This window comes from Streptomyces sp. NPDC085932, from assembly GCF_044540525.1.
GTDB lineage: Bacteria > Actinomycetota > Actinomycetes > Streptomycetales > Streptomycetaceae > Streptomyces > Streptomyces levis.
This window is the reverse complement of sequence record NZ_JBITSJ010000002.1, coordinates 171,925-226,762: the sequence shown is the minus strand read 5'-3', so window position 1 is coordinate 226,762 and position 54,838 is coordinate 171,925. Positions and strand designations below refer to the sequence as shown.

General features: G+C 72.4%; 53 protein-coding genes and 3 tRNA genes (1 of these 56 cut by a window edge). 27 read left to right on the top strand and 29 right to left on the bottom strand.

Annotation, left to right across the window (positions count from 1 at the left end; all coding sequences use genetic code 11):
- The 5 genes from ACIGAQ_RS10280 to ACIGAQ_RS10260 form a co-directional block, all read right to left on the bottom strand.
- On the bottom strand, positions 1-463 hold the 5' portion of the coding sequence (locus ACIGAQ_RS10280; protein ID WP_311688122.1) for a carbohydrate ABC transporter permease. It extends 425 nt beyond the left edge of the window; the window shows 463 of its 888 coding nt (coding positions 1-463); its start codon is at positions 461-463; its stop codon lies off the left edge, out of view.
- The gene (locus ACIGAQ_RS10275) at positions 460-1,443 is read right to left on the bottom strand and encodes a carbohydrate ABC transporter permease (RefSeq protein ID WP_399781113.1); all 984 of its coding nucleotides are present in this window, start codon (positions 1,441-1,443) and stop codon (positions 460-462) included. The genes ACIGAQ_RS10280 and ACIGAQ_RS10275 overlap by 4 nt, the downstream gene beginning before the upstream one ends.
- Before the next feature lie 31 nt (positions 1,444-1,474).
- On the bottom strand, positions 1,475-2,788 hold the full coding sequence (locus ACIGAQ_RS10270; protein WP_399781110.1) for an ABC transporter substrate-binding protein: 1,314 nt from the start codon (positions 2,786-2,788) through the stop codon (positions 1,475-1,477).
- 218 nt (positions 2,789-3,006) lie between these two features.
- The gene (locus ACIGAQ_RS10265; protein ID WP_399781107.1) at positions 3,007-4,395 is read right to left on the bottom strand and encodes an ATP-binding protein; all 1,389 of its coding nucleotides are present in this window, start codon (positions 4,393-4,395) and stop codon (positions 3,007-3,009) included.
- On the bottom strand, positions 4,392-5,096 hold the full coding sequence (locus ACIGAQ_RS10260; protein WP_362275143.1) for a response regulator transcription factor: 705 nt from the start codon (positions 5,094-5,096) through the stop codon (positions 4,392-4,394). Before ACIGAQ_RS10260 ends, ACIGAQ_RS10265 begins: the two co-directional genes overlap by 4 nt.
- Before the next feature lie 132 nt (positions 5,097-5,228).
- Between ACIGAQ_RS10260 and ACIGAQ_RS10255 the strand changes: the two genes are divergently transcribed.
- Positions 5,229-5,744, top strand: a complete 516-nt coding sequence (locus ACIGAQ_RS10255; RefSeq protein ID WP_399781104.1) for a hypothetical protein — start codon at positions 5,229-5,231, stop codon at positions 5,742-5,744.
- A 13-nt stretch (positions 5,745-5,757) separates the two neighbouring features.
- Here ACIGAQ_RS10255 and ACIGAQ_RS10250 read toward each other — a convergent pair whose 3' ends face one another.
- The gene (locus ACIGAQ_RS10250; RefSeq protein WP_399781101.1) at positions 5,758-6,627 is read right to left on the bottom strand and encodes a spermidine synthase; all 870 of its coding nucleotides are present in this window, start codon (positions 6,625-6,627) and stop codon (positions 5,758-5,760) included.
- 93 nt (positions 6,628-6,720) lie between these two features.
- Positions 6,721-7,116 (bottom strand): hypothetical protein, encoded by a 396-nt coding sequence (locus ACIGAQ_RS10245; protein ID WP_311688115.1) that lies wholly within the window; start codon positions 7,114-7,116, stop codon positions 6,721-6,723.
- A 300-nt stretch (positions 7,117-7,416) separates the two neighbouring features.
- Here ACIGAQ_RS10245 and ACIGAQ_RS10240 point away from each other — a divergent pair, with 300 nt between their 5' ends.
- Positions 7,417-8,868, top strand: coding sequence for a hypothetical protein (locus ACIGAQ_RS10240; RefSeq protein WP_399781098.1), 1,452 nt, complete (start codon positions 7,417-7,419; stop codon positions 8,866-8,868).
- Here ACIGAQ_RS10240 and ACIGAQ_RS10235 read toward each other — a convergent pair.
- Positions 8,865-9,506, bottom strand: a complete 642-nt coding sequence (locus tag ACIGAQ_RS10235) for a histidine phosphatase family protein (RefSeq protein ID WP_362275153.1) — start codon at positions 9,504-9,506, stop codon at positions 8,865-8,867. The genes ACIGAQ_RS10240 and ACIGAQ_RS10235 overlap by 4 nt on opposite strands.
- A 189-nt stretch (positions 9,507-9,695) precedes the next feature.
- Here ACIGAQ_RS10235 and ACIGAQ_RS10230 point away from each other — a divergent pair, with 189 nt between their 5' ends.
- The 7 genes from ACIGAQ_RS10230 (at position 9,696) to ACIGAQ_RS10200 (ending at position 15,898) form a co-directional block, all read left to right on the top strand.
- On the top strand, positions 9,696-10,649 hold the full coding sequence (locus ACIGAQ_RS10230) for a phosphatase PAP2 family protein (protein ID WP_311688112.1): 954 nt from the start codon (positions 9,696-9,698) through the stop codon (positions 10,647-10,649).
- Entirely contained in the window at positions 10,600-11,721 is a 1,122-nt protein-coding gene (locus tag ACIGAQ_RS10225) for a hypothetical protein (RefSeq protein WP_399781095.1), read from the top strand. Before ACIGAQ_RS10230 ends, ACIGAQ_RS10225 begins: the two co-directional genes overlap by 50 nt.
- Positions 11,712-13,304: a hypothetical protein gene (locus ACIGAQ_RS10220; RefSeq protein ID WP_399781092.1), complete on the top strand. Its 1,593-nt coding sequence runs from the start codon at positions 11,712-11,714 to the stop codon at positions 13,302-13,304. Before ACIGAQ_RS10225 ends, ACIGAQ_RS10220 begins: the two co-directional genes overlap by 10 nt.
- Positions 13,301-14,632: an AAA domain-containing protein gene (locus ACIGAQ_RS10215; protein ID WP_399781090.1), complete on the top strand. Its 1,332-nt coding sequence runs from the start codon at positions 13,301-13,303 to the stop codon at positions 14,630-14,632. The genes ACIGAQ_RS10220 and ACIGAQ_RS10215 overlap by 4 nt, the downstream gene beginning before the upstream one ends.
- Before the next feature lie 122 nt (positions 14,633-14,754).
- Complete coding sequence (locus ACIGAQ_RS10210; RefSeq protein ID WP_344538056.1) at positions 14,755-15,123, top strand: hypothetical protein; 369 nt, start codon at positions 14,755-14,757, stop codon at positions 15,121-15,123.
- A 123-nt stretch (positions 15,124-15,246) separates the two neighbouring features.
- Positions 15,247-15,834, top strand: a complete 588-nt coding sequence (locus tag ACIGAQ_RS10205; protein ID WP_399781086.1) for a bifunctional DNA primase/polymerase — start codon at positions 15,247-15,249, stop codon at positions 15,832-15,834.
- Positions 15,825-15,898, top strand: a tRNA-Lys gene (locus ACIGAQ_RS10200). Before ACIGAQ_RS10205 ends, ACIGAQ_RS10200 begins: the two co-directional genes overlap by 10 nt.
- Before the next feature lie 70 nt (positions 15,899-15,968).
- Here the strand turns inward: ACIGAQ_RS10200 and ACIGAQ_RS10195 are convergent.
- Entirely contained in the window at positions 15,969-17,264 is a 1,296-nt protein-coding gene (locus ACIGAQ_RS10195; protein ID WP_399781082.1) for a M6 family metalloprotease domain-containing protein, read from the bottom strand.
- Between the two features lie 277 nt (positions 17,265-17,541).
- Here ACIGAQ_RS10195 and ACIGAQ_RS10190 point away from each other — a divergent pair, with 277 nt between their 5' ends.
- Entirely contained in the window at positions 17,542-19,407 is a 1,866-nt protein-coding gene (locus tag ACIGAQ_RS10190) for an EAL domain-containing protein (RefSeq protein WP_311688105.1), read from the top strand.
- Here ACIGAQ_RS10190 and ACIGAQ_RS10185 read toward each other — a convergent pair.
- Entirely contained in the window at positions 19,377-20,474 is a 1,098-nt protein-coding gene (locus ACIGAQ_RS10185; RefSeq protein WP_399781078.1) for an LLM class flavin-dependent oxidoreductase, read from the bottom strand. The genes ACIGAQ_RS10190 and ACIGAQ_RS10185 overlap by 31 nt on opposite strands.
- A 98-nt stretch (positions 20,475-20,572) precedes the next feature.
- Positions 20,573-20,842 (bottom strand): hypothetical protein, encoded by a 270-nt coding sequence (locus ACIGAQ_RS10180; RefSeq protein ID WP_399781075.1) that lies wholly within the window; start codon positions 20,840-20,842, stop codon positions 20,573-20,575.
- Between the two features lie 311 nt (positions 20,843-21,153).
- On the opposite strand from ACIGAQ_RS10180, the gene ACIGAQ_RS10175 reads away from it, so the two are divergent.
- A complete protein-coding gene (locus ACIGAQ_RS10175) occupies positions 21,154-21,300 on the top strand; it encodes a hypothetical protein (RefSeq protein WP_311688102.1) in 147 nt (48 codons plus the stop codon).
- A 45-nt stretch (positions 21,301-21,345) separates the two neighbouring features.
- Here ACIGAQ_RS10175 and ACIGAQ_RS10170 read toward each other — a convergent pair whose 3' ends face one another.
- Complete coding sequence (locus ACIGAQ_RS10170) at positions 21,346-22,077, bottom strand: decarboxylase (RefSeq protein ID WP_399781072.1); 732 nt, start codon at positions 22,075-22,077, stop codon at positions 21,346-21,348.
- Positions 22,074-22,889, bottom strand: coding sequence for an aspartate/glutamate racemase family protein (locus ACIGAQ_RS10165; RefSeq protein WP_311688099.1), 816 nt, complete (start codon positions 22,887-22,889; stop codon positions 22,074-22,076). Before ACIGAQ_RS10165 ends, ACIGAQ_RS10170 begins: the two co-directional genes overlap by 4 nt.
- Positions 22,890-23,083: 194 nt before the next feature.
- Between ACIGAQ_RS10165 and ACIGAQ_RS10160 the strand changes: the two genes are divergently transcribed.
- The gene (locus ACIGAQ_RS10160) at positions 23,084-24,031 is read left to right on the top strand and encodes a D-2-hydroxyacid dehydrogenase (protein ID WP_399781068.1); all 948 of its coding nucleotides are present in this window, start codon (positions 23,084-23,086) and stop codon (positions 24,029-24,031) included.
- 17 nt (positions 24,032-24,048) lie between these two features.
- Positions 24,049-25,452, top strand: coding sequence for an amidase (locus ACIGAQ_RS10155; protein WP_399781065.1), 1,404 nt, complete (start codon positions 24,049-24,051; stop codon positions 25,450-25,452).
- Here the strand turns inward: ACIGAQ_RS10155 and ACIGAQ_RS10150 are convergent.
- On the bottom strand, positions 25,439-25,933 hold the full coding sequence (locus tag ACIGAQ_RS10150) for a DUF3830 family protein (protein ID WP_399781062.1): 495 nt from the start codon (positions 25,931-25,933) through the stop codon (positions 25,439-25,441). The two genes, ACIGAQ_RS10155 and ACIGAQ_RS10150, sit on opposite strands and share 14 nt — an antisense overlap.
- A 108-nt stretch (positions 25,934-26,041) precedes the next feature.
- Between ACIGAQ_RS10150 and ehuB the strand changes: the two genes are divergently transcribed.
- The 6 genes from ehuB (at position 26,042) to ACIGAQ_RS10120 (ending at position 30,215) form a co-directional block, all read left to right on the top strand.
- Complete coding sequence (gene ehuB / locus ACIGAQ_RS10145) at positions 26,042-26,971, top strand: ectoine/hydroxyectoine ABC transporter substrate-binding protein EhuB (protein WP_399781059.1); 930 nt, start codon at positions 26,042-26,044, stop codon at positions 26,969-26,971.
- A complete protein-coding gene (gene ehuC, locus ACIGAQ_RS10140; protein ID WP_399781056.1) occupies positions 26,968-27,669 on the top strand; it encodes an ectoine/hydroxyectoine ABC transporter permease subunit EhuC in 702 nt (233 codons plus the stop codon). Before ehuB ends, ehuC begins: the two co-directional genes overlap by 4 nt.
- Positions 27,666-28,316, top strand: a complete 651-nt coding sequence (gene ehuD / locus ACIGAQ_RS10135) for an ectoine/hydroxyectoine ABC transporter permease subunit EhuD (RefSeq protein ID WP_362275199.1) — start codon at positions 27,666-27,668, stop codon at positions 28,314-28,316. The genes ehuC and ehuD overlap by 4 nt, the downstream gene beginning before the upstream one ends.
- Positions 28,306-29,091: an ectoine/hydroxyectoine ABC transporter ATP-binding protein EhuA gene (gene ehuA / locus ACIGAQ_RS10130; protein ID WP_311688092.1), complete on the top strand. Its 786-nt coding sequence runs from the start codon at positions 28,306-28,308 to the stop codon at positions 29,089-29,091. The genes ehuD and ehuA overlap by 11 nt, the downstream gene beginning before the upstream one ends.
- Positions 29,092-29,288: 197 nt before the next feature.
- The gene (locus ACIGAQ_RS10125) at positions 29,289-30,047 is read left to right on the top strand and encodes an IclR family transcriptional regulator (RefSeq protein ID WP_399781052.1); all 759 of its coding nucleotides are present in this window, start codon (positions 29,289-29,291) and stop codon (positions 30,045-30,047) included.
- A gap of 94 nt (positions 30,048-30,141) precedes the next feature.
- Positions 30,142-30,215 (top strand) — tRNA-Lys (locus ACIGAQ_RS10120).
- Between the two features lie 51 nt (positions 30,216-30,266).
- On the opposite strand, the gene ACIGAQ_RS10115 is transcribed toward ACIGAQ_RS10120, so the two are convergent.
- The 4 genes from ACIGAQ_RS10115 to ACIGAQ_RS10100 all read right to left on the bottom strand — a co-directional run bounded on the left by ACIGAQ_RS10115 (position 30,267) and on the right by ACIGAQ_RS10100 (position 34,042).
- Complete coding sequence (locus ACIGAQ_RS10115; RefSeq protein ID WP_399781049.1) at positions 30,267-30,734, bottom strand: hypothetical protein; 468 nt, start codon at positions 30,732-30,734, stop codon at positions 30,267-30,269.
- A 98-nt stretch (positions 30,735-30,832) separates the two neighbouring features.
- Positions 30,833-31,438 carry a lytic polysaccharide monooxygenase gene (locus ACIGAQ_RS10110; protein WP_311688089.1) on the bottom strand — a complete coding sequence of 202 codons (606 nt, stop codon included), beginning with the start codon at positions 31,436-31,438 and terminating at the stop codon, positions 30,833-30,835.
- A gap of 101 nt (positions 31,439-31,539) precedes the next feature.
- Entirely contained in the window at positions 31,540-32,661 is a 1,122-nt protein-coding gene (locus ACIGAQ_RS10105; protein ID WP_399781046.1) for an SPFH domain-containing protein, read from the bottom strand.
- 73 nt (positions 32,662-32,734) lie between these two features.
- The gene (locus ACIGAQ_RS10100; protein WP_399781043.1) at positions 32,735-34,042 is read right to left on the bottom strand and encodes a peptidoglycan-binding protein; all 1,308 of its coding nucleotides are present in this window, start codon (positions 34,040-34,042) and stop codon (positions 32,735-32,737) included.
- A gap of 200 nt (positions 34,043-34,242) precedes the next feature.
- Between ACIGAQ_RS10100 and ACIGAQ_RS10095 the strand changes: the two genes are divergently transcribed.
- The 4 genes from ACIGAQ_RS10095 to ACIGAQ_RS10080 all read left to right on the top strand — a co-directional run bounded on the left by ACIGAQ_RS10095 (position 34,243) and on the right by ACIGAQ_RS10080 (position 39,428).
- Positions 34,243-34,316: transfer RNA gene (locus ACIGAQ_RS10095), tRNA-Lys, on the top strand.
- A 136-nt stretch (positions 34,317-34,452) separates the two neighbouring features.
- Positions 34,453-35,166, top strand: a complete 714-nt coding sequence (locus ACIGAQ_RS10090; RefSeq protein WP_399781040.1) for a FadR/GntR family transcriptional regulator — start codon at positions 34,453-34,455, stop codon at positions 35,164-35,166.
- 324 nt (positions 35,167-35,490) lie between these two features.
- Entirely contained in the window at positions 35,491-37,491 is a 2,001-nt protein-coding gene (locus ACIGAQ_RS10085; RefSeq protein WP_399781037.1) for a glycosyltransferase family 2 protein, read from the top strand.
- Positions 37,488-39,428, top strand: a complete 1,941-nt coding sequence (locus ACIGAQ_RS10080) for a kelch motif-containing protein (RefSeq protein ID WP_311688084.1) — start codon at positions 37,488-37,490, stop codon at positions 39,426-39,428. Before ACIGAQ_RS10085 ends, ACIGAQ_RS10080 begins: the two co-directional genes overlap by 4 nt.
- A 67-nt stretch (positions 39,429-39,495) precedes the next feature.
- Here the strand turns inward: ACIGAQ_RS10080 and ACIGAQ_RS10075 are convergent, their stop codons facing one another.
- The 6 genes from ACIGAQ_RS10075 to ACIGAQ_RS10050 all read right to left on the bottom strand — a co-directional run bounded on the left by ACIGAQ_RS10075 (position 39,496) and on the right by ACIGAQ_RS10050 (position 45,512).
- Entirely contained in the window at positions 39,496-40,536 is a 1,041-nt protein-coding gene (locus tag ACIGAQ_RS10075; RefSeq protein WP_311688083.1) for a glycoside hydrolase family 6 protein, read from the bottom strand.
- Between the two features lie 346 nt (positions 40,537-40,882).
- Positions 40,883-41,554 carry a class F sortase gene (locus ACIGAQ_RS10070; RefSeq protein WP_311688082.1) on the bottom strand — a complete coding sequence of 224 codons (672 nt, stop codon included), beginning with the start codon at positions 41,552-41,554 and terminating at the stop codon, positions 40,883-40,885.
- 2 nt (positions 41,555-41,556) lie between these two features.
- The gene (locus tag ACIGAQ_RS10065; protein ID WP_399781032.1) at positions 41,557-42,351 is read right to left on the bottom strand and encodes a hypothetical protein; all 795 of its coding nucleotides are present in this window, start codon (positions 42,349-42,351) and stop codon (positions 41,557-41,559) included.
- 123 nt (positions 42,352-42,474) lie between these two features.
- Positions 42,475-43,254 (bottom strand): HAD-IIA family hydrolase, encoded by a 780-nt coding sequence (locus ACIGAQ_RS10060; protein WP_311688080.1) that lies wholly within the window; start codon positions 43,252-43,254, stop codon positions 42,475-42,477.
- Between the two features lie 132 nt (positions 43,255-43,386).
- Positions 43,387-44,139: an LPXTG cell wall anchor domain-containing protein gene (locus ACIGAQ_RS10055; RefSeq protein ID WP_399781028.1), complete on the bottom strand. Its 753-nt coding sequence runs from the start codon at positions 44,137-44,139 to the stop codon at positions 43,387-43,389.
- Positions 44,140-44,279: 140 nt separating this feature from the next.
- On the bottom strand, positions 44,280-45,512 hold the full coding sequence (locus ACIGAQ_RS10050) for an ROK family protein (RefSeq protein ID WP_399783100.1): 1,233 nt from the start codon (positions 45,510-45,512) through the stop codon (positions 44,280-44,282).
- Between the two features lie 96 nt (positions 45,513-45,608).
- Here ACIGAQ_RS10050 and ACIGAQ_RS10045 point away from each other — a divergent pair, with 96 nt between their 5' ends.
- The 3 genes from ACIGAQ_RS10045 (at position 45,609) to ACIGAQ_RS10035 (ending at position 48,182) form a co-directional block, all read left to right on the top strand.
- Positions 45,609-46,700 (top strand): Gfo/Idh/MocA family oxidoreductase, encoded by a 1,092-nt coding sequence (locus tag ACIGAQ_RS10045; RefSeq protein WP_399781025.1) that lies wholly within the window; start codon positions 45,609-45,611, stop codon positions 46,698-46,700.
- Complete coding sequence (locus ACIGAQ_RS10040; protein ID WP_399781022.1) at positions 46,697-47,224, top strand: heme-degrading domain-containing protein; 528 nt, start codon at positions 46,697-46,699, stop codon at positions 47,222-47,224. Before ACIGAQ_RS10045 ends, ACIGAQ_RS10040 begins: the two co-directional genes overlap by 4 nt.
- 88 nt (positions 47,225-47,312) lie before the next feature.
- Positions 47,313-48,182 (top strand): LLM class F420-dependent oxidoreductase, encoded by an 870-nt coding sequence (locus tag ACIGAQ_RS10035; RefSeq protein ID WP_399781019.1) that lies wholly within the window; start codon positions 47,313-47,315, stop codon positions 48,180-48,182.
- 22 nt (positions 48,183-48,204) lie between these two features.
- Here ACIGAQ_RS10035 and ACIGAQ_RS10030 read toward each other — a convergent pair whose 3' ends face one another.
- The 5 genes from ACIGAQ_RS10030 to ACIGAQ_RS10010 form a co-directional block, all read right to left on the bottom strand.
- A complete protein-coding gene (locus ACIGAQ_RS10030; RefSeq protein WP_399781016.1) occupies positions 48,205-48,744 on the bottom strand; it encodes a hypothetical protein in 540 nt (179 codons plus the stop codon).
- Between the two features lie 39 nt (positions 48,745-48,783).
- Positions 48,784-50,652, bottom strand: a complete 1,869-nt coding sequence (locus ACIGAQ_RS10025) for a protein kinase (protein ID WP_399781013.1) — start codon at positions 50,650-50,652, stop codon at positions 48,784-48,786.
- Between the two features lie 347 nt (positions 50,653-50,999).
- Positions 51,000-51,857 carry a fumarylacetoacetate hydrolase family protein gene (locus ACIGAQ_RS10020; protein WP_399781010.1) on the bottom strand — a complete coding sequence of 286 codons (858 nt, stop codon included), beginning with the start codon at positions 51,855-51,857 and terminating at the stop codon, positions 51,000-51,002.
- A 228-nt stretch (positions 51,858-52,085) separates the two neighbouring features.
- Entirely contained in the window at positions 52,086-52,796 is a 711-nt protein-coding gene (locus ACIGAQ_RS10015) for a YidC/Oxa1 family membrane protein insertase (protein WP_399781007.1), read from the bottom strand.
- A 113-nt stretch (positions 52,797-52,909) separates the two neighbouring features.
- Positions 52,910-53,221 carry a DUF6412 domain-containing protein gene (locus ACIGAQ_RS10010; protein ID WP_399781004.1) on the bottom strand — a complete coding sequence of 104 codons (312 nt, stop codon included), beginning with the start codon at positions 53,219-53,221 and terminating at the stop codon, positions 52,910-52,912.
- A 245-nt stretch (positions 53,222-53,466) separates the two neighbouring features.
- On the opposite strand from ACIGAQ_RS10010, the gene ACIGAQ_RS10005 reads away from it, so the two are divergent.
- A partial coding sequence (locus tag ACIGAQ_RS10005; protein ID WP_399781001.1) for a beta-1,6-galactanase occupies positions 53,467-54,838 on the top strand: 1,372 nt, incomplete at its 3' end.

The window sequence follows — 54,838 nt, the reverse complement described above, 5'->3', positions numbered from 1 at the left end:
CGTAGAGCTTGCCGCTCATCGTGATGCCGGGCAGGTCGATCAGCAGGTACAGCCGGTACAGCGGGGTGATGATGACCTGCTGGGGCAGCAGGTTGCCGGCCGTGAAGACCAGCAGCAGGGCCAGGTTGAGCCGGAAGTCGAAGCGGCTGACGTAGAAGGCGACCATCGACGACAGCAGCAGCGTCAGCAGCACGGCCGGGACCGAGATCAGCAGCGTGGTGCCGAGGTAGTGCAGCATGTCCGACTGCTGGAAGGCCTGGGTGAAGTTGTCGAGGGTCAGCCGGTCGGGCCAGGAGACATAGCCCTTCTCACTGGTCTCCGCGTACGGCCGCATCGCCGCCAGCAGCGCCCACAGCAGGGGCGCGAGCCAGGCCAGCGAGGTGACGACGAGGAAGGTGTGCAGCAGGATCCGGGCCGGCCGGATCGGGGTGCGCCGCCCGGCCGGCGCGCTCGCGGTGCTCATGCGCGCCGCTCCTTCCGGAAGGTGGCGATCAGATACGGGATGATCACCGCGAGGGAGATCACCAGCAGCACGACGGCGATGGCGGAGCCGTATCCGATGCGGCTGGACTCGCCGATGATGTTGTTGGTGACCAGGATCGACAGCAGTTCGGTGCCCTGGGCGCCCTTGTTGAAGACGAAGACCAGGTCGAAGGCGCGCAGCGCCTCGATGATCGTGACGACCAGGACGACGGTGTTGGTGGGCCGCAGCGTCGGGAAGACGACGTTCCTGAACGTCTGCCACTCGTTGGCGCCGTCGAGGGCGGAGGCCTCGCGCAGGGCCGGGTCGACGCTCTTCAGGCCGGCCAGGTAGAGGATCATCATGTAGCCGGTGTGCCGCCAGGAGGCGGCGACGAGCACGGCCCACAGGTTGAGGTCCGGGTCGCCGATCCAGTCGATGTAGTGGCCCGGCTCGTTGGCGCCGATCACGCTGTTGATCAGGCCCGTGTCGGGGTTGTAGACCAGCTGCCAGACGAAGCCGATGACCGCGAGCGACATCACGACCGGCAGGAAGTACGCGGTCTGGTAGACGCGGCTGTAGCGGATCCTCTTGTCCAGTTGCACGGCGAGGAACAGGCCGAACGGTGTGGGCAGCAGGATGAGTACGACGAACCAGATGACGTTGTGCTCGACGGCGGGCCAGAACTGCGGGTTGCTGGTGAACAGTTGCTCGAAGTTCTGCAGGCCGACCCAGCGGATGGAGTCGAAGCCGATGCCGTCCCAGGTGGTGAAGGCCAGCGCGACGGAGGCGAGGGCTGTCAACCAGACGAGGGTGACGTGCAGGAGCGTGGGGAGGCCGGCCATCAGGCCGAGCGTGATGCGGTCGCGGCGGGTGAGCAGCCGCCGGTGCTGCCCGGAGGCGTGGAGGGGCGGGGGCGCGGGGGCGGGGCCCGGAGCCGGCACGTCGGCGGACTCCGGGACCTTGGCGGGGGTGGCGGTCATGGGGATCCGGGTCGTCGATTCTCCGTCCGGGTCAGGACGACGCGAAGATCGTCTTCTTCTGGCGTTCGATCGACGACAGGATGCCGTCGACGCCCTTGGGGTTGCGCACGAAGTTCTGCAGCGCGGGCTGCATCACCGTGGAGGTGAAGTCCGGGCGGGAGTCGCGGTCCATGAACTGGGTGAGGCTCTTCGCGCCGGAGATCATCTCGTAGGCCTTCTTCTGCAGGGCGCTGTACGCGGAGGTGTCGGCCTTGGTGGAGGCGGCCACGACGTTGGGGTCGGACTTGAGGTAGATCTCCTCGGCCTCCGCTGTGCCCAGGTACTCCAGGAGCTTGACGGCGCCCGCCTTGTTCTTCGGGTCCTTCGAGAGCATGAAGCCGTCGGTCGGCGCCTCGACGGTGTCCTGCCCGAACTGCGGGTCGATCTCGGGGAAGGCGAAGAAGTCGAGGTCGTCCAGGTCGGCCTTGTCGGTGAACTGCTGGCCGACGAACGTGCCCAGCACGTACATGCCGGCCTTCTTCGCCACCAGCGTCTGCGCCGCGTCCTGCCAGGTGCGGCCCACCGCGCCCTCCTGGTGGTAGGGCAGGATCTCCGTCCAGTGGTCGAAGACCTTGCGCACCTTTGCGTCCGTCCAGGAGGCCTTGCCCGCCATCAGTTCGACGTGGAAGTCGTAGCCGTTGGTGCGGAAGTTGATCTGGTCGAAGGTGCCCATCGCGGGCCAGGCGTCCTTGTCGCCGAAGGCGATCGGGACGAGTCCGTCCTTCTGCATCCGCTTGCACAGGGCGACGAAGTCGTCCCAGGTGGCGGGGATTTCGTAGCCGTGCCGGGCGAAGACGCTCTTCCGGTAGAACACCGCCCACGGGTACGTGTACAGCGGGACGAAGTAGTACGTGCCGTCCTCGCCCTTGCTGAGCTTCTTCATCGCCTCGGGGAAGTTCCCGCCGATCTTCTGCCACACGTCGTCGATCGGGGTGGCGAGCTTCTTCGCGGCGAAGAACTGCATCCGGTAGCCGGCGAACCAGGTGAACACGTCGTCCGGCGTGCCCTGGAGGTAGGAGTTGATCTGCTCCTGGAACGTGTTGTGGTCCTTGGTGTTCACGTCGACCTCGATGCCGGACTTCTTCGTGAAGGCGGCGTAGATCTCCGCGAAGGCTTTCTTCGGCACCGCGTCCGAGGAGTTCGAGCCCAGGCTGACCGTCTTCGGGTCGGCTGCCGTGCCGCTGCCGCCGCAGGCGCCGAGCAGGGGTATGCCCGCGCCGAGCAGGGCCGCGCCGCCCATGCCGCGCAGTACCGTGCGGCGGCCGGGAGCGGGTCGGGTGGATGCGGGGAGGGAGAGATCGCGCATGAACGGCTCCTGAGGGCAGGGTTCGGTCACGTGGGTGCGGCGCGAAAGCCGGTCGCAATCGACCAGAAATCAACTTGACCGAACACGGTGGCGCAATAACAGTCGTAGTGCGGCCATGCGTCAAGAGCCGCATCATCCATTTGTCGAAACGTGACCGACCCGTGGGCCATCGCCTCACGGGTGCTTGTGCGACCGCCCCCTGGCCGGCGCCCGGTGCCTCAGGAGTGCTTGAAGGCCGCGGCCGGCCGGCCGCGCCGCCGGCGCCGCAGGCGGCGGTGCCCTTCGCCGGACGGGGCGCGTCCGTCCAGCTGGATCCAGATGCGCACCTCGGTCCCGCCGAGCACCGAGGAGCCGATGCGGACGTCCCCGCCCGTGGACTCCGCGAGCCGGCGCACGATGTCCAGGCCGAGCCCGGTCGAGCCGTCGCTGCCGGAGCCGCGGCCGCGCGCCATGGCGGCCTCGGGGTCGGGTATGCCGGGTCCCGCGTCGGACACGAGGACGATCACCGCGTCCTCGGCGTTGTGCACGTCGACCGCGAAGGCCGTGCCCTCCGGGGTGTGCCGGAAGACGTTGCCGAGCAGCGCGTCCAGCGCGGCGGCCAGGTCGGCGCGGGCCACGGGGATGCGCACCGGCCGGTCGGCCCCGGCCACCCGCCACTTGCGGCCCTCGTCCTCCGCGAGCGCGGACCAGAACGCCATCCGCTCCCGCACCACCTCGGCGGCGTCGCACCCGGCGCCGGGCCCCGCGGCGGCCGTCTGCGGTTTGGCCTCCCGGGCCGTACGGATGATCGTGTCGACCTCGCGCTCCAGTTGCTCCACCGCGGTCCGGGTCTGCTCCGCGGCCGGTCCCTCGCCCAGCGAGGCGGTGTTCAGCCGCAGCACGGTCAGGGGCGTGCGCAGCCGGTGGGACAGGTCGGCCGCCAGCTCCCGCTCGTTGGCCAGCAGTTGCACCACCTGGTCGGCCATGGAGTTGAACGCGACCGCCGCGAGCCGCAGTTCACTCGGGCCCTCCTCCGGGACACGGGCGCCGAGCTTGCCCTCGCCCAGTTCGTGCGCCCCCTCGACCAGGCGCCGGGCGGGCAGGACCATGCGCACGCCGAGCCGGTCGGCGACCGCGACGGAACCGACGATCAGCGCGATCCCCACCCCGGCGAGCACCGCCCAGGCCGTGCCCACGCCGTTGGTGACCTCGGACTCCGGCACGTACACCTCGACGACCGCGATCTCGCCGGTGCTGAGCGCGACCGGCTGGAGCAGCGTGGAGCCGCCGGGGACGTTGGTGGTGGAGGCGCGGCCCAGTCTTCGCACGGCCGCGATGTCCTGGCCGGCGGCGCGCTGCCGCCCCAGTCGGAGGGCGCGCTGGCCGTCCCCGGCGGGTATGTGCACGGCCATCCCGGCGTCGGAGCCCGCCGAGGCGACGACCCGCTCCAGCTGGTCACGGTCGGTGGTGATGGACAGGGCGGGGGCGACGGCCGCGGCCTCCCGCTCGGCGTTGGAGAAGGCACGGTCCCGGGCCATCTCGCGGATGACGAGCCCGAGCGGCACGGCGAAGGCGAGCACGACCATCGTGGTCACGGCCAGCGACACCTTGACCAGGGCCCACCTCATCGCGGCGCCTCCGCCCCGGGCGGTTCGAGCTTCACGCCGACGCCCCGCAGGGTGTGCAGATAACGGGGGTTGGCGGCCGTCTCGCCCAGTTTCCGCCGGAGCCAGGACAGATGGACGTCGATGGTCTGGTCGTCACCGTAGGACTGCTGCCAGACCTCGGCGAGCAGTTCCTTGCGCGGGACGACGACTCCGGGCCGGCGGGCCAGGAAGGCGAGCAGGTCGAACTCGCGGCGGGTGAGGTCCAGTCGGGCGCCGTCCAACTCCGCCTGGCGGCGCAGCGGGTCGACGGTCAGGCCGCCGACGCGGAGCACGGGCGAGGGCTCCGTCTCCCCGGTGGCGGAGCGGGCGCGGCGCAGCACGGCGGCCATGCGGGCCGAGAGGTGCTCGACCGAGAAGGGCTTGGTGAGGTAGTCGTCCGCCCCGGCGTTCAGCAGCCGGACGATCTCCGTCTCGTCGTCCCGGGCGGTGGCGATGATCACCGGTACGTCCGTGATGCCGCGCAGCATCTTCAGGGCCTCGGACCCGTCGAGATCGGGCAGTCCGAGGTCCAGGATGACCACGTCGAAACGGAAATGGGCGACCTCGCGCAGCGCTTCCAGCGCCGTCCCGACGCTGCGCACGGTGTGCGAGGCGTCGGTGAGGTGCCGGATGAGCGCCGAGCGTACGAACGGGTCGTCCTCGACCACGAGCACACTTGCCATGCGCCGCACCGTACGCCATCTCCCACAGCCGGGTGCGGGCCTGTGGACAACTTCCGTGGTGGGGACAACGAGTGCACCCGCGGGGTCCGTGTGTGGACAACGCCCGGGACCCGTGAGGCAGGATGGCCCGCGATGCGCAGAGGACTCGTTCACGCACTGGCCTGGCTGCTCGCCACGGGCGCGGCGGTCACGCTGTCGTGGTGGGGTGTCCACACGGTGATGGCGGGCACGGCCTACGACCCGCCGCGGGCCCTGCCCATCAAGGCCGCCGAGGCGAAGGCGCCGGAGCCGACGCCGCCGGCCACACCGCGCGAGCGCGCACCCGAGCCGAAGCGGACCCCTTCGGCCGCACCACCCTCGACGACGGCGAAGCCGGCGCCCTCCCCCACCCGGACACCCGGCCCTTCCCCCTCACCCGCCGCCACGGGCCGGGTCAAGAGCTACGCCACCGACGGCGGCCGGGCGGTGTTCGACCTCGGGCCGGCGTCCGCCTCGCTCGTCTCGGCGACTCCCGGCGCGGGCTGGTCGATGCAGGTGTGGAAGACGGAGTCGTGGATCCGCGTGGAGTTCTCCCGGGGCGCGGAGCGGGTGTCGGTGTTCTGCACCTGGCACGACGGGCCGCCGCGGGTGGAGATCGGGACCTACTGACCGGCGTCGGGGCTCAGCGGAACACCGAGGTCGGCGGGGCCGGCGACGCCACCGCGGCGACGTCCGTCACGGGCACGGCTCCGCCGGTGAAGTCGAGGAGCGTCCTGCCGTGCTCGACCCGTGCGGGATGCGGGTCGGAGGCGGCGCGGCGGGTCAGCTCGGCGATCGGCAGCGGCGCGTCGGAGGCGACCAGGACGGCGTTGCCGAAGCGTTTGCCGCGCAGCACCGCCGGGTCCGCGATCAGTGCGAGTTGCTCGAATCGGGCCGCGGCGGTGGCGATCTGGCCGCGCAGGTGGGTCAGCGGCGGCCCGTCGGCGAGGTTGGCGGCGTGCACCCCGCCCGGCCTGAGGGCCCTGCGGATGTCGTCGAGGAACTCGGTCGAGGTCAGGTGGGCCGGCGTCCGGGCCCCGCTGAACACGTCGGTGATGACGAGGTCGGCCCAGCCGTCCGGCACCTTGGCCAGTCCCTCGCGGGCGTCGGTGGAGCGCACCCGTATGCGCGCGTTCGGGTCCAGGGGCAGTTCGCGGCGGACCAGCCGGACCAGGGCCGCGTCCCGCTCGACGACCTGCTGGGTGGAGCGGGGGCGGGTGGCGGCGAGGTAGCGGGCGAGGGTGAACGCGCCTCCTCCGAGATGCACGGCGTGCAGCGGCCGGCCCGGCGGGGCGACGAGGTCGACGACGTGTCCGAGGCGGCGCTGGTACTCGAAGGACAGATGGGCCGGGTCGTCCGGGTCGACGTGCGACTGCGGAGCTCCGTCGATCACCAGGGTCCGGGCGCGGGGCCGGTCGCGGTCGGGGATCAGCTCGGCGAGCCCGCCGTCGACCCTCTCGACGACGGACTGCGCGTCGGCCTGCCGGCGCCGGCCGCTCCTGGACTTTCCCATGGGGTCATTATCGGGGCGCCCCGGTGAGCGGCACGTACGCCCGCCGGAACGCGGCCCTGCCCCCGCGGCGGCCGCCTCGACGCAGCCGCCGCCTCAACGGCAGCTGTCGGCCGCCTCGATCGTGCGGGCGGCCTCGCCCAGGGCTCTGCGCAGCACCGCCGGGTCCGTCGCGAGGTCCGCCTCTCCCGGCGGCAGCAGCCAGTCCGAGCCCTCGACCGGGGGCCGGGGCGCGAGGGTCAGGCCGCGTCCGTCGGTCCCCGTGCAGGTGCTGCCCGGCACGTCCCAGGCCGCGGCCGTGCCCGGGGGGACCAGGAAGCCGAGCGTGCCGCCCCCGTCGTCGTGCAGCACGGGCCCCACCGCCTCCCCCGGTCCGCGCCGCAGGATGTCGACCGCCTCCAGCCCCTGCCGCGCCGGCACCGTCACCACATCGCAGCCCACCGCCGGCGTACTCGGCGGCGTACGAGGATCGTTGATCCGGCTGGTCGTCATCCCGGCCTCCACCACGAAAACCCCTGCTTGGACGAGCGGTCGGGAGACGGGGCCTCCTCCCGGTCCACAGGGTTCAACGCGGCGGTCCGTCAACGGCTACGGCGGAAGTCAGCCGCAAAGGATGGCACTTCATGGCAGATCACGGATGAGATATCCGGTTTGTAGCCAAACTCAGCGTGAGGACTCCGACACAGCAGGTACGTTCTTGCTCGCCGGACACAGGGCCGACGATGCGGACGAAACGTCCCAAGTCGCCGTGTATCCGGCATGGTTCGACGGTTCGCACGAGAGGACCCGGCCATGGCGTCGTCAGCGGCGACCTCGTCTCGACCCGATCGGCCTGCACGGCCGAATCTCGCCTTCCGGCGGCTGCGCGGACAGCGCTCACCGGCCGAGTTCGCCGCGCTGATCCGCCGGGCCGCCCTGGAGATCGGCGAGCAGGTCAGCTGTGACGCGCGCTACATCGGCCGGGTCGAGGCGGGTGAGATCCGCTGCCCCAACTACGCATACGAACGGGTGTTCCTGCACATGTTCCCGGGCCGCACGCTCACCGACCTGGGGTTCGCGCCCCGCTCGTCCGTCCGCGGACGCCGGGCGCGCGACACCGAGAACGCGCCCTGGACGCGCACCACGAACCCGGCGGACGCCACGCGTGAGACCAGCGGGGCGTGCGAGCCGTATGTCACGCAGGACCCGTACGACCCGCACCACCCGCACGACACCTACGAGGAGAGCGACGTGCTACGTCGCGCATTCATGACCGGCGGGGGCGCCACGGTGGCCGCCGCCACACTGGGGCCCGTCGGCCTCGCCCGCGACGCCTCGGCGGCACAGCGCCCCGGGCGCCGCGTCGGGGCGAGCGACGCGGGCGCCCTGGAAGAAGCCGTGCGCCGGATCCGGCTGCTCGACGACCGGCACGGCGCCGACGGCCTCTACCGCCGCGCGGCCGCCCCGCTGCGCGCCGCCTACGCCCTGCTCGACGCCGCGGCGACCCGGCAGACGACGGCGGACCGGCTCTACTCGGGCGCCGGGGAACTGGCCATCTCCGTGGGCTGGCTGGCCCACGACTCGGGCCGCTTCGACGACGCCCGCTCCCACTACGCCGAGGCCCTGGCGACCGCCCGGATGACGGGTGACCCGGGCCTGGAGGCGCACGCCTTCTGCAACACGGCGTTCCTCGCGCGCGACGCGGGCCGGCCGCGCGAGGCGGTCCGGGCGGCGCAGGCCGCGCAGCGCGTCGCCCGGCCCGTGGGGTCGGCCCGGCTGATGTCCCTGCTCGCGCTGCGCGAGGCGGGCGGCTGGGCCGGCCTCGCCGACCGCGTCGCCTGCGAGCAGGCCCTGGCCCGGGCGCAGACCCTCTTCGAACGGGGTCCCTCGGAAGCCGACCCCGAGTGGATGAGCTTCTACGGCGAGGCCGAACTGGAGGGCCTGGAGGCGCAGTGCTGGTCGACGCTGGGCGACTGGCCCCGCGCGGCACGGCACGCGCGGCGGGCGGCGGAACTGCAGGACCCGCACTTCACGCGGAACATCGCCCTGTACACGGCGGAGCTGGCGGACGACCTGGCCCGCGGGGGGCGGCCGGACGAGGCCGCGATGGCGGGGATGCGGGTGCTGGACTTGCTGGAGGAGGTCCAGTCGTCCCGGATCCAGACGATGCTGGCGGCCACCGCGCGGGTGCTGGCACCGCACCGGAGGGCTTCGGGGGTGTCGGCGTTCCTGGACCGGTACGCCTCCCTGCCCCGGACGACCTAGGAGCGGCAGGCGTCGCGGGGCAGGAGGGACTGTGCGGACCCGTCCTGGGCCAGGTGGCCGAGGTCGTTCCAGCTCTCGATCGCGGGCTCGCCGTAGGCCCAGCCCAGCACCGACAGGGACGTCGGGTTGAGCCGTATCCGGGCCGCGAAGTCGATCGGCAGGCCGAGCCAGCGCGCGCCGATGGAGCGCAGGATGTGCCCGTGGGCGAAGACCAGGACGTCCCGGTCCGCCGAGCGCGCCCAGGCGACCACCTCGTCCGCCCGGGCCGTGATCTCGGCGAGGGTCTCGCCCTCGGGGACGCCGTCGCGCCAGATGAGCCAGCCGGGCCGGACGGCCTGGATGTCCGCCGGGGTCATGCCCTCGTACGCCCCGTAGTCCCACTCCAGCAGCGCGTCCCAGGCCCGCGCGCGGTCGCCGAAACCGGCCAGCTCGCACGTCTCACGCGCGCGTGCCAGCGGGCTGGTGCGCACCTCGGCCGCGGGCAGGCCCTCGTACGGCGCCCGGTGCAGGCGCTCCCCGAGCAGCTTGGCACCGCGCCGGCCCTCCTCCAGGAGGGGTACGTCCGTCCTGCCGGTGTGCTTGCCGGACAGGGACCACTCGGTCTGTCCGTGGCGGGCCAGCAGGATGCGCGGAGCCATGGGGAACCTTTCCGGAGGAAGAACGCAAGCGGAACTCCTCCATCATCGCGCACCCCCTCCGCGGGCAACCCGGGGGGCGATCTCTGCGTCTTTGAGGGCCGGAGGGCGCCCCCAGGGCGAGCCCGTACGCCGTAAAGTGGCACGACCGGACGGCCGGGCGCCGCGTGAGAAGAAGGGGGAGGGCATCGGATGCCGCACACCGAGACACCGGGCACCGAGGCGGACCCCGCCCCGCGGTTGCGCTGGTGGACCGAGCTGCCGCTGATCCTTCTGGTGTACGCGTGCTACTCGGCGGGCCGGCTCCTCGCCCGGGGCGACGTCTCCACGGCGGTCGACCACGGTCTGGCGCTGCTGCGCTTCGAGAAGGCGCTGTACCTGAACTTCGAGCACCCCCTCAACCGCCTCTTCACGCGCGAGCCCTGGATAGGCATACCCGCCGACTTCTGGTACGCGTCGCTGCACTACGTGGTGACCCCGGCCCTCCTGGTGTGGCTCTTCCGCTCCCGGGCCGTGCGCTACCGCGCCGCGCGCACCTGGCTGATGACGTCCACCCTCATCGGCCTGATCGGCTTCACGCTGCTGCCGACGTGCCCGCCCCGGCTCCTCGACGCGAGCCACGGTTTCGTGGACACGATGGCGCAGTACAGCTCCTACGGCTGGTGGGGAGGCGCGGCGAGCGCCCCGCGCGGCATGGGCGGCATGACCAACCAGTACGCGGCGATGCCGAGCCTGCACGTGGGCTGGGCCTTGTGGTGCGGCGTGATCCTGTGGCGCTACGGCGGGACGCGCCTGGCGAAGGCGGCCGGTGTCGCCTACCCCCTGATCACCACGATCGTGGTGATGGGCACCGCCAACCACTACTTCCTCGACGCGGTCGCGGGCGCGGCCGTCATGGGCGCCGGGCTGCTGCTGGCGCCGCTGGTGATGCGGACGGCCGACCGGGTCAAGGCACGGTTCGTGCCGCGCGTCGCACCGGTCCCGGCGGACACTTCCGCCGCGGGTTCCTCGATTGTCAGTGCCGGATGCCAGACTTCCGCGGGTGAGCGAATTCCACGGCAGCGCGAGTCCCGGTTCGGAGCGGGAGCCGAGCCGAGTGCCTCCCCCCAGGACGCGGGGGACGGCGCTCCGGCAGCGGCTCGCTGAGCTGCGCGGCCCGGACGTCCCCGCCAAGGCACTGGACGCGCGCGCCCTGGCCGCGCTGGCCGCCAACCCCGGCTGCGCGCGGCGCGCGATCCTCGACGGCGCCGGGGTGAACAAGACAGCCCTGGCGAGCGCGCTGGGCGCGCCGTCGGCCTTCGGGCAGTCGCAGTTCGCGCTCACCCGGGGCAACGCCTTCGAGGCGAAGGTGAAGGCCGACGGCGGTGCGGAGCTGCTGCGGCTGGTGCACGAGAAGCTGGACCGCTTGGCCGAGCCGCCCGCCGAGGCGCGGGTGCCCGACCTGACCGCGACCGGCCCCCAGGGGCGTACGGCCCGTACCGCGCTGGAGCTGCGGGAGGCCGCCGCGCACCCCGGCGCGTGGACGCTCCTCGACCACCCGATGCTCGCGCTGGACGTCGCGGGCTCCCCCGCGTTCCTGGAGCCGGACGCGGTGGTGGTCCACCCGGACGGCAGCTGGACGGTCGTGGAGATCAAGTCCTTCCCGCTGCTGGACGGTTCGGCGGACCCGGCGAAGGTCGGGGCGGCGGCCCGGCAGGCGGCGGTGTACGTGCTGGCGCTGGAGGAGGTCGCGGCCCGGCTGGATCCGGCCCCGCGCGTGCGTCACCGGATCCTGCTGGTCTGCCCCCGGGACTTCTCCAACCACCCGGCCGCCTCCGCCGTGGACGTGCGCAAGCAGCGCGCGGTGACGGCCCGCCAGCTGGCCCGGCTCACCCGCATCGAGGACATCGCCGACGCACTGCCCGAGGGCACGTGCTTCTCGCCCGAGCTGCCGGCCGAGGAGTTGACGGCGGCCGTGGAGTCGGTGCCGGCGACGTACGCGCCCGAGTGCCTGTCCGCGTGCGAGCTGGCCTTCCACTGCCGGTCGCGCTCCCGTGAGACGGGCGCGGTGACCTCGCTCGGCCGTGCGGTGCGGGCGGAGCTGGGCGGTCTGACGACCGTGGAGGACGTCCTGGCGGCGGCCCGCGGCGAGGCCGGCGATCCCTCCGACCCGGCGGTGGCGGCCCTGCGCCGCGCGGCCACCCTGCGCGCCGAGGCCCTGGAGGCGGCGTGTCGCTGATCTCCACCCTGGCCCGCCTGGAAGCCGTCAGCACCGGCCGCGCCCAGCCCGCCGCCACCGTCCGGCACCGCCACCTGTCCGACCGTCCGCTGGTGTTCGTGCCGCTCATCACCGCCGGTGAGGCCGGTGCCCCGCTCGGCGCGCTGGTCGGCACCGACCGGGACGCGCCGCGTCTGCTGGTCGTCCCGCAGCCCCGCGACCGGGACCTGAGGTTCGCGTTCCTGGCCGACCTGGCCGACGTGGTCCTGCCGTACGTCGACGGCTATGCGGACGTGGTGGAGGCCGCCGAGCGCACCGAGACCGACCCGGAGACCGGCAAGCGGGTCAAGGTCGAGGTCGACCTGTGCGCGGACGCGCCCCAGCTGGTGGTGCCGAGCCGGGCGGGCATCGACCTGGTGCGGCTGCTCGGGCGGTCCACGCGCTTCCGGCGTACGGCCGAGCAGGACCCGGAGGCGCCCTACCCGGCGCCGCCACGGGTGCCGCTGCTCGGGCGGTGGCTGACGCACTTCGGGGAGCGGGCCCGGGTGCCCGGCTCCTCGCTGCTGCTGGCGATGACCGACGTGCTCGGCCGGCACTGGGCGACCGGGCAGTCCACCCTGGAGGACCAGCACCTGGGGGCGCTGCTCGCCTGGATCGACCCGCCCGACGGCGTCACCGGCGCGGAAGCGGCACTCAGGGCCGAGCTGGAGCGGGACGCGCAGGGGCAGCTGACGTGTCCCCCGGCCGGCCCGGCCACCGACCCCGCCTTCGACAACAAGCTCCTCGCCCCGGCCATCGAGCGCTACGACCGGGCCCGCACGGCCCTGGCCGCCGCCGAGGACGGTCTGGAGGCCGACGAGCGGCTGGGCGCGGTGACCGCCGCCGAGCGGGAGATCCGCGACCTGGTGCTCAGCCGCACCCGGCCCACCTGGGACGCGGTCTGGCGGGGCCTGGACCTGCTGCGCGCGCTGCCCCCGGGGGCGCACGTCGAGGAGCGGTGGACCCGCGACCGCTGGTCGTTCACCGGCCACCGCGACCGCGTGCTGGCGGGTGAGCCGCCGCAACCACGCCGCGACGACGCCGTCACCGCCGCGAACAAGCTCGCCACCCGCGAGCGCGAGCAGGCCCGGCTGGAGGCGCAGGAGGCCCTCGACGACCCGCTGGTGATGGCGGGCCGGCGGCTGTCCGGGGAGGCGTTCGCGGGCGAGGTCACCGACGTCGTGATGGCGTACAGCGACGGCAAGCGCCCCAGCCCCCGCCCCCTGGTCACGGTCCGCACGGACGACCGGCCGCATCTCGGTCAGCGCACGAAGGTGTACCGGTCGCTGGGCGGCAAGCCGCAGTCGGCGGAGTTCGTCGCGGCCGAGGAGGACGGCGCGTACGTGGTGCTGCGGATCCTCGACAAGATGGGCCGCGGCAAGGAGCCCGAGCCGGGGTCGGTGCCGGAGAAGGGCGACCGGGTCTGCTTCACGCTCTTCGAGCACGAGCAGCGGGGCGGCGCGAAGCTGCCCGACCCGGAGGAGACACCGTGGACACACGGCGGGCCGCCCGGCGAGGCGACCCTGGAGGCCGCCGACCCGGTGACCGAGGAGGATGTGCTGTGACCACGGTGTTCGACCCCTCGACGGCCGCGGCCCGGGCGACCGAGGCGATCCTGCACGACACGCTGCACGGCACCGCGCGCGGAGTCGTCGTGGACTCCCCGCCCGGCGCGGGCAAGTCGACCCTGGTGGTGCGCGCGGCGCTGGAGCTGGCCGAGGCCGGTCACCCCCTGATGGTGGTCGCGCAGACCAACGCCCAGGTCGACGACCTCGTCCTGCGGCTCGCCGCGAAGAATCCCGAGCTGCCCGTGGGGCGGCTGCACAGCAGTGACGCCGACCCGTACGACAAGGCGCTCGACGCCCTGGACAACGTCCGCACGTCGGCGAAGGCGCCCGACCTCGCCGGGCTGCCGGTGGTGATCTCCACGGCGGCGAAGTGGGCGCACGTGAGGACCGACGAGCCCTGGCGGTACGCGATCGTCGACGAGGCCTACCAGATGCGCTCGGACGCCCTGCTCGCGGTGGCCGGGCTGTTCGAGCGGGCGCTGTTCGTGGGCGACCCGGGGCAGCTGGACCCGTTCGCGATCGTGGGCAGCGAGCAGTGGGCGGGCCTGGCCTACGACCCGTCGGCCTCGGCGGTGTCGACCCTGCTCGCGCACAACCCGGACCTGCCCCAGCACCGCCTGCCGGTGTCCTGGCGGCTGCCGGCCTCGGCGGCGCCCCTGGTCTCGGACGCCTTCTACCCGTACACGCCGTTCCGCAGCGGCACCGGCCCCGGCGACCGCGCCCTGTCCTTCGCGGTGCCGTCGGACGGCTCGGGCCCCGACCGGGTGATCGACGAGGCGGCGGCGTCGGGCTGGGGCCTGCTGGAGCTGCCCGCCCGGCACACCCCGCGCACGGACCCGGAGGCGGTGCGGGCGGTGGCGACGGTGGTGCGCCGCCTGCTGGACCGCGGCGGCGCGGCGACCTCGGAGCTCCCGGACCCCTCGCCGCTGACGGCCGACCGGATCGCCGTGGGCACGGCACACCGGGACCAGGCGGCCGCGATCCGCGCGGCCCTGGCGGAACTCGGCGTGACCGACGTGGTCGTGGACACGGCCAACCGGCTCCAGGGCCGTGAGTACGACGTCACGGTGGTGCTGCACCCGCTGTCCGGCCGCCCCGACGCCACCGCCTTCCACCTGGAGACGGGCCGGCTGTGCGTCCTGGCCTCCCGCCACCGGCACGCCTGCGTCGTGGTGTGCCGGGCAGGGGTGACCGACCTGCTGGACGACTATCCGTCGACGGAGCCGGTGCAGCTGGGGACGGTGGTGAAGTTTCCCGACGGCTGGGAGGCCAACCACGCGGTCCTGGCGCATCTGGCCGAACATCGCGTGTCCTGGCAGCCGTAGCGAACGCGGGGTGGTGGGGCGTCCGTATCCACCACGCCGATGCCCACTTGCGCGCCCGCGCGACAATGGACGGTGGCCCGCTCCACCGGGAGGGTCAGCGCGACGTACGAGGAGGAGAAGACATGGCGGAGCCCACGCCGCGTCGGAACGAACCGCGGCTACGCCCCGCGCCCCTGCTCTTCGAGCCCGCGGAGGCGGCCTCGGACCCCGAGCACTTCTTCGACCTCGAGTCGATCGACGACCCCCGGGCGCTGCTGTCCCGGGCCACGGAGCTGACCCTGGCCTTCCGGGCGGCGGCGGACCGGGCGGTGGAGTTCCAGGCGATGGCGGCGGCGCAGCTGGCCGATCCGCGCCGGTTCGACCGGCTGACGACGGCGGACATCGCCGAGCGGGCCGAGTGGACCGAGGACTACGCCAAGAAGATGGTCGAGTTCGGCCGGGACCTGATGCGGGGCGACGCCGAGGGCCGGGGCCCCGGCGACCCGGTCTAGGACGGACGCCGCCCGATCACCCGGCATATGCCAGGCGGGCAAGATACCCCCGCCCACCCGCTCCTGTCCCGGTTTTCCGCAACCCTCGGGAACCGCGTGCTCACGCCCGGTACACCTGGAGGCATGAGCAGCGCATGGAACGCCTCCCGTGTCACCTCGGACGGAGCCGCCTGGCTCGCCTCGGCAGGAACGTATCCGCGAAGCACGCTCGCCCTCTGGGAGGAGCGGCCGGACGCGCCGGTCGTACTGCCCTGCGGTTCGGTCTTCGACGTGGTCAGCGCGCCCGTGATGTTCGGGCGGCGGATGCTGGACCGGCTGTGGGACGACGGGCCCGGCTCGGGTCCGGTGGCGGAGTACCGGGGCCGGATGCTGCTGTTCGCCGCGCCCGGCACGGCCCAGCGGCTGCCCGCACTGCTGGAGTGGGAGGAGTGGGGCGCCCACGCCCGGGGCGCCCGGCAGGGCTGCCGCACGGACGCCGTGCCCCCGCTGCTGTGCCACGGCACCGGCGACGCGGTGACCGTCCCGGCCCCGGCGGGGAGCGTCTCCCGGTCCCGCTGGCTCGTCGCGCCCGACACCCGTCAGCCCTGGCTCCCCGGCCCCGAGGTCCTGCTCTGGGCGGCGGTACGGGCGGCCAGGTCCGCCGTGCGGATTTCGATTTTTCCTCCCGCCGACCAGGGTGCTAAGGTCTACGACGTCAGCAGGCGCCGCTAGCTCAGTTGGTTAGAGCAGCTGACTCTTAATCAGCGGGTCCGGGGTTCGAGTCCCTGGCGGCGCACGACAGTGAAAGGCCCTCTCGCGAGAGCGAGGGGGCCTTTCGCATGCGGCGGGACGGCGTCGGTGCGGCGTCAGTGACCGACGCCGATCTTCACGGTCCACGCCCCCGCGGCCGTCCGGCCCTCCACCTCCACCCGTACGCCCTCGCCCGGCACCGTGAAGCTCTCGCCGAGGGCGATCGGGGCGTCCGCCAGGGGCGGGTAGACCGAGTCCTCCCAGCAGGCCTCCGTGCGCGGATGGGCGTCGATCACCTGGATCGGCCCGCCCCCGGACTGCGCCCCGCCGCGCACCCGGTACACCAGCACCCCCTGCCGGCAGGCGGCCGCGTCGTTGCCCGCGGGCCCCCGTGCCTCGAAGGCGAGCACGCTGTCCCGCCCGGTGCGCACGACGGCGAGCTTGGTCCCCCGCCCGAGCCCGAAGGACGGCGACCCGGCGGCGCCCTCCACCGGCACGCCCGGTCCCGCCGCCAGCGGCTCCAGGGTCAGCCGTGCGGGCGCGGCGTCCTGGACGCAGCGCACCTGCCGCGAGTCCAGCCAGCCCAGCTTCCACTTGTGCCAGCCGAACAGATCCGGGGCGAGTCCGAACTGGCTGCCCATCAGGTCCCAGTCGCCGACATGCGTGTCCCAGTCGCCCTTGCCGTCGGCGGGCCGGTGGTACAGATCGGGCAGATCGAACACATGGCCGGTCTCATGGGCGAGGACCAGCCGGTCCGGCGGGTGCTGCTCGAACACCGTGACGATCCGGCGCAGATCGGTGCCGTCGGCCCGCAGCGGACTCGTCAGGTTCACCACCTTGGTCGCGTCGGAGTCCACGCCGGGCGCGTCCGGGTCGGCGACGAAGTACACGACGTCGTAGCGCGAGAAGTCGACCCGGGGGTCGGCCACGGCGAGCGCGTCCCGCAGGTACGCGGACCGGTGCTCGGGGCTCCAGTCGCGCTGTATGGCGTACGCCGTGGACGGCTGCGGCATCCGGATCCAGTGCCCGAGCGCGTGCGGCCGCAGGGTGAACCGGCCATAGGAGGCCCGTTCGAAGAAGCGCGTGGTCGCCGGGAAGTGGTCGGCGGTCAGCTCCTGCGGCGTGGTCAGCGGATGGGCGTCCGGGAACGACAGGAAGACCATGACGGCGTCCAGGGCCCGGGCCGGCCGGGGATAGGCGGCGTTCCAGGTGTCCAGGCCCTCCGAGTGGTGGGCGTCGGTGCGCGTCAGGGCGCAGGGCGCGGCCGAGTCGGTCTCGGCGGCCGAGGGACCGGTGCCGAGCGAGGTCGCGGCGAGGGCCGACATGGTGGTGAACACGGCCGCGGTGCTGCGCAGTCGGGCGCGCGGAAACGGACGCGGCACGGGTACCTCCGGGTACGGTTCGCGGGACACCGCACCCAGCCTGTGGGGAATTGTCGTACTGCGCCCTGTTTGCCTGCACCACTTGGGTGAAGGGGCCGAAAGAACCCGGAAGCCGACACCCCCGAAGCACTCACGGAACGTCACAACTGGTCGAGGGCTTGAAGAAGCCGTCCAGGTGCGAGCAGAAACGATCTGGCAGAAGGGCCGACTGGTCGGGGAGACTGGACACCGGCTGGAAGGCCCTGGGGCCAGCCTCTATGATCGGCACACTTTCCTGACCTTTCCTGCACGGACAGAGATCGAATACATGCGGGAGCGAGCGGTGAGCGGAACCTCCGAAGGGCCGGCGCCCGCGGCAGACCTCGACCGGCCGGTCGTCACAGAGAGTGAGATCGATACGTCTCCCCGTACCGAGCCCCTGTCACGGCCGCCCTACCGTGCCGTCTTCGCGGCCGCCCCCCTCGCCATGGCCGTGGTCGACCGCGACGGCCTGGTCGTCGGCGCCAACGACGCGCTCGCCGCGCTGCTCGGCAGCGCTCCGGACGAACTGGCCGGGGCCGTCGCCGCCGACCTGGTGAACCTCACCTCCGACGCCCGCGACCTGCACGTCTACCGCGAGGTGCTGCGCGGCCGGCAGTCCCGGCTGCGCTGCACCCGCCGGCTCAAGCACCCCGACGGGCACTCGCTGTGGGCGCAGGTGACCGTCGCGCCGCTGCCCGGCGACGACCGGGCCGTGCTGCTGTCCGTCGCCGACATCAGCGCCCGCCGTGAACTGCAGGCCCGCCTCCGGCACTTGCAGATGCACGACCCGGTGACCCGGCTGCCCAACCGCACGCTGTTCTTCGAACGGCTGTCCGCCGCGCTGGAGGCGGAGTCGTACGAGCGGAGCGGCACGGGCCGGATCGGGCTGTGCTATCTGGACCTGGACGGCTTCAAGGCCATCAACGACACCCTCGGCCACCGGGTGGGCGACCGGCTGCTGGCCGCCGTCGCCGAGCGGCTCACGCGCTGCGCGGACGAGGCGGGCCGGTCCCGCACCAGCGTTCCGCTCGTGGCCCGGCTGGGCGGGGACGAGTTCGCGCTCCTCGTCGAGGACTCCACCGGCACCGAGCAGCTGGCCGAACTGGCCGAAGCGGTGCTGCGGGCCGTCCAGGAGCCGTTCGACCTCTCGGGCCGGCGGCTGTCGGTGTCGGCGTCGATCGGCGTCGTCGAGCGGCACGCGGCCGGCACGACCCCCACCGCCCTGATGCAGGCCGCCGACACGACGCTCTACTGGGCCAAGGCCGACGGCAAGGCCCGCTGGACCCTGTTCGATCCGGAGCGCAACGCCCACCGCATGACCCGCCAGGCCCTCGCCTCCACGCTGCGGCCCGCCATCGACCGGGACGAGTTCCGGCTGGAGTACCAGCCGCTGGTCGGCATGGAGGACGACCGGCTGCACGGGGTGGAGGCGCTGGTCCGCTGGAACCATCCCCAGTTCGGCGTACTGACGCCGAATCGGTTCATCGGACTCGCGGAGGAGGACGGCTCGATCGTCCCGCTGGGCCGGTGGGTGCTGCGCACGGCCTGCGAACAGGCCCGCCGCTGGCAGCTGGACCACCCGGACGAGCCGCCGATCTTCGTCAGCGTGAACGTGGCCGTGCGCCAGATCTGGGACTCCGACCTGGTGGCGGACGTCGCGCAGACCCTGGCCGAGACCGGGCTCGCACCGCATCTGCTCCAGCTGGAGCTGACCGAGTCCGCGGTGATGGGCTCGGCGGGCCGTCCGCTGCAGACGCTGAAGGCCCTCAGCGACATGGGCGTGCGCATCGCCATCGACGACTTCGGCACGGGCTACTCGAACCTGGCGTATCTGAGCAGGCTGCCGGTGTCGGCGCTGAAGCTGGACGGTTCCTTCGTCCGCGGCTTCCAGTACGACGACCGGGACGCGGCGGCCCGGGCGAACCCGGCCGACCAGGTCGTGGTCGAGGCGATGATCCAGCTCGCGCACCGGCTCGGGCTGACGGTCACGGCCGAGTGCGTGGAGACCTCGGCCCAGGCGACCCGGCTCCGGAGCATCGGCTGCGACACCGGGCAGGGCTGGCTCTACTCCCGCCCGGTGTCGCCGGACCGCATCTCCGAGCTGCTCGGCACGCCGGACGTTCAGGCGGAGGCGGGCGTCGCCAATCCGTAGGCGTCGGCGATGAGTTCGTAGCTGCGAAGCCTCACGTCGCCGCCGTGCGCGTTGGCCGTGATCATCAGCTCGTCGGCGCCGGTGCGCTTGGCGAGGTCGTCCAGGCCGGAGCGGACCTCGTCGGGGGTGCCGTGGATGACGTTGGCGTTCCAGGAGTCGACGAAGTCGCGCTCCATGGGGCTGAACTCATACGCCTCGGCCTCCTCCGGGGTGGGCACGAGGCCGGGGCGGCCGGTGCGCAGCCGGACCATGCCGAGGGCCGCGGCCAGCACCTGACGGCGGGCCTCCTTCTCGTCGTCGGCGGCGAGGGCGGAGACGCCGATGAGGGCGTACGGGGCGTCGAGCACGGCGGACGGCCGGAAGGACTCGCGGTACAGGTCCAGGGCCGGGATGGTGTTCTGCGCCGAGAAGTGATGGGCGAAGGCGAACGGCAGGCCGAGCGCCCCGGCCAGGCGGGCGCTGAAGCCGGAGGAGCCGAGCAGCCAGACCGGCGGGCGGTGCGGGGACTGGACGCCGCCGGGGGACGTGGCCTGGACCGGGCCGGGCACGGCGTGGATGCGGCGGTAGGGGTGACCGTCGGGGAAGTCGTCGTCGAGGAACCGGATCAGCTCGGCGAGCTGCTGCGGGAAGTCGTCCGCGCCCTCGTTCAGCCGGTCGGTGCGGCGCAGGGCGGCGGCGGTGGCGCCGTCGGTGCCGGGCGCCCGGCCGAGGCCGAGGTCGACCCGGCCCGGGGCCATGGCCTCCAGCGTCCCGAACTGCTCGGCGATCACCAGCGGGGCGTGGTTGGGCAGCATCACGCCGCCCGAGCCGAGGCGGATGCGGTCGGTGTGGGCGGCGAGGTGGGCCAGGATCACGGCCGGGGACGACGAGGCGACACCGGGCATGGAGTGGTGCTCGGCGACCCAGTAGCGGTGGAAGCCGCGGCCCTCCGCGAGACGGGCCAGGTCGACGCTGGTGCGCAGCGCGTCGGAGGCGGTGCGGCCGGCCCCCACGGTGACCAGGTCCAGTACGGAGAGGGGGACGGGGGCGCTGCCCTGCGCTGCGCCGCGTATCTCGTCTGCCGCCACGGTGGGGTGCCTCCTGCTGTGGGCCGTGTGCTGTCGTTCTGGCTAACAGGGGACTGTCTCCGTTTATTCCCGGCCATGGCACCCGGGGGGGCGGGCGGTCAGGCGGCCTGCTCCCAGTCGCCGCGCGCGCAGCCGGGCGGGGGCGGGGGGTCCGCCTTCTCGCGGGCCCGGAGGACGGCCCAGGCGAGGGCGGCCGCACCGAAGATCCACCAGGGCAGGGGCCACACGGCGCCCCACCAGCCGGCGCGTGGTTCGCCGAAGGCGTCCACGGCGGCACCGGCCATGGCCGCGGCCAGGCTCCAGCACAGCAGACGCGCACAGAGCCGGACAGCGCTTGCGGGGGATCTGAACGGTCCCGGTTCGGCCATCGGGGAGTCCTTCACGGCGCGACTGGCTGCGGACGTGGCCAGTGTGCACGGAGGGGACAGCGAGAGGGGAACGCGCTTTCGGTCAACCCAAGGGCCGTGTGAGGCACCGGAGTTGAGCATTCCTCAGCTCTCGACGGGCCAGAGGGGTGGTTACCTCCGTCTTTGCCCCGAATAAGCGGCAGGACCGATTCCGGCCCGCATGGGAGGCCCGTTCGAGGGCACCGCGCCCGTACACCGGCTGCCGGGAGGACCCTTTGGACGGAATGACGAGGCGTGCGGCGAGATGCCTCGGGGCGACGTTCACCGTCGCCGTGAGCCTGAATCTCGTCGAGGCCGTGTGGGACCCGGACGGAACGACGTGGAAAGCGGCCCGGCTGACAGCCGGCGCGGCCTTCACCCTCGCCCTGGTCGCCTGGGCAGCCCTGTGGGTGCTGCGGTGGCGCCGCGGGAGGACCTGAACGCCCGGCCCACGGGCGCAAGCCCCCCCCCCCGCCGGCGCCGGCTCACGCCTGGATGATCGGCTCCCGGGTGAACAGCGTGCCCAGTTCCGGTGCGTTGACCCGGCGGTCCGCCAGGCGGAGGGCCTCCCAAACCGTGACCTGGTTGGCGGTGAGGACCGGCTTGCCCAGTTCCTTCTCCAGGGCCGGGATGTGGGCCGCCGTGTGCAGGGCCGTGTCGGGCAGCAGGAGCGCCTCCGCGTCGGGGTGGTCGGAGCCGCGGGCCAGGGCGAGGAGTTCCGGCTCGCCCCACGTGCCGACCTCGGCCGCCGTGATGATGCCCGAGCTGCTGACCGACACCACGTCGACGCCGTCGGAGCGCAGGAACCGGGCGAAGAGCTGCGCCACGTCCTCCGGGTACGTCGCGCCGATCGCGACCCGCCGCACCCCCAGCTCCCGCACCGCGTGCACGAACGCGAAGGAGGTGGAGGAGGCGGGCATCCCGGCCGTCAGGGCCAGGGTGCGCACCTGCTCCTGCGCACCGTCCCAGCCGTACACGAAGCTGCCGCTGGTGCACGCCCAGACGACCGCCTCCGCACCGGCGTGCCGCAGTTCCTGCACGCCCGTCTCCAGCCGTCCGGCGGAGCCCATCTCCAGCAGCGCGTCCACCCGGTGCGCGTCCTCACCGATGTCGGTGTGCACCAGGTCCACCCGGATGTCGCTGCCCAGCAACTGCTCGATGCGCGGATAGTCGTCCTCGGCGGAGTGGCCCGGGTAGAGGAATCCCAGTGCTGTCATGTCCAGCCTTCCTGCTGCTGCTCTTCTTCCGGCACTACGGGACCGGGGTCCGCCCCCGGCGGTACGGGACCGGACCGCGCCGCCGGATTGATCAGCGCTTGATACGGTCCCACCGCACGGGTACCCAGTCGGCGCAGCGCCGCCCACATCGTCACTTGGTTGGCCGAGATCACCGGGATCCGCAGCTCCGCCTCCAGCTGGGGGATGACGTCGTAGGTGGGCAGGTTGGTGCAGCTGATGAACAGCGCGTCGGCGTCGCCGCGGACGGCCTGCCGGGCCATGTCCACCACCTCCCGGTAGGGGACCTTCCAGATGTGCCGGGTCAGGCCCATGAACGCGCAGCCGGAGATCGTCACACCCGCCTGGGCGACGTAGTCCTCCAGGGACCGGGTGACGGAGACCGTGTACGGCGTCACCAGCGCCACCCGGCGTACGTCCAGCTCCACCAGGGCCTCCAGCAGCGCCCCGGACGTGGTGATCGCGGGGACGGCCCCGGCCCGGCTCATCGCCTCGCACATCGCCCGCTCGCCCATCGTCCCGCCGACGAAGCTGCCCGACGTGCAGGCGTAGGCCACCACCTCGGGGGTGATCGCCGTGAGCGTGCGGACCGCCTCGCTCAGCGTCTCGTGCTCACTGACCAGGCGGGCGAGATCGAGGCTGACCTCGACCGGGACGTACGGCGTGCGGGTCATGTGCAGGGAGACGCCGTCCGGGGCCCAGCGCCACAGCTCGCGGTCCAGGGCGAAGTCGAAGGGGGCGACGACGCCGACCCCACGCTGCGGGCTGGGCCCGCCGAGAAATGAGACGTCCATGGCAGGCACCGGCCTCACGCTGGGCAACGAGTACGCAACGGATCGTGGGAACGCCCGTGTTGACGACGGTAGGTTCGGGTGCGAGCGTGGTCAATCCGCCCGGATCACCCCTTGGTCAACACCGGGTTAACTCGTCGTCACCCGCGGCCCCCGCACGGCCCCGGCCCGCCGAACGGCTGGAGAAACGGCTGCTCATGCCCACCCCCATCCTGCTCGTCCTGGACGCCGACCCCCTCCCCCGCCTCGGCCGCCTCACCGGCCGCGCCCGCATCGAACACACCGACGCGGCGGGGCTCGCGGAGCGCCTCCCGCGTGCGGATGTACTCCTGGTGTGGGACTTCACCTCGCGCGCCGTCCGGGACGCCTGGCCGGGCGAGGGACCGCGCCCGCGCTGGGTGCACACCGCCAGTGCGGGAGTGGACCATCTGATGAGTCCGGAACTCGCCGCCTCCGACACGGTCGTGACCAACGCCCGCGGCATCTTCGACCAGCCGATCGCCGAGTACGTCGCCGCGCTCGTCCTGGCCATGGCCAAGGACCTGCCGCGCACCCTGGAGCTCCAGCGGGAGCGGACCTGGCGGCACCGCGAGTCGCGCAAGGTCGCCGGCAGCCGGGCGGTGGTGGTCGGGTCCGGTCCGATCGGCCGGGCGATCGCCGGCACGCTGAAGGCGCTGGGCGTCACGACCGCGCTGGTCGGCCGCGCCGCGCGGGCGGGCGTGCACGGCCCGGAGGACCTGGACCGGCTGCTGTCCCGCGCCGACTGGGTGATCGCGGCGGCGCCCCTGACGGAGCGGACGCGCGGCATGTTCGACGCCCGCCGTTTCGGCGTGATGCAGCCGTCCGCGCGGTTCGTCAACGTCGGCCGCGGTCCGCTCGTCGTCGAGGACGCGCTCGCCGAGGCCCTGGACAAGCGCTGGATCGCGGGCGCCGCCCTGGACGTCTTCGAGACCGAACCTCTCCCCGCCGAAAGCCCGTTGTGGCGGGCCCCGGGCCTGATCGTCTCCCCGCACATGAGCGGCGACACCGTCGGCTGGCGCGACGAGCTCGGCGCCCAGTTCGTGGAGCTGTACGAACTCTGGGCGTCCGGCGAGCCGTTGCGGAACGTGGTCGACAAGCAGCGTGGGTACGTACCCGGACACTGACGTCCCTGGGAGGGTGGATGACCGAGCTCACCGAGCTGACGGCCGTACGGCTGCTCGACGGGTACCGCGAGGGCGAGTTCAGTCCCGTGGAGGCGACCCGGGCGGCGCTGCGGCGGGCCGAGGAGATCCAGCCGGAGGTGAACGCCTTCGTCCGGCTGACCGCCGAGGACGCGCTGGAACGGGCCCGGGAGTCGGAGGAGCGCTGGCGGCGCGGTGAGCCGCGGGGGCTGCTGGACGGGGTGCCCGTCACGGTGAAGGACATCCTGCTGCTGCGCGGGGCGCCGACCCTGCGCGGCTCCAAGGCCGTCGATCCGGTGGGCCGCTGGGACGAGGACGCCCCGTCCGTGGCCCGGCTGCGCGAGCACGGGGCGGTGTTCCTGGGCAAGACGACGACGCCCGAGTACGGCTGGAAGGGCGTGACGGACTCGCCGCTCAGCGGCGTGACCCGCAACCCGTACGACCCCGCCCGCACGGCGGGCGGTTCGAGCGGCGGCAGCGCGGCGGCCGTGGCGCTCGGCGCGGGGCCGCTGTCCCTGGGCACGGACGGCGGCGGCAGCGTCCGCATCCCGGCCGCCTTCTGCGGGATCTTCGCGCTCAAGCCGACCTACGGACGCGTGCCGCTGTACCCGGCGAGCGCCTTCGGCACTCTGGCGCACGTCGGGCCGATGACCCGGGACGCGGCGGACGCGGCCCTGCTGCTGGACGTCATCGGCCACCCGGACTCGCGCGACTGGTCGGCGCTCGCCCCGCCGCCCGGGTCGTACACCGAGGGCCTGGCCGGCGGGGTGCGGGGGCTGCGGGTGGCGTACTCGCCGTCGCTGGGCGGGCAGGTGGCGGTGCGGCCGGCGGTGGCGGCGGCGGTGCGGCGGGCGGTGGAGCGGCTGGCGGAGCTCGGCGCGTACGTCACGGAGACCGACCCGGACCTCACCGATCCCGTGGAGGCCTTCCACACGCTGTGGTTCAGCGGCGCCGCGCGGGTCACCCAGCACCTCGCCCCGCACCAGCGGGAGGTGCTGGACCCGGGCCTCAGGGAGATCTGCGCGCGGGGCGCCCGGTACTCGGCGCTGGAGTATCTGGCCGCGGTGGACGTCCGGATGGGCCTGGGCCGCCGTATGGGCCGCTTCCACGACACCTACGACCTGCTCGTCACGCCGACCCTGCCGATCACGGCGTTCGAGGCGGGCGCGGAGGTGCCGAAGGGATCCGGCCACCGGCGCTGGACGGGCTGGACGCCCTTCACGTACCCGTTCAACATGACGCAGCAGCCCGCGGCGAGCGTGCCGGTCGGTTTCGACGGGGACGGGCTGCCGGTGGGTCTGCAACTCGTGGCCGCCCGGCACCGGGACGATCTGGTGCTGCGGGCGGCCCATGCGCTGTACGGGGCGGGAGTGGCGCCGGGCAGCCGGCCTACGCCCGCCTGAAACTGAGCGTCTCCCCCGCCGCCCCCGACCGCCACAGGTCGTTGCACGCCTCGGCCATGGTCTCCAGGCCGTCGACGACCTGGCCCCAGACGATGCCGGGCACCCAGCCGACGTCGCCGTTGAGCAGCAGGTTGTTGCGCTCGTAGAACAGGGCCAGGTCGACGAGGGTGGTCCCGGCGCGGACCTCGCGGTCGTAGCCGTAGGCCCTGGTGCCCAACTCCGCCCCGGCGAAGGTGAAATAGCACAGGTCGCCCGGGATGGGGGTGATGGTCGGATTCTCCAGAGGTGGCTCGTTCTCGGCGAAGGGCGGGAAAAGGGCGTAGATCTCGTTGCGCGCGTACTTCGCGTGGTAGACGTCGCCGGCCAGCGGAAGGGAGTCCCAGACGGCTGCGCAGGTGATCGGCGCGCGGTCGTCCAGCAGCCTGGCCGTGCAGGTCACGTCACGCTTGACCAGCGAGACTTCGAGGTAGCGATCAGCCATGCCCTCCATGGGAGTGCCCCCCGCCGCTCGCGGTCAAGGGCGCACGGGCGAGGTGGGGGGCTTGAAAAGACCGGCATAACTCGAAGGCGGTCGGGTAGCCGCGCGCCCATGGCTCCACCACAGAGAAGCCCACACAGAAGTCCGGAACACATATCCCGGCCCGGGTCCGGGCCCACGCGCCGGTCGCTGCTCGCGGGGGTCGCGGCGCTCGGCGCGCTGGGCACCGCCGGGTGCAGCCGGGTCGCGACCGCCTCGGACGTCGAGGGCGGCGACCTCCTCGACCGGCTCCGGGCGGCGGGCGTGGTCCGTCTCGGCATCGCCGGTGAGATCCCGTTCGGTTTCATCGACAAGGACGGGGAGCTGACCGGAGAGGCACCGGAACTGGCCAAGGTGATCTTCAAGCGTCTCGGGGTCGACCGGGTGCAGCCCGTGCCGACCGAGTTCGGCTCGCTCATCCCGGGCCTGAACTCCCAGCAGTTCGACGTCGTCGCCGCCGGGATGTACGTCAACCCCGAGCGCTGCGAGCAGGTCCTCTTCTCCGACCCGGACTACCAGATGCTCGACGCGTTCATCGTCCGCAAGGGCAACCCGAAGGGGCTGCGCAGTTACAAGGACGTCGTCGAGAAGAAGGCGGCCTTCGCGACCGGGACCGGATACGCCGAGATCCAGTACGCCGTCGAGGCGGGGTACAAGGAGAGCGACATCCTCATCGTCCCGGACCAGGTGGCGGGGCTGAACGCCGTCGAGGCCGGGCGGGTGGACGTGTTCGCCGGCACGGCGCTCACCGTGCGCGAGGTGGTGAAGAAGTCCGCCAGGACGGAGGCCACCGAGCCGTTCAAGCCGATCGTGGACGGCAAGCCGCACGTCGACGGGGGCGCCTTCGCGTTCCGGCCGACCGAGACGAAGCTGCGCGACGCCTTCAACGTGGAGCTGCGCAAGCTCAAGAAGAGCGGTGAACTCTTCCGCATCCTCAAGCCGTTCGGTTTCACCGAGGCCGAGATGACGGATCTGACCGCGAAGGAGCTGTGCGGCGGATGACCTCGGGACTCTGGGAACTGGTACTCAAGGGCGTCTGGGTCACGATCCAGCTGCTGGTCTGCAGTGCGCTGCTGGCCGCGGCGGTGTCCTTCGTCGTCGGTGTCGCGCGCACCCACCGGCTGTGGATCGTCCGCTTCCTCGCGGGCTTCTACACCGAGGTGTTCCGCGGGACCTCGGCCCTGGTGATGATCTTCTGGGTGTTCTTCGTGCTGCCCCCGGCCTTCGGCTGGCAGCTGGTGCCGCTGTGGGCGGGCACGCTGGCGCTCGGCCTGACCTACGGCGCCTACGGCTCGGAGATCGTGCGCGGTGCGCTGACCGCGGTCGACCCGGCGCAGCAGGAGGGCGGGATCGCGCTCAGCTTCACGCCCTGGCAGCGGATGCGGCTGATCCTGCTGCCGCAGGCGGTGCCGGAGATGATCCCGCCGTTCTCCAACCTGCTGATCGAGCTGCTCAAGGGCACCGCCCTGGTGTCCGTCATGGGCATGGGCGACCTGGCGTTCAGCGGCAACCTGGTGCGCCTGGCGCTCCAGGAGAGCGCGGAGATCTACACGTACATCCTGATCATCTACTTCGTGATCGCCTTCCTGCTCACCCGGGTCATGCGCGGGCTGGAGAAGAAGCTCAAGGCGGGCGTCGGCAAGGCGCCCGGCGACGGGACCAAGGCTGCCGAGCCGGTCGTGGTGGAGGCGGTCCGATGAACTGGGACTGGAGCGCGGTCTCCGACTTCATGCCGGACTTCTGGGAAGGCCTGCTGGTCACCCTGCAGATCCTGGTGCTCGGCTCGTTGATCTCCTTCGTGCTGGGCCTGGTGTGGGCGCTGCTGATGCGCGTGCCGACGCGTTGGGTGACCTGGCCGGTCGGGGCGGTGACGGAGTTCGTCCGCAACACCCCGCTGCTGGTGCAGTTGTTCTTCCTCTTCTACGTGCTGCCCGAGTGGGGCCTGACGTTCTCGGCGCTGGCCACCGGCGTCTTCGCGATCGGACTGCACTACTCGACGTACACCATGCAGGTCTACCGGGCCGGTATCGAGGCCGTGCCGGCCGGCCAGTGGGAGGCGGCGACGGCGCTGAACCTGCCGCTGCGCCGGACGTGGACCGCGGTGATCCTGCCGCAGGCCGTGCGCCGGGTGGTGCCCGCGCTCGGCAACTACGTCATCGCCATGCTCAAGGACACGCCGCTGCTGATGGCGATCACCGTCCTGGAGATGCTCGGTCACGCGCGCCTGTTCTCGCAGGAGAACTTCCGGTTCACCGAGCCGCTGACGGTGATCGGAGTGGCCTTCATCGTCATTTCCTATCTGGCCTCCCTTGCCCTGCGAGCCCTGGAGCGACGCCTTGTCCACTGACACCCTCCCCGACCCCGAGAAGAACCCGGCGCGCAGCGGCGGCGAGCTGATCCGGCTGGAGCAGGTCACCAAGCGGTTCGGCGACCACACGGTCCTGGACCACCTGGACTTCTCCGTGGACGCCGGCAAGCACGTCACGCTGATCGGCCCGTCCGGCTCCGGCAAGACCACGATCCTGCGACTGCTGATGACGCTGACCAAGCCCGACGAGGGCACGATCACCGTGGACGGGGAGCGGCTCTTCCCGGCGCCCGAGAAGCAGGTCCGCGAGGTCCGCAAGAAGATCGGGATGGTGTTCCAGCAGTTCAACCTGTTCCCGAACATGACGGTCCTGCGCAACATCACCGAGGCGCCGGTCACGGTCCTCGGCATGTCCAAGGACGCCGCCGAGGAGCGGGCGCGCGAGCTGCTGGAGCTGGTCGGGCTGACCGACCACCTCGACAAGCACCCGGCCCAGCTGTCCGGCGGTCAGCAGCAGCGGGTGGCGATCGCCCGGGCGCTGGCGATGCGCCCGCAGGTGCTGCTGCTGGACGAGGTGACCTCCGCGCTGGACCCGGAGCTGGTCGCGGGCGTGCTCGACGTGCTCAGGGACATCGCCCGCTCCACCGACATCACGATGCTCTGCGTGACCCACGAGATGAATTTCGCCCGGGACATCTCCGACCAGGTGCTGATGTTCGATTCCGGCCGGATCATCGAGTCCGGGTCGCCGGAAAAGATCTTCAGCGAGCCGGAGAAGGACCGCACTCGGGAGTTCCTCAGCGCAGTGCTCTGACTACGGGCCGTGAACAGGTAGAACGCGGGACCGCCGGACTGGGGCATGCGCCTGGCATATGCCAGAGTGCCATTGCCCCAGTTCGGATGCCCGGGAATCTTGTCAACCCCCGCTCCGCGCACGGGCTTTGCCGGTTAACCTGGACACGGTTCACTGACCGGATTACGGCCCTACAGCAAGCGCAGGGGGAGACCACCGTGGCGCTGAAGCACGAGCCGACCACCCCATACCACTCGGCCCAGGAAGCCCTGCGCGTCCTGGAGACGGTGGCGCGAAACAGTTCCGGCGTCACCGACGCCGAACTCGCCCGGCGCACCGGCATCGGCCAGGAGCGACTGACCACGCTCCTGCGCATGCTGCGTCGCGAGGGCTACGTCGAGCAGATCGCCGACGGCGCGTACGTCACGGGCGAGACGCTGGCCCGCCTCACCTCCGCCCGCCGGCGCGAGCAGGCCCTGCGCGACAAACTCCAGCAGACCCTGGACCGGCTGCGGGACTCGGTCGGCGCCGCCGTCTACATGAGCCGCTACGTCGACGGTGAGATCGCCGTCACCCAGTACGCCGACAGCCCGGCCACGCCCAAGGTCAACGAGTGGGTCGACTTCCGCTCCTCGGCCCACGCCACCGCCATCGGCAAGAGCCTGCTCACCCAGCTCGACCACGCCGGCCGCCGTGATCACCTCGCCCGGCACAGGATGGCCCGCCTCACCTCGCGCACCATCACCAGCGACCGGCTGCTGCTGTCCCGGCTGGAGGCCCAGCCGCCGACCGTGCCCGTCCTGGACCTCCAGGAGTACGCGGTCGGCACGGTCTGCGCGGCCGTCCCCATCACGGCCGGCAACTCCGTCGGCTGTCTGGCCCTGTCGCTGCCCGTCGAGCACGCCCACCGCCTGCGCCAGGCCGCGGACACCCTCAACCGCAACGCCGCACCGGTCCTGCTCTCCATGGCGATCTAGCCCGCGCCGCCTGGTCCGGAGCACCCCTCGGGACCAGGTAGTATTTTCTCCGTCGCCGCCGCGGAACACGGTTTCAGCGGTCGGCGGGAGTCATGCGCCGCTAGCTCAGTTGGTTAGAGCAGCTGACTCTTAATCAGCGGGTCCGGGGTTCGAGTCCCTGGCGGCGCACCTGTGAAGGGCCTCTCGTGGGAGCGAGGGGCCCTTCGGCGTGTACAGGGGTCAGGGCGCCACGGACGTTTCCCGGTCGACACCGGAGACGAGGTCGCCGTACGGGCCGGAGGCCTGGCCGTAGGCGGTGAGGAAGCCGGCGCAGAACAGGGCGACCACGCCGAGGAACGCGAGCAGGCCGACCGCGGTCATCGCCCGTCGTGCCCGGCTCGGCGCCCGGGTCGTGGCCACGACTCGGCGACCGCCGGTGTAGCGGACCATGACGTAGTCGCCCTCGGTGGTCGTCGCGGGACCGCCGTCCTCCTCGAAGCGGATGACCCGGCCGTCGTGCGCGATGAACTCGTAGACGTGGTGGAGCCCGCCCCACCCCGCCGGGTACGCCCCGAGGCACCGCGCCTCGACCGTCAGCCCGCTGTCCCAGGCGCCGCGGATCCGCCACCAGCACCGCACCACGCGACAGGCCATCCGGACGGCCAGTGCCATGACCAGGCCGGGCACGACACAGAGGATCACGTCCATCGCGCACCCCCTCAGTCGGTGCGCCGACCCCGAGCGGCCGGCGTGGGAGGAACCTACCCACGCCGGCCGCGGCGGTGACTCAAGGGAACCTCAGAGGTTCAGAAGGTGACGTCCGAGCACGCGTAGAACGCGTTGGCCGTGTCGGCGATCGTCCACACCGCGACGATGACGTGCCGGCCGCTGAGCCCGGACGGCAGCCTGCCCGTGTGGGAGAGCGTCTGCGGCGGCCGCTGCCCGTTGTACGGCACCGTGAAGAACGGCGTGAGGTTGAGGTCGGACCGGGACAGGTTGTGGTTCTGGTTCCAGCCCGGCTTGGTGATGTAGTACTTGAAGTCGGTCGTGGCGTGCATGGCCGTGAACTGCCAGCGGAACGTGTAGTTCTGACCGCCCGTCACCTGCGTGGCGGGCCACGCGCCACCGGACGGTGTGCGGGGCGCGCTGAGCTGGCTGAAGTGGCCGACGCCGCCGTTGCATATCTGCCCGTCGGCCGGTCCGGACGCCGGGAAGCCCTTGGGGCCCTCGACGCTCTGCGGTTCCCACTGGATGGAACCGCAGTTGGTCACCGTGCCGTTCTGACAGAGCTTCTGCCGGCTGATGGGGAGGTCGGTGTAGCCGTGACCGCTGGCGCCGCCGGAGGAGAGTACGAGGGCTCCGGTCGTGGCCAGTCCCACCGCGAGTGCGGACAACTTGGTCCTTGTGCGCATGCTGCCGCTCCTGGAGAACGTGGGGGAGTTTCACTGAGGCGTGCAGGTAGGTCTAGACCAAGTCTGAGAGTATGACCGTTAGTTGAACATGTCCATACCAATCACGGACCTGTTTCCCCGCGGCCCGCGCAGAACGCCACCGTCAGGTCCTTCACCAGCGCCTTGCGCTCGTAGTCGTCGAGTTCCACCAGCCCCCGCACGGTCAGCCGGGTCACCGTGTCCTCCACCGAGTCCACGACCGAGCTGAGCACGCTCGCCCGGTGCCGGGCGTCCAGGGCGGCGATCCGGCGGCGGTGCATCGCGGCCGCCACCTCGGGCGCGTACTCGACGCGCAGCGGCTGCACGGAGAACACCTCCAGGCCGACCGGGGCGGCGTCCGACGCCACGAGCCGGGTCAGGGCCTCGGCCCCCGCGTCCCCCGGCCCCTTCCCCCCGCCCGGCGTCTCCACCGGCACCCGGGCCAGGGCCGCCTCCACGCACTCGCGCAGGTACGACTCGTGGTCCTCGACGGCCAGCGTGGCCCGCGCGGTGTCCCGCACCCGCCACACCACCTGCACGACCACCCGCAGCGCGACCCCGCTCGCGTCGGCGGCCGGCAGCGGCTCGCTGCGCCAGTGCCGCAGCCGCACGTCCACCCTGCGGCGCAGCAGCAGCGGGTTGACCCACAGCAGCCCGGAACGCCGCACGGTCCCCCGGTAGCGGCCGAACAGGTCCAGCACCCAGGCCCGGCCGGACCGCCCCCGGGCCAGTCCCCCGAACCCGAACAGGCCGAGGGCGCCGGCGCCCGCGTACGCCGCCCACTGCGCGGGGCCGAGCCCGGCCCCGGCCTGCGCGGGCAGCCGCAGCGCCTCCACGACGAGCGGCGGCAGCAGCCCGGCCCACCAGGAGGTGGCCGCGCACCCGGCCGCCCCGCACGTCCCGGCCAGCACCCCGGCCGCCCCGGGCAGCACGCGCGCCGGCCGCTCGGCCAGGTCGGGGTCGATCTGCGGCACGGGCCGCGGCGCCGCCCCGGCCGCGCGCCGCAGCCGGGGCTGTTCGCCCGTGCCGTGCCTGCGGCTGACCACCGCCGGCCGCAGCGCCACCGTGGCCGGGTCGGGGTCGTCGCGGAACAGCAGGTGGACGGGGATCTCGGTGGTGGCCTCGTTCTGGATGAGCCGGGCGGGCCTGACCGGCCCCTCGACGGGTCCGTCGGGCTCGGACGTGTGGGAAGTGGTCGTACTCATGCGTGCCTCCAGCCTCCGCGCCAGATGCGTCACAACGGTGGTCCCCCGGTGCCGGGCGGGGCCCGGCGGGGGCCTACGAGAAGAGCCGTCGCCAGGTCTCCGGCCCCGGGTAGCCGTCGGCCGCGCCGCCCCGCCAGCCCTGGGTGCGCTGGAACGCCTCCACGGCCCGCCGGTCCGCCTCGCTCCAGCGCGGCCCCGGCCCGACCGCGTAGAACCTGCCGAACCCCTTGCGCACCAGCTGCTTGCCGAGCCGGGTGACGTACGCGTTGTCGGCACCGGGGCGGAACATCGCCCGCCCCGGGTAGCCCGGGACGCCGTGGGAGGACGGCGGCGGCCCCACCGCGCCGCCCTTGACGTCCCTGCCCTCGCCGGTGACCAGCAGCTCCCAGGTGCGCGGGCCGGGCAGCCCGTCCGCGTCGGCACCCGTCCAGCCCTGTGCCAGCTGGAAGGCCCGGGTCGCCCGCCGGTCGGCGTCCGTCCAGCGCGGTCCGGGGCCCGAGGCGTAGGCGCCGCCCGCCCCGCGCGCGACGAGCATGCGGCCGAGCAGTGTGACGTACTTGTTGTGCGCGCCGGGGCCGAAATACGCCGCCCCCGGGAACGGCGTGGCCGCCGGGGCGCCCGGTGTCCCGCCGTCCGGTTCCGGGGCCGGCTCCTCGGGCGTGACGCCCTTGTACCGGTAGGGGACGTACCGGTCGGAGTCGCTCCAGTAGGCGTACGGGGTGGACTGCCGGCGGGTGTGCGGGCGGGTCTGCTCGTAGGCCGTGTAGTGGCTGTGCGAGTCGTCCGTCCAGCCGCCGAAAATCGTGACGTGCGACCCGCTCTCGGGGTCGGCCGCATTGTGGAACAGCAGAATGTCACCCGGCTGGAGTTCCTCCTTGGAAATGGGCTCCGCGTACTGGGCGAGGCTGCCCGTCCATTCGTTCCCGGGCAGCTTCCAGGCCATCGAGACATAACCCGAGCAGTCCTGCCGGTAACCGTCGGACCAGTGGGCGGTCATGCTGTACGGCACTTTCGCGGCGACCCAGGTCTTCGCCCGGTCGATGATCTCCGTGCGGGTGAGGGCGGACGGCTTGCGGGCGAGGGCCGGCCGACCGCCCGGGCCGTGCAGCGGCGTCCGGTCACCCTGGGGGGTGTCGCGCTCCTCACCTGCGGGAACACCCGGCCGGTGGGGGGCGTGCGGGAGGGCGGCCGCGGCCGGCGCGGCGTGTCCGGCGCCGAGGGCGGCGGACGCCACCGCCGCCAGGGCGAGAGCCCGGTGGGCGGCCGGGTGCGCGGTGGTGCGGCCGGCCGGGGAATGCGGCAGGACGCGCCGCCAGTGGGCACAGCCGGGGCAGTCGCAGTCGCTCGCGGGGTCGAATTCCTCGAATACCGGAGACTCCATGCGATTCCCCTCACACTTCCGGCGGAAAACGCGGTGCCCGTGGACGTCCGGGCGCGCGTCGCCAGTTTCGCAACTGTCTTCCGCACGCGCATGCTGACGGTCCGAATGATGTACGCGGCCCCCTCCCGGGGGACCCTGCGGACCACGGGAGGGTGGTCGGGAGCACCCCCGCGCGTCCTGTAGAGTTGCGACGTCAGCAGGCGCCGCTAGCTCAGTTGGTTAGAGCAGCTGACTCTTAATCAGCGGGTCCGGGGTTCGAGTCCCTGGCGGCGCACCGACCGGAAGGCCTCTCGGGAACGAGGGGCCTTCTTGCGTGCCCGGGGGCCGCGATCCCCGGGCGTTTTCCTGGCCGGAACCTTTCTCTGGCCGGAACCGGGGCCACCGCACGTTTGGCCGGATACCCTCTCGCCATGGCAGCGCGAGACCTTCAGGAGCGGATCAAGAAGCTCATCATCGATCGCAGGCTGGCCTCCGGGGCCCCGCTGCCGACCGAGCCCGAGCTGATGGAGTACCTCGGCGCGAGCCGGAACTCGGTCCGCGAGGCGCTGAAGGCGCTCCAGGCGATGGGCATCGTCGAGATCCGGCACGGCTTCGGCACCTACGTCGGCCCGATGTCCCTGGCCCCGATGATCGAGGGCCTCGCCTTCCGCACGGTCGCCGGACACTACCGGGGCGAGGACTCGCTGCTCCAGCTGCTCGAACTGCGCGAGGCCGTGGAGACCGGCCTGGCCTCCCGGCTCGCGGGGCGGATACCGCCGCAGGACCTCGTTGAACTGGACGCGCTCGTCGGCCGTATGGAAGAGCAGGCCGCGCAGGGAGCCGGCCTCGCGGAGACCGACCGCGCGTTCCACGCCACCCTCTACCGGGGGCTGGACAACGTGCTGCTGAGCGAGGTCCTGGAGGCGTTCTGGGACGCCTTCCACCGGGTCAGGACCGACCTGGGGGGCGTGCCGCAGGACCCGAGGGTGACCTGCCGGCAGCACCGGGAGATCCTGGACGCGGTGCGGTCCGGCGACGGGATGCGGGCGGAGGAGGCCATAAGGGAACACTTCGGCAACATCCGCGCCCGCCTGTCCACAACGGCTCCGCAGGGTCCCCACAGGCGCCACAATGAACGCGTATGACCGGTAAACACCGCGTTTCGCATCTTGCGATCATGATGAACGTCATAGAACCCTGGTTTTCTCGTTTTTCAAGATGCTGCGGTTTCGCGGCAGTTGGGGGGATTCGGAACCGGTTGCGGACTGCGCGGGGGTAGGGGCCCCGTTCATGAAGGGATGCCGAGGGGGGCATCATGCAACCGGAAGGTCGCGTTGCCGTGTCTATAGGGTGTGGATGACGTGGTGACTGCGACCCACCACTGATACGTCTGTGAAGGTCGAGGGGGACCGCAGCAGACGGTAGGAAGCGACGAAACACGCGGCGGTCCGCGTGTGGGGGGATGACTCATGACGTCGAGGCCCACGGGTGCCCGGCAGGAAAACGACCCGTCCCAGACGACCCAGCTGAGGGTGCCGTCTCACCGGATGAGCACCACGGGGACGTTCCGGCGGATCAAGAAGACGCTGCCGAGATACGACTACGAGCACTACAGCCGGCTCGCGGGTCCCCTCACCCAGCCCGATCCGAGCAAGCCGTACAAGGTGCAGTACCGCTCGCTCATCTCGCAGGAGCCGCACCGCATCCGGGTCGCCCTGATGCTGGCCGCCGCCCCGGTGCTGTCGCTGGTGCTGCTGTTCTGGCTGCTCCAGCCCGAGCACTGGACCGAGCGCGACTACCCGGCCTTCGACTGGCTGCCGGCGCTCGACATGGTGATGCTCGTCTCGATCGGCCTGATCGAGTTCTTCCGCTGCATGAACGTGCTGTCCAACGCGCACGCCACGCTGGTCGCCCGGGACCCGATCCCGGTGGTGCCCGAGGTCGGCACCAGAGTGGCGTTCCTCACCTCCTTCGTGCCCGGCAAGGAGCCGCTGGAGATGGTGACGAAGACCCTGGAGGCGGCCGTCAGGATCCGCCACCGGGGCCTGATGCACGTCTGGCTGCTGGACGAGGGCGACCACCCCGAGGTGAAGGCGGTCTGCGAGCGCCTCGGCGTGCACCACTTCTCCCGCAAGGGCGTCGCGAAGTGGAACCAGGCCAAGGGCCCGCACCGCGCCAAGACCAAGCACGGCAACTACAACGCGTGGCTGGAGGCGCACGGCGACGACTACGACTTCTTCGCCTCGGTCGACACCGACCACGTGCCGCTGCCCAACTACCTCGAGCGGATGCTCGGCTTCTTCCGCGACCCGGACGTCGGCTTCGTCATCGGCCCGCAGGTCTACGGCAACTACGACTCGTTCGTCACCAAGGCCGCCGAGTCGCAGCAGTTCCTCTTCCACGCCCTGATCCAGCGCGCGGGCAACCGCTACGGCGCCCCGATGTTCGTCGGCACGTCCAACGCGGTGCGCATCAAGGCGCTCAAGCAGATCGGCGGTCTGTACGACTCGATCACCGAGGACATGGCGACCGGCTTCGAGATCCACCGCCACAAGAACCCGGCGACGGGCAACAAGTGGCGCTCGGTGTACACCCCGGACGTGCTCGCCGTCGGTGAGGGCCCCAGTGCCTGGACGGACTTCTTCACCCAGCAGATGCGCTGGTCGCGAGGGACGTACGAGACGATCCTCAAGCAGTACTGGAAGGGCTGGTACTCGCTGCCGCCGAGCAAGCTCTTCAACTACACGATGATGATCATCTTCTACCCGATGTCCGCCCTGAACTGGATCCTGGCCGCGCTGAGCTGCTGCCTGTTCCTGGGTCTGGGCGCCTCGGGTGTGAACATCGACCCGGCCGTGTGGCTGATGCTCTACGGCAACGCCTCCGCCCTGCAGATCGGGCTGTACGTCTGGAACCGCCGCCACAACGTCTCGCCGCACGAGCCGGAGGGCTCCGGCGGTGTGGCCGGCATGGTGATGTCGGCGCTGTCGGCGCCGCTGTACGCCAAGGCGCTGATCGACTCCGCGCTGCGCCGCAAGAGCAAGTTCGTGGTCACGCCCAAGGGCGACTCCGCGAGCCCCGACCGCTGGTTCGGCACGTTCCGCTACCACTGGTACTTCATCCTGATCTTCGGCGGGTCGATCGCGGCCGGCTTCGTCTTCGGCCACTCGCACCCCGCGATGATCATCTGGGCGACGTTCGCCATGCTGATCACGGCCACGCCCATCTTCGCCTGGCGCTGGCAGATGAAGCAGGACGCCAAGAAGCCCGCCGCTCCCTCCGGGGAGCCGCCGCAGGACTCTGCGGGCCCGCACCGGACGCAGCCGCTGCCCGTCCCGCAGCAGCACGCGCCGCACGCCCCGCAGCACAAGCCCACGTGGGCCGCGACCCCGGGCGCACACGGGGAGGTCGGGGGAACCGACCAGACCATGCAGATCGCCCTTGGTGGACTTGGGGGACGTAAGGAATGAACGACCGTGCAGGCCGCCGCCGGGCCCGTCGACTCGCGATCGGCACGGCGGTGGTACTCGCGCTGGCCGGGATGAACGGGCCGTGGCTCTACCGCTTCAGCACCGAGAAATACCACCAGTACAAGATCAACAAGCCGGAGTACAAGGCCGCGAACGGCAAGTGGGAGATCATCGAGTTTCCCGAGGAGTACCGGCAGAACACCATCCACGCGGCGCTGCTGCGCACCGGCAAGGTGCTGCTCGTCGCGGGGTCGGGCAACAACCAGGACAACTTCGACGCGAAGAAGTTCGACACCCGGATCTGGGACCCGGTCAAGGGCACCATCAAGAAGGTGCCCACGCCCAGCGACCTGTTCTGCACCGGCCACACCCAGCTCGCCAACGGCAACCTGCTGATCGCGGGCGGCACCAAGCGGTACGAGAAGCTCAAGGGTGACGTCACCAAGGCCGGCGGCCTGATGATCGTCCACAACGAGAACCCGGACAAGCCGATCACGCTGCCCGCCGGCACGAAGTTCACGGGCAAGGAGAACGGCAAGACGTTCGTCTCCAAGGACCCGGTGCTGGTGCCGCGCGCCAAGAAGGTCTTCGACAAGGCGACCGGCAAGTTCCTGCGCAACGACCCCGGCCTGGGCCGGATCTACGTCGAGGCGCAGAAGCGGGGCAAGAAGTTCGAGACGGGCACGCAGGACAACTACCGCGTGCACGGGCTGAAGGGCGCCGACGCCAAGAACACCTACGGCATCGCGCAGAAGCTCGCCCTGGACAAGAAGGACTTCCAGGGCATCCGGGACGCCTTCGAGTTCGATCCGGTCGCCGAGAAGTACATCAAGGTCGACCCCATGAAGGAGGCCCGCTGGTACCCGACGCTCACCACCCTGAGCGACGGGAAGATCCTCAGCGTCTCCGGCCTGGACGACATCGGCCAGCTGGTCCCAGGCAAGAACGAGGTCTTCGACCCGAAGACCAAGAAGTGGACCTACACGGACAAGGTCCGGCAGTTCCCGACCTACCCGGCGCTGTTCCTCATGCAGAACGGCAAGATCTTCTACTCGGGTTCCAACGCGGGCTACGGACCGGACAACGTGGGGCGCGACCCGGGCGTGTGGGACGTGGACACCAACAAGTTCACGAAGATCCCCGGTCTGAGCGACCCCAAGCTGATGGAGACGTCCGGCACGGTGCTGCTGCCGCCGGCGCAGGACGAGAAGTACATGGTGATCGGCGGCGGTGGCGTCGGCGAGTCCCAGCAGTCCAGCGAGAAGACCCGGATCGTCGACCTGAAGAAGCCGAACCCGAGCTTCGTGGACGGCCCGTCCCTGGACAAGGGCACCCGCTACCCGAACGCCTCGGTCCTGCCGGACGACAGCGTGCTGATCTCCGGCGGTTCGGAGGACTACCGGGGCCGCGGCGACTCCAACATCTTCGAGGCGCGGCTCTACGACGCGGAGAAGAACGAGCTCAAGCGGGTCGCCGACCCGCTGGTGGGCCGCAACTACCACTCCGGTTCGATCCTGCTGCCCGACGGCCGCGTGATGGTCTTCGGCTCCGACTCGCTCTACGCCGACAAGGCCAACACCAAGCCGGGCAAGTTCGAGCAGCGCATCGAGATCTACACGCCGCCCTACCTGTACGGCGACGCCGACCGGCCCTCGCTGTCGGGCGGGCCGAAGACCATCGAGCGCGGCGGCACCGGGACCTTCACCTCGGCGGACGCCTCGAAGGTCGAGAAGGTGCGGCTGATCCGGCCGAGCGCCGCCACGCACGTCACGGACATCGACCAGCGGTCCATAGCGCTGGACTTCGAGGCGTCCGGCGACAAGCTGACGGTGACCGTGCCGGAGAACCGGAACCTGGTCCAGGCCGGGTGGTACATGCTCTTCGTGACGGACGCCCAGGGCACGCCGAGCAAGGCGCAGTGGGTCAAGGTGCCGTAGCCGAACGGCGAAAGGGGCGCCCTCCGGCCGGGAGGGCGCCCCTTTCGCGTGTCTGGCCGGGGGTACGTCAGCCGCTGGCCTTCGCCAGCTTCAGGGCGTAGTCCTCCCACCACTGGCCCGCCTTCGGGCCGCCCTTGCACTCGCCGTCCGACTCGCCGGGCCGCTTGACCCACAGGTACGCGTCGACCAGCGGGTCCGCCGTCCTGGTCGTCGGTGTCTCGCCCAGCGCGCGGCCGGGCGGGTTGCACCAGCGCTCGTCCGGGTTGCCCTGGGTGTAGGGGCCCTTGCCGTTGCGGCTGGTGTCGATGACGAAGTGCTTGCCGCCGACCTTGGCGGAGAGCTGCTTGCCGTAGGCGATGGAGTCCTGCGTGGAGTAGAAGTTCGAGACGTTGACCGAGAAGCCGTCGGCCTGCTCGATGCCGGCACGCTGCAGCGGCTCGAAGATCTGGTCGGGGTTCTGCCAGCCCGCGTTGCCCGCGTCCAGGTAGACCTTCGTGTTCTTCAGGGACTTCAGCTTGGCGACGGCGCCCTTGAGCAGGTCGTAGCGCTCCTCGTGGAACTGCTCCGGGGTACAGCCGTCGACGAGGTGGAGCAGGGCGTCGGGTTCCAGGACGACCGTGGCCGGGCGGTCGGCGATGCCCGCCGCCACGCCGTCGAGCCAGGCCCGGTAGGCGTCGCCGTCGGCGGCGCCGCCCTGGGAGTACTGGCCGCAGTCGCGGTGCGGGATGTTGTAGAGGACGAGCAGGGCCGTACGGCCGGCCTTGTCGGCGGCCTCGGTGAAGCCCCGGGTCTGCTCCTCGGGGTCGTCCGGGCCGACCCACTCGGCGACCGGCTGCTCGGCGATCTTGCGGATCTGCTCGGCGTCCTGCTTCTTGCCGGCCTTCTCCAGGGCGGCGACCTGCCGGGCCGCCGTGCCGTTCGGATTGACCCAGAACGGGGCGGTCTCCTTCGGCTGCTGGGTGATGCCGGCGCCCGCGTCGGTGCCCGGGTCCGAACCCTCGTCGCCCCCGTCGCCGTCCGAACATCCCGTGATCAGCAGTGCCGCCCCCAGCACCACCGCGGACACCCGCCTCCCCGCGCGTGTCCCGACCCCCCTGCTGCCGTACATCCAGCTCCCCCTTGGGTGCAGCGTTCCGAGGCTCAATCCTGACATACGTCCCGCAGCGGCCACGAGGCGAACCCGACCTGCGCGGATGACGCAGCGCCACCGTGCCGGGACTTGGCGTCATTCAACCTCTAGGCCCGGGCGGTCCTTTGGTTCTAGAGTCTTTCCTGCAGGGCCCGGCCTGCGGCCAGAGATTCACCCACCGTGCCTCCCGTGACCTCCCGCGCAGCTCGCCGGGTTACTCCCGCAGCCCGTGCGCGCGTGGTCGAGGCCGGCCCGGTCGGCGGCTTCAGGGGGAGCGGGTCGCCGACCGGGTCGGGAGGGCCGTGCGCGTCGACCGGACGGGCCGCTACAGGCCGGTTCCCGTCAGATAGGCCGAGACGACCACGTTCGCCGTGTAGCTGCGCGTCGTACGGTCGAAGCTGCCGCCGCAGGTGACCAGCCGCAGCTCGGCCCGGCCCGACTCGCGGGGACCGTAGGCCTGGTGGGCGTCGAAGCGGTCGCGGGTGAGGACCTGGACGGACTCGACGGTGAACTCGGCGACCTTGGCGTCCGCCCGGATCACCCGGATCGTCTGGCCCGGCCGCATGGCACTGACCTTGTAGAAGACGGCCGGGCGGGTGTCGGTGTCGACATGGCCGACCAGCAGCGCGGTGCCGGGCGCCCCGGGCGCCGCGCCGCCGGCGTACCAGCCGACCACGCCCGGCTGGTCGTAGGGCGGTGGATCGAGCGCCCCGCGTGCGTCCAGGCCGCGGGCGACCACGGGCGCCTGGACGCCGAGGCCGGGGATGTCGACGCGCTGGGGCAGCGCGTCGGTGAGGGGGCGGTGGGCGGCGGGCAGTTTCACGTCGGGGGGCCGGCCGGCCGCCGCCATGTCGCCCGTGGTGGGGGCGGATATGCCGTGCCGCACGTCGGTGACCTCGCGGCCCCACAGCCACAGCCCCAGCAGCAGCACGACCCAGGCCACACCGGCCAGCAGACGGCCGGTGCCCGCGGGGCGCCCGTGTTCCTGGTCGAACATGGTCAGTCCGTTCCACGGCTCCGGCGGGCCCCGCCCAGCGCGACCACCATGGCGGCCACGCCGGCGAGCACCAGGCCGGTCACACCCTGCGCGGTACCGGGCCCGGCCCCGCGCTCCTCGGCGGCGACGAGATCGGCGGCACCGCCACCCCCGGCCCGGACGGGAGCGACGGGAGACGCGGGCGCACCGGGCCGGAGACCGGCGCTCCCCTGCTCCTCGCCCTCGTGCCCGGCATCAGGATCAGGAGGAGCGGACTGCCCGTCGCCACCGGGGACGGGCGGAACGCCGCCGGTCCCGGAAGCAGGGAGGACCTCTCCGATGCCGGGGGCAGGCGGGATCTCGCCGGTCTCGGGGGCGGGCCGGAGCCCGCCCGTGCCGGACGGAGCCCCGCCGGTCCCCGGGGCGGAGGGCCGGGCGTTCGTCCGGACGGTCAGCGTGCCGGTCCGTTCCGTGTCGCCGCACCTGACCCGCACGGTGTACGTGCCCGGCGCGAGCGTGGAGCGGACGCGGCTGTCGCCGGTGAGCTCGTGCGCGGTCTCCGCGACGGTCAGCCGGGCGTCCGTGACCAGCGCGGGCGAGGCGGCGACGGCCGTGCGCCGGGCGCAGCCGGTCACGCGGAGCGTGATGTCCGTGCCGGGCGCGGCGGTCGCCGGGGATACCGAGACGCTCGCCGCCTTCCCCGCTCTCCCCGTCGCCCCCTTCTCCCCCGCGTCCCCCGTGTCCGCCGCGTACGCCGCCGGCGTCAGGGCGGCCGCGGCCAGGACAGCCGTACAGACCGTGACTCTCAAGGAACCCATCGTGAACCTCCAGATGCCTGGAGCCTCCCCCGCGCGGCCGGTCCCCGCATCCGCAGTGCCGCGGTGGCTGCTCCGTACGGGTGGCGACGGGTTTGAGGGCGGCGGGGCATGCCGCCGAAGGGGTCAGACGCGTTCGACGAGGTCCGCGATCGAGTCCACGATGTGCGACGGCCGGTACGGGAAGTTCTCGACCTGGTCGGGCCGGGTCAGGCCGGTGAGCACCAGGAACGTCTGCATCCCGGCCTCGATGCCGGCCAGCACGTCGGTGTCCATGCGGTCGCCGATCATCGCGCTGGTCTCGGAGTGCGCCCCGATGGCGTTCAGACCGGTGCGCATCATCAGCGGGTTGGGCTTGCCCGCGAAGTACGGCTTCTTGCCGGTGGCCTGGGTGATCAGCGCGGCCACCGCGCCCGTCGCGGGGAGCGGGCCCTCGGTGGACGGGCCGGTCTCGTCCGGGTTGGTGGCGATGAACCGCGCGCCGCCGAGGATCAGCCGGACCGCCTTCGTCATGGCCTCGAAGGAGTACGTGCGGGTCTCACCGAGGACGACGTAGTCCGGCTCGTGGTCGGTGAGGATGTAGCCGATGTCGTGCAGCGCGGTGGTCAGACCGGCCTCGCCGATGACGTACGCCGATCCGCCCGGCCGCTGGTCGTCCAGGAACTGGGCGGTGGCCAGCGCCGAGGTCCAGATGCTCTCGATCGGCACGTCCAGGCCCATGCGGGTCAGCCGGGCGTGCAGGTCGCGCGGGGTGTAGATCGAGTTGTTGGTGAGCACCAGGAAGGGCTTGCCCGACTCGCGCAGCTTCTTGAGGAAGGCGTCGGCTCCGGGGATCGGTACGCCCTCGTGGATGAGCACACCGTCCATGTCGGTGAGCCACGACTCGATGGGCTTGCGGTCTGCCATGTGCGGGGTCTCCTGCCGTACGCGGTCCAGCCTGCGCCCCAGCCTATGAGGTGGCGGGATCTTGCGGAACGGTCCGCCGGCCGCGTCCCGACTGGCGGGACGGGCGGCCCGTCCGCGTGCCGGACCGGCGGGTCAGGAGCGTCGGCGGCGGAGGAGGAGCAGTGCCCCACCCCCGATGAGCAGCCCGGCCGCGGTGGCCGTGGCGACCTGGACGCCGGTCCCGGTGCGGGCGAGTTCCTCGGCGAAGGGGAAGCGGTCCTCGCGGGGCGGGACGGAGGCGTCGGAGTCGGGGCGCGGCTCGGTGCCGGTGCCCGGCTCCTCGCCCTCGATGCGGAAGCGGTAGTCGTTGGACTGCCCCACCCAGTCGCCGTCGTCGTCGTGCCGCTGCACGACCGCGGCGTTGGCGGTCACGTCGTTGGGTGCGGCGTCGGAGGTGACCGCGAGCCGCACCTTCACGCTGACGGTCTCGCCCGGCCCGACGGTGAACCCGCCGAAGCGGTCCTCCTCGCCGGTGAACGCCCCGACGAGTTCGTCCTCGCCGGTCTTCTCGAACCGCACGGGGTGGGCGCGCGCCCCCTCGAAGAACTCCAGCCGGGGCTGGGACGGCTCCAGCGCACGCCGGTCGTCGACGAGCACGACGACGGGGTGGATGGCGGAGCAGGTCCGGTCGGTCGTGTTGGTCAGGTCGAGATACCAGGTCCCGAAGCCGCCCCCGGACGTGTAGGTGTCCGGCCCGCCGCGCAGGCGGGTGGTGAGCGGGAAGGTGTGGTCGTCGGGCGCGGCACAGGCGGGCGCCGGGTCCTCGGCGTACGCCGGGGCGGCACCCGCGAACAGGGCGGCGGCTGCCGCCGCCAGGCAGAGACGAGCAGGCGTGCAGAGTCGCATGATGACGTGACATTGCCGCCGGAGGCCGAAGGGAAGTCGACCGGGCCGCGAAGCACCCCGAACGGCGGCGCGAATCCGCCCGCTCGGCGGACAGGGCGGGGCGGTCGATCGGCGGACAGGGCGGGGCGGTGAGTCGATTCCTATCCGTCGCCCCGTCCGAAGACCGGGCCCAGCACCAGCTGGGCCGCCCCCACCGCAACGGCTCGTCCGCCCCCCGGCGCGAGCCGTACCGGCACGGCGTCCTGGCCCGTTCGCCGGGCCCGCTCCGTGAGGACCGCCCCTACCCCGCGGAGGAACGGCTCCGGTGCCGCGGCCACCGTGCGGCCGCCCAGCAGGACCACGTCGATGTCGAGCAGACCCACGAGGTTCGCCGCCCCGGCGCCGAGGATCCGTGCCGCCTCCTCGATGTCGCCGCGCGCCACCGCCCCGAGGGACAGGGCCTCCACACAGCCGCGGTTGCCGCAGGTGCACGGCGGGCCGTCGAGCTGGATCACCTGGTGGCCGAACTCCCCCGCGCCCGTCCTGGCCCCCCGGTGCACGCTGCCGCCGAGCACCAGCCCGGCGCCCAGTCCCGTCCCGAGGTGCAGATACGCGAAGGAGCCGCCCTCGCCGTCCACGGCCAGGCCGAGAGCCGCGGCGTTGGTGTCCTTGTCGACCACGACCGGCACACCGAGCCGCCCGGCCAGAGCCTCGCGCAGGGGGAACCCGTCCCACTCGGGGAATCCCGTCACCCGGTGCAGCACGCCCCGCCCGTGATCGAGTGGCCCGGGCAACGCGACCCCGGCCCCCAGCAGAGCCGGCCCGCTCCCGCTCCACGCCGCGCCCGGTGACGCCGCGTCCGGCGCGCCCGGCGCCGTCCCGTCGCCCCTGCCCGGCAGCGTCCTGCCCGGCAACGCCCCGTCCGACGCCCCGGCCGGTCGCCCACCCGTCACGACCCCCGCCACCGCCTGCGTCACCGCACCCAGCACGGCCTCCGCCCCGGCCCCGAGATCCAGCGGGGCCCGCCGCTCCCCGACCACGGCCCCCCGCAGGTCGACGAGGACGACCCGCAGTTCGTCCCGGTCCAGGTGGACCCCGACCGCGTGCCCGGCCTCCGGCACCAGGCGCAGGACGGTCCGCGGCTTGCCCCCGGTCGACGCCCGCCGCCCCGCCTCCGCCGCGAGCCCGTCCTCCCGCAGCCGGGCCGTGATCTTGCTGACGGCCTGCGGGGTGAGCCCGGTCCGCTCGGCCAGTTCCAGCCGGCTGATGCCCTCGGCTCCGGCCGTCCGCAACAGGTCCAGCACCAGTGCCGCGTTGTGGCTGCGCAGGGCGAGCAGATTCACCCCGGACCCGAACCCGGATCCGGCCCCCGTGCCGGGCCTGGTCCCGCGCATGCCCACCGCTCCGGTCGTACCGTCGTTCGCCCTGTTCACGCCCTCCATTGTCCTCGGCGCTTGCACTTTGGCAACAGCGTTGCGAAAGTGGACGGCATGACTGGCACACCCCTCGGCACAGCCCCCGGCTCACCCCTCCGCGTCGGCCTCGTCGGCTACGGCCTCGCCGGCTCCGTCTTCCACGCCCCGCTGATCGCCGCCACCGAGGGCCTCGCCCTCGACACGGTGGTCACCTCGAACCCCGAGCGGCAGCAGCAGGCCCGCGCCGAGTTCCCGGACGTGCGCCTCGCCGCCTCCCCGGACGAGCTGTTCGCACGGGCCGCCGAGCTCGACCTGATCGTCGTGGCGTCCCCGAACAAGACGCACGTGCCGCTCGCGACCACCGCCCTTGAGGCCGGCCTCCCGGTCGTGGTCGACAAGCCCGTCGCCGGCACGGCCGCCGAGGCCCGCGCGCTCGCCGCCCTCGCCGAGGAGCGCGGCCTGCTCCTGTCCGTCTTCCAGAACCGCCGCTGGGACAACGACTTCCTGACCCTGCGCAAGCTGCTGGCCGACGGCGAGCTGGGCGACGTCTGGCGGTTCGAGTCCCGCTTCGAGCGCTGGCGGCCGAAGCCGAAGGGCGGCTGGCGCGAGTCCGGCGACCCCGCGGAGATCGGAGGTCTCCTCTACGACCTGGGCAGCCATGTCGTCGACCAGGCCCTGGTCCTCTTCGGCCCGGCCGCCTCCGTGTACGCGGAGACGGACGTCCGCCGCCCGGGCGCCGAGACGGACGACGACACGTTCATCGCGATCACGCACGCCGGCGGCGTCCGCTCCCACCTCTACGTCTCCGCCACGACCGCCCAGCTCGGCCCCCGCTTCCGCGTCCTGGGCTCGCGCGCGGGTTACGTCAAGTACGGTCTCGACCCCCAGGAGGCGGCCCTGCGCGACGGCCGGCGTCCCGGCCCGGACTGGGGTGCCGAGCCCGAGTCGCTGTGGGGGCGCGTGGGCGCCGGCGAGTCCCCGGTGACGGGCGGCGGCCGCCCCGAACCGACCCTCCCGGGCGATTACCCCGCTTACTATGCGGCCGTGGCGCAGGCCCTGCTGGCGGGCGCCCCCAACCCGGTGACCGCGCTGGAGGCGGCCGCCGCCCTGGACGTACTGGAGGCGGCCCGTCGTTCGGCCCGCGAGAAGACGGTGGTGACGCTGTGACGCACAAGAACCCGCACGGTTCCTCGCACAACCAGGAGCTCACCCCGAAGTTCCACCCGGAACTCACCCCGAGCCTGGAGGAGCTGGAGAAGGAGGAACGCCGCCTGGTGTTCCGCCAGTTCACCCATGACGACGCCTGGGCGCTCGGCTCGCTCCTCGTGGAGCTGGCCCGGGAGCGGCAGGCCCCGGTCGCCATCGACATCCACCGGTCCGGACAGCAGCTCTTCCACGCGGCGCTGCCCGGCTCGACCCCCGACAACGACGCCTGGATCGCCCGCAAGCGCCGGGTCGTCGAGCGCTACGGCTCGGCCTCCTACCTGGTCGGCGCCCGTTTCCGCGCCAAGGGCAGCACGTTCGAGGAGTCCTCGCGCCTCGACCCCGACACCTACGCGGCGCACGGCGGTTCCTTCCCGATCACCGTGGAGGGCGTGGGCGTGATCGGCGCGGTGACGGTGTCCGGCCTGCCGCAGCTCCAGGACCACCGGCTCGTGGTCGAGGCCCTGGAGCGATTCCTCGACCGTTAGCCCCCGTCCGGAATCATCACCGGCCCCCTCCGGTTGGCACCTGCGTACGCGTGATCAAGCAAGGCGCCCGCCGGAGGGATCCGAACAGATGAGCACTCCCGTGAAGGAAGCGGTCGGCAGGTACGGGATCTGGAGCGTGGGACTGCGCTCGGAGGAGCCGGACCGCCGCGGCGAACTGGCCGAGGCCGCCGCCGAACTGGAGGAGCTGGGCTTCGGCGCCGTGTGGCTGGGCGGCAGCAGCTCCGCCGCCCATGCCGTCCCGCTGATCGAGGCGACCTCCACGCTCACCGTCGGCACCAGCATCCAGAGCATCTGGCAGCACGAACCGGACGCGTCCGGCGCGGCGTTCGCCGAGCTGGAGTCGGCCCACCCCGGCCGTTTCGTGCTGGGCCTCGGTGTCAGTCACGCCCGGCTCGCGGAGCAGTACCGCCGCCCGTACTCGGCGCTCGTCTCCTATCTGGACGGCCTGGACGCAGCCGGCGTGCCCGTGGACCGCCGGGCCCTGGCCGCGCTCGGCCCCAAGAGCCTGAGGCTCACGCGCGACCGGGCGGCCGGGACGATCCCCTACCTGGTCACCCCCGAGCACACCGCCCACGCCCGCGAGGTCCTGGGCGAAGGGCCGCTGCTCGCCCCCGAGCTGGCGGTGGTGCCGGAGACGGACCCGGTCCGGGCCCGCGCCCTGGCCCGGGAGTTCCTGGAGTTCTACCTCTCCCTGCCCAACTACACGAACAACTTCCTCCGGCACGGCTTCACGGAGGAGGACCTGAAGGACGGCGGCAGCGACCGTCTCGTCGACGCCCTGTTCGCCTGGGGCGACGAGACCGCCGTCCGCGCCAGGATCGACGCCTTCTTCGAAGCGGGCGCGGACCACGTGGCCCTCCAGGTGATCGACGGGGAGCCGCGCGACGCCCTCCCGCGCAAGACCTGGCGTGACCTGGCGGCGCTGCTCCTCGGCTGACGCCCCGTGCCGTCCGGCCCGCTCAGCCCCCGGCGATCTGACGGACGTAACTGACCCCGTCCAGCCGCAGGTTCTCGAAGGTGTATCCGTAGCCGGCGTCGAATGCGTCGATCGACCAGTGCTCGTACGCGATGGGGCCGCCGGGCACGTACAGGGTCAGGGACGTGCCCTCGGCCACCGCTGTCCCCTCCAGCACGGTGCCGCTGTTGAAGAGGAGACTCACTCCGCCGTCCCCGGAGAAGCGGATCTTGTCGAAGCGCGCGGCGGTCCCGTCCCCGTCCCACTCGCCGACCAGTTCGCTCGGAACGGAGCCCTCCGGTGCGTCGGACGTCGGTGACGGCGGCTCCGGTTCGGGTGGCGGGGACGGCTCCTCGGTGTCATCTGCCGTCTTCGTGGGCGATGGGGTCCCGGTGAACGGCGGTGGTTCGGTGGTCTCGTCCGTCGCCCCGCTGGACGCCGGAGGCCCGGGCGGAGAGGAGTCCCCGGAACCTCCGCCGCATCCCGCGACGATCACTGCCACCAGCATGGCTCCGGCGAGGGTGCGCACACGTGAGAACGTCATGGTCGAGCCCTCTCTGCTCGCGGAAGGTGCGGAACGGCTCTACTCGGCAACCACGAAACGGAGCCGGCGCCGGGGACGCGAAGCCGTCCCCCGTCTGCGGCCGCGCAGTTCCTGGACGACGGCCACGAGCACGGTCAGCCCCCAGGCGACCGAGAACACGGCCAGCTGGTCCTCCGAGCCCAGCGCCAGCCAGCTGATCCCCAGCCCGGCCAGGGTGATGCCGGCGGCCGCGAGCAGGGCCGAGTGCCGTGGGAGGCCCAGGGTCCGGATCAGGCACAGCGCGGCGAGGACCAGGACCGGCACGGCCAGGACCGGCATCGGTTCGTGCCCCGTGTAGTCCACGCTGACCATGGCCGAGGCCGGCTCGTACTGCCCGTCGTACCCCTCCTCGAAGACGGTGTTGCCGGAGGGGTCCTCGCTCAGCTGGTAGTACTCCTCGTACAGGGTGCCGTAGTAGTACAGAGGGCCGTCGAAGTCGTCCTCGGACACGTAGGTGTAGTCGCTGTCGTCGACCGCCGCCCCGGCGGTGACACCGGCGAGGACCAGGGCGCCGGCGCCCCACCACAGAAGGGTGGAGGTCAGGGGCAGCCAGCGGAAGGCGGCCAGCCCGAGCACGGCGACCAGCGTCAGCGGTACGGCGTGGTCGCTGCCCGGGTACACGTCCTGGTGGCCGGCGAGGACCAGGGCGGAGACCGCGATGCCCAGCAGCGCCAGGACACGGTTCCCGGCTGGGAGGCGACGCCGTCTCCGCGCCGGCTTCTCCTCGGCGCGGTCGGTCCGGTCGGGGTCGGTGCCGGTCACCGCGGTGGGGGCGGCCGGTGTCCGACCGCTCGGGGTGGCCGCCTCGCCCGGGGCACCGGGAGGCATCGGGGGCGGGGGAGCCGACTGCTTCGGCGTCGACGCGGCCTGGGTCTGCTGCTCGGCGAGCATCGTCCGGCCGGGACCCGCGGCGCCCGCGGCGAACGGCGGAGCAGGGGCAGGGGTAGGAGTAGGAGATGGGGACGGAGAGGAAGCGGGGGTGGGAGGGGTAGCCGGAGTCGGAGGCGTAGCGGGAGTCGGAGGCCTAGCGGGAGTCGGCGGGGGCGCTGTCCCCGCCGCGGCCAGGGCCCGTCGCATCTCGGCCATGTCGGCGAAGCGTTGCTCACGGTCCTTCGCCAGCGCTCGCAGGACCACGGCGTCGACCGCCGCCGGGATCTGCGGCCGCGCCCCGGACGGGGCGACGGGCTCCTTGCTGATGTGCTGGTGCATCACCGCGAACGGGGAGTCGCCGCTGAACGGCGGTCTGCCCGTGAGCAGTTCGTACAGCAGGCAGCCCGTGGCGTACTGGTCGGAGCGACCGTCGACCGCTCCGCCCGTCAGCTGCTCCGGTGACAGGTAGGCGGGGGTCCCGACCGTCATACCGGTCGCGGTCAGGCGGGTGGTGGTCTCCGCGACCACTTTGGATATCCCGAAGTCCAGGACCTTGATCCCGCCGTCGGAGGTCAGCATGACGTTGGACGGCTTGATGTCCCGGTGCACGAGGCCCTGACCGTGGCTGTGCGCGAGGGCCTCGGCGATGCCCTGGCCGACATCCAGGGCCCGTTCGACCGTGAACGGGCCCTCGGCCAGCGCGTCCGCCAGAGTGCGGCCGTCGATGAACTCCATGACGAGGAACGGAGTCGTCTCTCCGTCCGTGACGTCCTCACCGACGTCGTGCAGGACGGCGACGTTGCGGTGGCTGAGCGAGGCGACCGTACGGGCCTCCCGCCGGAAGCGGGCCCGGAACTCCTCGTGCCGGGTCAGCTCCGGCGGCAGGAGCTTCACGGCGACCACGCGGCCGAGCTCCCGGTCCACGGCGCGCCAGACCAGGCCCATGCCGCCCCGTCCCGCTTCTTCGATCAGCTCGTACCGCTCCGCCAGCACCCGCACGGCGCTCCCCCCGTTCAGCGGCCGGGGTGCGCCCCCTGCGCAACAGCCGCGTACTTCGGGCGCGCCGGGAATCAGCTCACCCGCCCGCCAACCGTACTGGCTGATTTCCACACATTGGGCGCCATGCATGGCCGAAAAGGAGCGCGCGTATGACGCGCGCTCCCATCGTGCTCGACTGCGCTGGGGGCGCACTTCCGGCCGTCATCCGCGCGCCGCGCGCCGTGCGCCGCGCGCCGCCCGGTGCGGCTGCCGCTGCCGCTGCCGCTGGGGGCGGTCGGCAACCTCCCGCCCGACGGGCGACCTCCCGCCCGACAGGCGACCCCCGGCCGACAGGCGAACCCCGCCCGTCAGGCGTCCTTGAACTCCTGCCGCTGCCGCCCCAGTCCCTCGATCTCCAGCTCCACCACGCCCCCGGCCCGCAGGAACGGCTTCGGCTCGGGCGCCCCGAGCGCCACTCCCGCCGGCGTCCCGGTGTTGATCACATCGCCCGGGTACAGCGTCATGAACCGGCTGAGGTACCGCACGACCTCGCCCACGGAGAAGATCTGCTCGGCCGTCGTCCCGTCCTGCTTGAGCTCCCCGTTCACCCACAGCTTCAGGGAGAGGTCCTGCGGGTCGGCCACCTCGTCCGCCGTCACCAGCCAGGGCCCCAGCGGGTTGAACGTCTCGCAGTTCTTCCCCTTGTCCCAGGTGCCGCCCCGCTCGATCTGGAACTCCCGCTCGGACACGTCGTGCGCCACGGCGTACCCGGCGACGTGCGCCAGCGCCTCCTCGGCCGACTCCAGGTACCGGGCCGTACGTCCGATCACCACGGCCAGCTCGACCTCCCAGTCCGTCTTGAGGGCCCCGCGCGGCACGAGGACGGTGTCGTTCGGACCGACGACCGTGTCGGGCGCCTTCATGAAGACGACGGGCTCGGCGGGCGGCTCGGCGCCCGTCTCCCGGGCGTGGTCGTGGTAGTTCAGCCCGATGCAGACGATCTTGCCGATCCGGGCCAGCGGCGGCCCGATCCGCAGCCCCGTGGCGTCGAGTACGGGCAGCTCACCGGCGTCGGCGGCGGCCCGGAGGCGGCCGAGTGCCTCGTCGTCGGCGAGCAGCGCGCCGTCGATGTCCGCGACGACACCCGACAGGTCCCGCAGGGTCCCCTCGGCGTCGAGCAGCGCGGGGCGCTCCGCTCCCGCCGTACCGACTCGCAGCAGCTTCATGATCAATCTCCCTCGATCGCGGGCGCCCGGCCGATGCGCGCGACCCGGATGCGGCGGGGCAGCCATCGGAGGACTGGTCGATCCTCCAAGCTCGGTGTTCGCTCCGCAATACCCCGTTCACGGACTGGACCGCTCCCCCACCGCCCGGCTGTCGGCACAGAGGCCCGGCCACCGGCACAGAGGCCCGGCCACCGGCACAGGCGCCCGGCTACCGGCACAGAGGCCCGGCTACCGGTACAGCACGGCCCGCTCGACCACGCTCCACGTCGTACTGGTCACCACGTACAGGGCGGCGGCCAGCGGCACCACGGCCACGGTCACGAGCGTGAAGAACGACAGGAACGGCATCGCCCTGGTCACCGCGCCCAGCCCCGGCACCTGCGGGCCCTCGGCGGCAGGGACGACCGGGTTGGCGGCCATCATGCGCTTGCTCAGGCGGTAGCCGAACGCGGCGACGCAGGCCACGACGGCGAACAGCCCGGCGTACACGAGTCCCGCCCCGCCGAGGAGCCCGCCCTGGAGCGCGTCGGTCCACCGTCCGCCCAGTGGCGCGGCGAACAGTTCGTGTCCGAGCAGTTCGTTGGCCCGCCCGCCGATCGTGTCGCTGGAGAACAGGTGGTACAGCACGAAGAACGCGGGCACCTGGAGCAGCCCGGGCAGGAGACCGGCCAGCGGGGACACCTTCTCCTCGGCGTGCAGCTCCAGCACGGCCCGCTGGAGCTTCTCCGGGTTCTTCCCGTGCTTCCTCCGCAGCTCGGCGATCTTCGGCTGCAGCGCGATCCGGGCCTTCTGACCACGCGCGGCGGCCCGGGACAGGGGGTGGACGAGGAGTCGTACGAGCGCGGTGAACAGGACGATCGCGGCGGCGGCAGCGGACGCGCCGAACAACGGCTGGAGCAGGTCGGCGAGTCGCTCGACCAGGGTGGCGAAGACGGACATGGGTGAGCCCTCCGGGGGTCTCGTCGTGCCGGATTCGGGACAGGCGGCATGACGACCCGCGCGGGATCGACCCCGTGGAGGCCGTGGAAACTCGTGGACTCCCTGGGGATTCCCTACGCGACGGTCGCCCGGAGGGCGTGACCGGGTGCGCGGGGACGGGTGCGCCCCCGGGCGTCGGGATCGCGCTGGGGCAGGAAGGCCGTACGGCGGTCGCGGTCGCGGATGGCCGTACGGACCCGGGTGCGCGGCACGGCGGGCGCGCAGCGCGAGGCGACGACGGCGCACAGCGTCAGCGCGGCCGAGGCCGTGGCGGTCGTGGCGAGGGCGACGGTGGCGGTGAGGCCGCCTCCGTCGAGCAGCGCCACCTGGACGATCAGGAGGAGCAACGCGAGAGCGGGACGCAGCGTGGTCCAACCGCGGTTCACCGGCCGCCCCTCCTCCCGTACGCGTGTGTGTCCTGCTGTCGGTTATACAGGATCGCCCTCCCGCACGGACCCGGCACTTCATACACGGGTTTGAGAAACCCTCGTCCGAACTCTCGACAACCCACCCGCCACACCCGATGCTTCTCGATGCCACCACCTCGCTTGCCATGAACGGGACAAGCCGGCGGGACAAGAGGCGAGCCGCCCCGACGACTCTCTGGGCCCGAATCCCTTACGGAGGAGCCGTGATCCGACGCAGATCCCTGCTGGCCGCAGCAGGGGGTACGTTCCTCGGCAGTGCCCTGGCGACGGGCACCGCGCACGCGGACGCCACGATCGCCGTCAACCCGTCGACTACGTACGGCACCTGGGAGGGCTGGGGCACCTCCCTGGCCTGGTGGGCCAACGTCTTCGGCGCCCGGGACGACTTCGCGGACCTGTTCTTCACCACCAAGTCGGTGACGTACAACGGCAGGTCCCTCCCCGGCCTGGGCCTGAACATCGCCCGCTACAACCTGGGCGCGTGCAGCTGGAACAGCGTCGGCGGCGAGACCATGGTGGAGTCGCCCAACATCCCCGGCTTCAAGCAGATCGAGGGCTTCTGGCAGGACTGGAACAACGAGGACCCCGCCTCCTCGGCCTGGAAGTGGACGGCGGACGCGAACCAGCGCGCGATGCTGGTCAAGGCGGTCCAACGGGGCGCGGTCACCGAGCTGTTCGCCAACTCGCCGATGTGGTGGATGTGCAGCAACCACAACCCCTCGGGCGCGGCCGGCGGCGGCAACAACCTCCAGACCTGGAACTACCGCCAGCACGCCTCCCACCTGGCGGCGACGGCGCGGTACGCGCGCGACAACTGGGGCGTGAACTTCGCGACGGTCGACCCCTTCAACGAGCCGGCCTCCACCTGGTGGACCGCGACCGGCACGCAGGAGGGCTGCCACATGGACCCGGCGGTCCAGGCGGCCGTCCTGCCCCACCTGCGCAGCGAGCTGGACAAGCGCGGCCTGACGGCCGTCCGTATCGCCGCCTCGGACGAGACGAACTACGACACGGCCCGCTCCACCTGGGCCTCCTTCAACTCCTCGACCAAAGCCCTCGTCTCCCAGGTCAACGTGCACGGCTACCAGGGCTCGGGCGGCCGCCGCGATCTCCTCCACACGGACGTGGTGACGACGTCCCGCAAGAAGCTGTGGAACTCCGAGACCGGCGACAGCGACGGCACCGGCCTGACCATGGCGTCCAACCTCTGCTACGACTTCCGCTGGCTGCACCCCACGGCGTGGTGCTACTGGCAGGTCATGGACCCGTCGACGGGCTGGGCGATGATCGCCTACGACGCGAACACCCTCCAGCCGACCACCGTCCAGACCAAGCACTACGTCCTGGCCCAGTTCAGCCGCCACATCCGCCCCGGCATGACGATCCTGGACACGGGGGTGAGCTACGCGGTCGCGGCGTACGACGCACCATCCCGCCGTCTGGTCGTGGGGGGGGGGGGCACCGCCCCCCCCCCCCCCCCCCCCCCCCGCGGCCCCCCCCCCCGCCCCCCCCCGGCGCGGGGGGGGGGGGGGGGGGGGCCCCCGCGGGCCCCGGGGCCCACGGGGGGGGGCGGCC

What these genes read in the sequence shown, in the direction of transcription:
- ACIGAQ_RS10080 (WP_311688084.1), top strand. Translation starts at nt 37,488, where the DNA reads ATGAACGACCGTGCAGGCCGCCGCCGGGCCCGTCGACTCGCGATCGGC.
- ACIGAQ_RS10250 (WP_399781101.1), bottom strand. Translation starts at nt 6,627, where the DNA reads ATGGGAAAGTCCAGGAGCGGCCGGCGCCGGCAGGCCGACGCGCAGTCC.
- ACIGAQ_RS10275 (WP_399781113.1), bottom strand. Translation starts at nt 1,443, where the DNA reads ATGACCGCCACCCCCGCCAAGGTCCCGGAGTCCGCCGACGTGCCGGCT.
- ACIGAQ_RS10085 (WP_399781037.1), top strand. Translation starts at nt 35,491, where the DNA reads ATGACGTCGAGGCCCACGGGTGCCCGGCAGGAAAACGACCCGTCCCAG.
- ACIGAQ_RS10055 (WP_399781028.1), bottom strand. Translation starts at nt 44,139, where the DNA reads ATGCGACTCTGCACGCCTGCTCGTCTCTGCCTGGCGGCGGCAGCCGCC.
- ACIGAQ_RS10210 (WP_344538056.1), top strand. Translation starts at nt 14,755, where the DNA reads ATGGCGGAGCCCACGCCGCGTCGGAACGAACCGCGGCTACGCCCCGCG.
- ACIGAQ_RS10065 (WP_399781032.1), bottom strand. Translation starts at nt 42,351, where the DNA reads ATGGGTTCCTTGAGAGTCACGGTCTGTACGGCTGTCCTGGCCGCGGCC.
- ehuB (WP_399781059.1), top strand. Translation starts at nt 26,042, where the DNA reads ATGGCTCCACCACAGAGAAGCCCACACAGAAGTCCGGAACACATATCC.
- ACIGAQ_RS10230 (WP_311688112.1), top strand. Translation starts at nt 9,696, where the DNA reads ATGCCGCACACCGAGACACCGGGCACCGAGGCGGACCCCGCCCCGCGG.
- ACIGAQ_RS10235 (WP_362275153.1), bottom strand. Translation starts at nt 9,506, where the DNA reads ATGGCTCCGCGCATCCTGCTGGCCCGCCACGGACAGACCGAGTGGTCC.
- ACIGAQ_RS10070 (WP_311688082.1), bottom strand. Translation starts at nt 41,554, where the DNA reads ATGTTCGACCAGGAACACGGGCGCCCCGCGGGCACCGGCCGTCTGCTG.
- ACIGAQ_RS10170 (WP_399781072.1), bottom strand. Translation starts at nt 22,077, where the DNA reads ATGACAGCACTGGGATTCCTCTACCCGGGCCACTCCGCCGAGGACGAC.
- ACIGAQ_RS10110 (WP_311688089.1), bottom strand. Translation starts at nt 31,438, where the DNA reads ATGCGCACAAGGACCAAGTTGTCCGCACTCGCGGTGGGACTGGCCACG.
- ACIGAQ_RS10165 (WP_311688099.1), bottom strand. Translation starts at nt 22,889, where the DNA reads ATGGACGTCTCATTTCTCGGCGGGCCCAGCCCGCAGCGTGGGGTCGGC.
- ACIGAQ_RS10115 (WP_399781049.1), bottom strand. Translation starts at nt 30,734, where the DNA reads ATGGACGTGATCCTCTGTGTCGTGCCCGGCCTGGTCATGGCACTGGCC.
- ACIGAQ_RS10255 (WP_399781104.1), top strand. Translation starts at nt 5,229, where the DNA reads ATGCGCAGAGGACTCGTTCACGCACTGGCCTGGCTGCTCGCCACGGGC.
- ACIGAQ_RS10105 (WP_399781046.1), bottom strand. Translation starts at nt 32,661, where the DNA reads ATGAGTACGACCACTTCCCACACGTCCGAGCCCGACGGACCCGTCGAG.
- ACIGAQ_RS10045 (WP_399781025.1), top strand. Translation starts at nt 45,609, where the DNA reads ATGACTGGCACACCCCTCGGCACAGCCCCCGGCTCACCCCTCCGCGTC.
- ACIGAQ_RS10060 (WP_311688080.1), bottom strand. Translation starts at nt 43,254, where the DNA reads ATGGCAGACCGCAAGCCCATCGAGTCGTGGCTCACCGACATGGACGGT.
- ACIGAQ_RS10030 (WP_399781016.1), bottom strand. Translation starts at nt 48,744, where the DNA reads ATGACGTTCTCACGTGTGCGCACCCTCGCCGGAGCCATGCTGGTGGCA.
- ACIGAQ_RS10245 (WP_311688115.1), bottom strand. Translation starts at nt 7,116, where the DNA reads ATGACGACCAGCCGGATCAACGATCCTCGTACGCCGCCGAGTACGCCG.
- ACIGAQ_RS10035 (WP_399781019.1), top strand. Translation starts at nt 47,313, where the DNA reads ATGAGCACTCCCGTGAAGGAAGCGGTCGGCAGGTACGGGATCTGGAGC.
- ACIGAQ_RS10050 (WP_399783100.1), bottom strand. Translation starts at nt 45,512, where the DNA reads ATGCGCGGGACCAGGCCCGGCACGGGGGCCGGATCCGGGTTCGGGTCC.
- ACIGAQ_RS10150 (WP_399781062.1), bottom strand. Translation starts at nt 25,933, where the DNA reads ATGGCTGATCGCTACCTCGAAGTCTCGCTGGTCAAGCGTGACGTGACC.
- ehuC (WP_399781056.1), top strand. Translation starts at nt 26,968, where the DNA reads ATGACCTCGGGACTCTGGGAACTGGTACTCAAGGGCGTCTGGGTCACG.
- ACIGAQ_RS10265 (WP_399781107.1), bottom strand. Translation starts at nt 4,395, where the DNA reads ATGAGGTGGGCCCTGGTCAAGGTGTCGCTGGCCGTGACCACGATGGTC.
- ehuD (WP_362275199.1), top strand. Translation starts at nt 27,666, where the DNA reads ATGAACTGGGACTGGAGCGCGGTCTCCGACTTCATGCCGGACTTCTGG.
- ACIGAQ_RS10260 (WP_362275143.1), bottom strand. Translation starts at nt 5,096, where the DNA reads ATGGCAAGTGTGCTCGTGGTCGAGGACGACCCGTTCGTACGCTCGGCG.
- ACIGAQ_RS10240 (WP_399781098.1), top strand. Translation starts at nt 7,417, where the DNA reads ATGGCGTCGTCAGCGGCGACCTCGTCTCGACCCGATCGGCCTGCACGG.
- ACIGAQ_RS10205 (WP_399781086.1), top strand. Translation starts at nt 15,247, where the DNA reads ATGAGCAGCGCATGGAACGCCTCCCGTGTCACCTCGGACGGAGCCGCC.
- ACIGAQ_RS10090 (WP_399781040.1), top strand. Translation starts at nt 34,453, where the DNA reads ATGGCAGCGCGAGACCTTCAGGAGCGGATCAAGAAGCTCATCATCGAT.
- ACIGAQ_RS10180 (WP_399781075.1), bottom strand. Translation starts at nt 20,842, where the DNA reads ATGGCCGAACCGGGACCGTTCAGATCCCCCGCAAGCGCTGTCCGGCTC.
- ACIGAQ_RS10160 (WP_399781068.1), top strand. Translation starts at nt 23,084, where the DNA reads ATGCCCACCCCCATCCTGCTCGTCCTGGACGCCGACCCCCTCCCCCGC.
- ACIGAQ_RS10075 (WP_311688083.1), bottom strand. Translation starts at nt 40,536, where the DNA reads ATGTACGGCAGCAGGGGGGTCGGGACACGCGCGGGGAGGCGGGTGTCC.
- ACIGAQ_RS10270 (WP_399781110.1), bottom strand. Translation starts at nt 2,788, where the DNA reads ATGCGCGATCTCTCCCTCCCCGCATCCACCCGACCCGCTCCCGGCCGC.
- ACIGAQ_RS10020 (WP_399781010.1), bottom strand. Translation starts at nt 51,857, where the DNA reads ATGAAGCTGCTGCGAGTCGGTACGGCGGGAGCGGAGCGCCCCGCGCTG.
- ACIGAQ_RS10015 (WP_399781007.1), bottom strand. Translation starts at nt 52,796, where the DNA reads ATGTCCGTCTTCGCCACCCTGGTCGAGCGACTCGCCGACCTGCTCCAG.
- ACIGAQ_RS10155 (WP_399781065.1), top strand. Translation starts at nt 24,049, where the DNA reads ATGACCGAGCTCACCGAGCTGACGGCCGTACGGCTGCTCGACGGGTAC.
- ACIGAQ_RS10100 (WP_399781043.1), bottom strand. Translation starts at nt 34,042, where the DNA reads ATGGAGTCTCCGGTATTCGAGGAATTCGACCCCGCGAGCGACTGCGAC.
- ACIGAQ_RS10190 (WP_311688105.1), top strand. Translation starts at nt 17,542, where the DNA reads ATGCGGGAGCGAGCGGTGAGCGGAACCTCCGAAGGGCCGGCGCCCGCG.